Consider the following 57671-nt stretch of genomic DNA (forward strand, 5'->3'; position numbering starts at 1 on the left):
TGCGTGAAGCAGACAGAAAGGTCGCATGATGGGCAGAGGTGAAACGAACGGCATTCCAGCAATCATTCTGGATGCAATCAATCAGCCTGTCATCATGGTCAGCGCTGACAATCATATTGTGTATGCCAATATGGATGCAGAGCAGTTTTTCCGCTCAGGTTCGTCCATCTTGGCGCGTAACCGTCTTGAATCCTTTCTGCCTTTCGGCAGCCCATTGCTGGCTCTGGTCGATCAGGTTCGCACCGCTCAGGTTCCGGTGAACGAGTATCGCGTCGATATTTCATCGCCAAAACTTGGTGCTGAACGGATTGTCGATCTTTATGTCGCTCCGGTCATCGAAACGCCGGGTGCGGTCGTTATTCTGTTTAAAGAAAAGACCATGGCGGAGAAGATCGACCGTCAGATGACCCATCGCGGGGCCGCACGTTCGGTGACGGGGCTTGCTTCCATGCTGGCACATGAGATCAAGAACCCGCTTTCAGGCATTCGTGGGGCCGCTCAACTGCTTGAACAGGTGGTTGGTGATGAAGACCGCGCATTGGCACGTCTGATTACCGATGAAACTGATCGCATCGTGAAGCTCGTTGATCGTATGGAAGTGTTTTCCGATGAGAGACCAATCGAGCGCACGGCGGTCAATATCTATTCAGTGCTGGATCATGTGAAGACATTGGCGCGAAACGGTTTTGCCCGGCACATCCGCTTTATCGAGGAATATGATCCGTCATTGCCGCCGGTTTATGCTAATCGCGATCAGCTTGTGCAGGTTTTTCTCAATCTGGTGAAAAATGCCGCCGAAGCGCTTGGTGACCGTGAAGGTGCCGAGATCACACTCTCGACGGCTTATCGTCCGGGCATTCGCCTGCAGGTGCCGGGTGCGAGTGATCGTGTTGCCCTGCCGCTTGAGTTTTGTGTCCATGATAATGGTCCGGGCGTGCCCGAAGATATGCTGCCGCATCTGTTTGATCCGTTTGTGACGACCAAAACCAACGGGTCAGGCCTCGGACTGGCGTTGGTGGCCAAAATCATTGGAGATCATGGCGGCGTAATCGAATGCGACAGTCATCCCTCGCGCACCACGTTCCGCATATTGATGCCGCAATGGAAAAGTTCAGCCGATAATATGTCTGCAAAGACAGGAGATAATGCATGATTGCCGGACGTCCGACAGGTACGATTCTCGTTGCGGATGACGATGCTGCAATTCGCACAGTGCTCAATCAGGCACTCTCGCGTGCAGGCTATGATGTTCGGGTCACATCCAACGCAACCTCACTGTGGCGCTGGGTGGCGGCTGGCGATGGTGATCTGGTGATTACCGACGTCAACATGCCAGATGAAAATGCGTTTGATCTGCTGCCGCGCATCAAGAAAATGCGACCTGATCTGCCGATTGTGGTGATGAGTGCGCAAAATACATTCATGACAGCGATCCGTGCTTCGGAGGCGGGAGCTTATGAATATCTGCCAAAGCCATTCGATCTGACAGAGCTCATCAATATTGTTGGTCGTGCTCTTTCAGAGCCAAAGCATAAGCCTGCTGCCGTCTTGCAGGATGAGCAAGCAGAGAACATGCCGCTCGTTGGCCGTTCCCCCGCCATGCAGGAAATCTATCGCGTCTTGGCCCGCATGATGCAGACCGACCTGACCATGATGGTGACGGGTGAGTCGGGTACAGGTAAGGAACTGGTCGCGCGCGCTCTGCATGAATATGGTCGCCGCCGCAAAGGACCGTTTGTTGCCATCAATATGGCCGCAATTCCGCGCGATCTGATCGAATCCGAACTGTTTGGTCATGAAAAAGGAGCCTTTACCGGTGCACAGAACCGCTCCAGCGGTCGTTTTGAACAGGCCAATGGCGGTACGCTGTTCCTTGATGAAATCGGCGATATGCCGATGGAAGCGCAGACGCGTCTACTGCGCGTGTTACAGCAGGGCGAATATATGACAGTTGGCGGTCGCACGCCCATAAAGACCGATGTGCGTATCGTGGCCGCAACCAACAAGGATTTGCGCCAGCTCATCGCGCAGGGTTTGTTCCGCGAAGACCTTTATTATCGTCTGAATGTTGTGCCACTGCGCCTGCCACCACTTCGTGAACGCAGCGAAGATGTGCCTGATCTGGTTCGACACTTCTTCAAGCGTGCTGCCGAAGAAGGTCTGCCCGAAAAGCGCATTACACCTGCTGGCATCGAAATGATGCGTCGCTATCCATGGCCTGGTAACGTGCGGGAACTCGAAAATCTTGTTCGCAGACTTTCAGCGCTTTATCCGCAAGACGAGATTTCACCTGAAATCATCGAGACCGAATTGAAGTCAGAACTTTCAAAGCCTGATATTCCGATTGCGGTTGCAGGAGACATTGAAAATATCACCATATCGCAGATAGTTGAGCAGAATATGCAACGATATTTTGCATCGTTTGGAGCTGATCTGCCGCCGCCAGGGCTTTACCATCGCGTGCTGGCGGAGTTGGAATATCCGTTGATTCTTGCTTGCCTGACTGCAACACGCGGTAATCAGATCAAGGCTGCAGAGATTCTCGGCCTTAACCGTAATACGCTGCGTAAGAAGATAAGAGAGCTGGGCGTCAATATCTATCGTGGTGCCAAGCAATAACAATCAGGCAATAAGTCACTCAAAGTTTCGTCCGGTCTCATATAAGCTGTAAACAATCGTTGCATTTTCGCCACAATGCGTTGCATAGATGCAACGCTATTGGATAATATGGTTAATATGAATACAGCGAATCTGATGACGGATAGGGATAAGGCGCAACGCTCGTCGCGAGGTGGTGAGGGGCGTAGGCTTCTTGCGTTGCCAGGTATTATTACCGTTGTGTTGGCACTGGTTACAGCGTCAATTTCTTTTGCTATCCTCATCGGTATCACGCCCATTACGCCTGATCGCGCAGTCACACTTGCTCTGGTCATTATAAATGTTGCGTTGATTATTTTTCTGATCCTGCTTATTTGCCGTGAGATTTTCCGCATCGTATCGGCTCGCCGATCAGGGAAGGCCGCCTCCAGGCTGCATGTCCGCATTGTTGCGCTGTTCTCGCTGATTGCGGCTGTTCCGGCAATCGTGGTGGCAATCGTCGCTTCCGTTACGCTCAATCTTGGTCTTGATCGCTGGTTTGATACCAATACGCGTGACATCGTTAGCTCGTCACAAAGTTTGACAACTGCCTATATTCGCGAAACAGCCCTCAATCTGCAAAGCACCTCTTTTTCAATGCTTCAGGAGTTGGATGCACAGCGGACACTTTACAGCCTCGATAGGGGCGGTTTCATTCGTTACATGACGCTGCAAGCTGGGGGTCGTGGCCTTCTTGGTGCATTTCTGGTTCGTGAGAATGGCAGCGTCATTGTCAAAAGTGAGACGGGCGTAGAGACGCGACTTCCACCACCGACAGAAGATGCATTGAAGACTGCTGTCGATGGAAAGCCGGTTATTATTCCCCCGGGCAACAGTAATTTTGTTGGCGCTGTCATCAAGATGCGCGAAATTCCTGATCTGTATCTTTATACGGTCCGCGCCGTGGACCAGCAGATATTGGATGCTATGCGGCTGATGGAAGCCAACACGGCACGCTATCAGGAAATGGACGCAAACCGGGTTCCGACGCAGATAGCTTTTGCTTTGCTCTATTTCGGCCTGACGCTGATTGTTCTGTTGTCCGCCATCTGGACTGGCATTGCTGTCGCTGATCGTCTTGTTCGTCCAATCCGTTTGCTGATTGGTGCCGCTGATGATGTGGCTGCGGGGAATCTCGATAGTTCTGTGCCTGTTCGCTCCTCAGATGGCGACGTTGGTGCGTTGTCTGGAACGTTCAACAACATGGTCGCGGAACTAAAAAGCCAGCGTAACGAACTTCTCTCCGCCAAAGATCAGATTGATGAGCGCCGACGTTTCTCGGAAGCCGTGCTTTCGGGCGTTACTGCCGGTGTTATCGGTATCGAGTCAGATGGTTCTATCTCTATCCTCAATCGGTCTGCCGAGCATATGTTCGGGGTCAGCTCGCAGGATGCAATTGGCAGGAGTTTGAGCAGTATTGCACCGGAGATCGGTCAGGCTTTTGAAGTCGCACGCACGACGGGCCGCACTGTTCATCGTGAGCAGGTAAGTATGACTCGTAGCGGTGTTGCCCGCACTTATAACGTGCAGGTGACTGTCGAGGATGCTGAATCCGATGATCATTCTTATGTCGTTACTGTTGATGACATTACTGATCTCGTTCAGGCACAGCGCTCGTCTGCATGGGCGGATGTGGCGCGCCGTATTGCTCACGAGATCAAAAATCCGCTCACGCCGATCCAGCTTTCCGCTGAACGCATTCGCCGTCGTTATGGCAAGGTGATTGTTGAAGACCGTGAAGTCTTTGATCAGTGTACTGAGACAATCATTCGTCAGGTTGGCGATATTGGTCGCATGGTCGATGAATTTTCGTCTTTTGCGCGGATGCCAAAGCCTGAAATGAAAGACATGGATATGCGCGAAGCGTTGCGCGAAGCGTCATTCCTTATCGAAGTGAGCCGTCAGGATATAAAATTCACCCATGAATATGGTTCTGAAAAGCTGATAGGGTCTTTTGACAGCCGTCTTGTTGGTCAGGCGTTCGGTAACGTCATCAAGAATGCCAGCGAGGCAATTGATGCCGTTCCGAAGGAAGAGCGTGGCGATGGGCATATCCTCGTGCGCTCGGGCAAAGCAGACGGGCAACTCGTTGTTGACATCATTGATAACGGCAAAGGTTTGCCGCGTGATGATCGACAGAAACTTCTCGAGCCTTACATGACCACGCGAGAAAAAGGCACAGGCCTCGGCCTCGCTATCGTCCGCAAGATCGTTGAAGACCATGGCGGACATCTGGAATTGCATGATGCGCCAGCAGATTTCCATGGGGGACGCGGCGCAATGATACGTATGACTTTTCCCGAGGTTTCCGCCGGCTCATCTGGTGTGGAAGAGGGAAATTCCGGAAATCAGATAATTGGACAGGTGAACTGATATGGCAGCCGATATTCTTGTAGTTGATGACGAAGCGGATATTCGGGAACTCGTTGCAGGTATTCTCAGTGACGAAGGCTATGAAACCCGCACAGCTTTTGATGCCGATAGTGCGCTTGCGGCGATTGATGATCGTGTTCCACGGTTGGTGTTTCTTGATATCTGGTTGCAGGGCAGCCGTCTTGATGGTCTTGCACTGCTTGATGAAATCAAGAAACAGCACCCGGATCTCCCTGTTGTGATGATTTCCGGTCATGGTAACATTGAGACGGCGGTATCGGCAATTCGACGCGGCGCCTATGATTTTATCGAAAAGCCTTTCAAGTCTGATCGTCTTATTCTGGTTGCAGAACGAGCGCTTGAAACCTCGAAGCTCAAACGCGAGGTTTCCAATCTGCGCAAGCGTGGTGGCAACAGTATGGAGTTGATTGGCGCATCACTCGCCATCAACCAGCTGCGCCAGACCATTGAGCGCGTTGCCCCAACCAACAGTCGTATTATGATCACCGGCCCTTCCGGCGCGGGCAAAGAGCTGGCCGCGCGTGCCATTCATGCGCAATCGACCCGTGCCAATGGCCCGTTCGTGACCGTTAATGCGGCAACCATCACTCCAGAGCGTATGGAGATCGAGCTTTTCGGTACAGAAATGGATGGTGGCGAACGCAAAGTTGGCGCACTTGAAGAAGCACACGGCGGTATTCTTTACCTTGACGAAGTTGCTGATATGCCGCGGGAAACGCAAAACAAGATTTTGCGTGTGCTCGTCGATCAGCAGTTTGAGCGTGTTGGCGGAACCAAACGCGTAAAGGTTGATGTCCGCATTATTTCATCGACGGCACAGAACCTTGAAGGCATGATTGCCGAAGGAACATTTCGTGAGGACCTATTTCATCGCCTTTCCGTAGTTCCGGTGCATGTGCCGGCCCTTGCAGCGCGTCGCGAAGATATTCCATCGCTGGTCGAATATTTTATGACGCAGATTGCCGAGCAGTCCGGTATCAAGCCGCGCAAGATCGGATCAGATGCGATGGCCGTTTTACAATCCCACAGCTGGCCGGGCAATATTCGACAGTTGCGCAACAATGTTGAACGTCTGATGATTCTGGCCCGTGGCGATGATCCGGATGCTCCGGTGACAGCTGATCTGCTGCCAGCGGAAATTGGCGATACGTTGCCGCGGGCGCCGACTGAATCCGATCAGCACATCATGGCATTGCCCTTACGTGAGGCGCGTGAGCGTTTCGAGAAGGAATATCTCATCGCGCAGATTAATCGCTTTGGTGGCAATATCTCGCGTACAGCTGAATTTGTTGGCATGGAACGCTCGGCATTGCATCGCAAGCTGAAGTCGCTCGGCGTTTAATATTCAAGTAGGCGGTTAGATATGCGTGTAATCGTGTGCGGAGCAGGGCAGGTCGGTTACGGTATAGCCGAGCGGCTCGCTGCCGAGCAAAATGACGTTTCCGTCATTGATACGTCTGCTCGTCACATTGAGATTGTGCGCGATACGCTTGATGTTCGTGGATTTGTCGGCCATGGATCGCAACCGGATGTACTGGCTGCGGCTGGTGCAAACGAAGCTGATATGATTATTGCTGTGACGCTATCTGATGAAGTCAACATGGTGGCTTGTCAGGTGGCGCACTCGGTTTTTAATGTTCCGACCAAAATCGCCCGTATTCGCGCCCAGTCTTATCTTAAGGCTGAATATCAGGACTTGTTCCTGCGTGAAAATCTGCCGATCGATGTCATTATCTCACCGGAATTGGAAGTTGGTGAGGTTGTTCTTCGTCGTATTGCATTGCAGGGAGCAACGGATGTTTTGCGTTTTGCCGATGAAAAGATCATTGGCCTCGCAATCGAATGTCTGGATGAGTGTCCGGTCATCAATACGCCTTTGAAGCAGTTATCCGATCTTTTTCCTGACTTGGCGGCGACAGTGGTGGGTGTCGTGCGTAATGGCAGCCTGTTTATTCCGCGTTCGGGCGACCAACTCAACGCCGGTGATTTGGCTTATGTTGTGACGACTCGTGAACAGGTTCGCAGAACGCTATCATTGTTCGGGCATGAGAAACCGGAAGCACATCGCATTGTCATCGCGGGCGGTGGTAATATTGGGCTTTATGTCGCCAAAGCTATTGAAGAGCGTAAATGGCATACACGCATAAAAATGATTGAAAGCGAGCACGAGCGTGCTTTTGCCATTGCAGATCAGTTAAACCGGACCATGGTTCTGCACGGGAGTGCACTTGATCAGGCTTTGTTGCAGGAGGCCGATATTGAAGATGCCGATCTTTTTGTGGCACTGACCAATCAGGATCAGGTGAATATTCTCTCCAGCATCATGGCGAAGCGCTTGGGATGCAAGTCGAATATGGCTCTTATCAATACAACCGGCTATCAGGATTTCACTCACATGGTCGGTATTGATGCCTATATTGATCCAAAGGCTGTTACCGTATCGAAGATATTGCAGCATGTAAGGCGCGGACGAATTCGAGCTGTCTATAGTATCTATCGCGACATGGCTGAAATCATTGAGGCGGAAGCGCTTGAGACGTCATCGCTTGTAGGAGCACCGCTTCGGGATCTCGATCTGCCGGAAGGCCTTCGAATTGGTGCGATCTATCGTGACGGCCAGGTTATCCAGCCGAATGGCGACGTCCGCATAAAGCCGAAAGATCGTGTTGTGATTTTCGCGACTGCTGATGCTATCAAGTATGTGGAGCAAATGTTCCGCGTGAGCCTTGAATTCTTCTGATTTAAGCTCCAATAAATGCCTAAATTTCTTGCCCGGTGGCTTTAATGGATATCTGCACTTTCTGGTACGGGCCGCGATTGCGTGATGTCGATCGTATTTGTCTCGCGTCTATGGTGATGACTGGTCAGCATGTGAAGCTGTTTTCATATGCGCCTATTGAAAATGTTCCCAACGGCGTCGAATTGCATGATGCTAGCACCATTTTGCCTGAACAAGTGTTTAAGCGGCTCGATCCTAGTTATCCAAATCTTCGCAGCCGTACGACGATCGTTCAGTTCAGCGATATTTTCCGTATCATGCTGATGAAGCATCAGCAGGGTGTTTGGCTCGATACGGATGTCTATCTTCTCAAGCAGTTTCATCCCGACCCATCAAAGCCATACCTGGCACGCGAGAATCACTTTCGCGTTGGTGTTTCCGCACTTTACCTGCCGCATGATCACCCGATTATTCGCGAATTTGAAGACTATGTGGCGGGTAACTATCCATTGCCGCGCTGGCTTGGACTGCGTCGTGGCAAGCTGCGGCCATTATACTATCGTCTGATTGGTAAGGAAGTCACACCGGCTGCGATCGGGATTACGATTTTCGGTAATGATGGTATATCAAGGCTGGCGCGCAAGTATGGCATTTTCAGAAGTGCTGCTCCTCAAGAGAACTTCTACTATTGGGTTGGCAAGGAGGCGACTCGGATTTACGATCCTGCTTATGGGTTAGAACCGACGAAACACCCTGATTTCATTGGCTTTCATATACACAAGAAGCACAAGGAAGTTGTCTCGATGCAGCCGGGCAGTTTCTATATGTGGGCGATTGATCGCGTGAAACCGATGATTGGTGAGCCGATTTCTACTGAGGTGAAATAGCGCTCATCTGTTGCAACCCCAGAAATAATTGCATATCGAGTTTTAAATTTGCTGGTTGCGCAAAGATTCCCATCCTGTTAACCGAAGCTTAAGAGCGAAGCAGTTGTCTTTCCACAGCAATTGCCAGTAGCAACCGGTTTTGGTCGGCTCGGGAGCTTGATTTATATGTGTGCGCGTGTTCGTCTGGCATGAGCGAACAAACTGCTGATCGATTAAAGGAATAAAAACAATGGCTGAACGATCGCAAAATCTTCAAGACCTTTTTCTCAATTCTGTACGCAAGCAGAAAATTTCACTGACCATTTTCCTTATCAATGGCGTGAAACTCACGGGTATCGTGACTTCGTTTGACAATTTCTGCGTATTGCTGCGTCGCGATGGTCATTCGCAGCTTGTTTACAAGCATGCAATTTCGACCATTATGCCGAGCCAGCCGGTACAGATGTTTGAGGGTGAGGAAGCCTGACGCTTCTCAGTTTATAACTGACCAGTTTTATACTGGAGCGTGGTGATCTCTTGAAAAGTCACACCGCTCCAGTTTTTTCGATTCAAATCCGCATCAGGCTTGGGCCTCTAGGATCATGATTTGATTAACCGGGGCGTCTTCTGTTTGAAACCGCAAGTGCGGAGACCTATCTGCTGGATAGTTCGTTCCGTATCCCGGAGTTAGTTTATTTGTCTAAATACAAAGATAAGAATGTATCGCCTGCCGATGAAAATAAGGGGTTTGGTGTGTCTGAACCAGAACCCACCAGAGCGGCGGTAATCGTTCCGATTTTACCAGAACGACACAATACAAGCACTGCGAGTGAAGAAGGCGAACGCCCCCAGTTTCAGCGCTCCAATGAAGCGCGGCTGGAGGAAGCCATTGGTCTCGCGCGTGCTATCGATCTGGAAATTGCCCATGCTGAAAACGTAATCGTCAGTCAGCCTCGGCCGGCAACGCTTTTGGGAACCGGCAAGGTTGAGGCGATTGCCGAAATCCTCGAAGAAAAATCGATAGGCCTTGTTATCGTCGATCATGCGCTGACGCCTGTGCAACAGCGCAATCTTGAAAAAGAATGGAATGTCAAGGTCATTGACCGTACCGGCCTCATTCTCGAGATTTTCGGTGAGAGAGCGCGCACCAAGGAAGGGGCGTTGCAGGTTGAACTTGCGCATCTCAATTATCAGAAGGGCCGCTTGGTTAGAAGCTGGACCCACCTTGAGCGTCAGCGCGGTGGCGGTGGCTTCCTTGGTGGTCCGGGTGAAACGCAAATCGAAGCCGACAGGCGTATGCTTCAAGACAAGATTTTGAAGATCAAGCGCGAGCTTGAAACGGTTGTGCGTACCCGTACACTGCACCGGCAGAAGCGACGCAAGGTGCCGCATCCGGTTGTTGCGCTCGTTGGCTATACCAATGCGGGCAAATCCACGCTGTTCAACCGTATGACCGGCGCTGACGTGCTGGCCGAAGACATGCTGTTTGCCACGCTTGACCCGACATTGCGTCGTATTCGTTTGCCGCACGGCGAGACGGTCATTCTCTCGGATACGGTGGGCTTTATTTCGAACCTTCCGCACCATCTGGTTGCTGCATTCCGTGCAACACTGGAAGAAGTGGTTGAAGCGGATCTGATTCTACATGTGCGCGACATTTCCGATCCCGACAATGCAGCACAGGCGGAAGATGTGGAAAGCATTCTGGCTGGTCTCGACGTTGAGCCCCATGATCATAAGCGCGTGATCCAGATATGGAACAAGATCGACAATCTGGACGAAGCTGGCCGTGAAGCGGCTTTCCGCCTGGCTGCTGCAGGCAGCGAGGAGGGACGTCCGATCCCGCTTTCAGCCTGGACGGGCGAAGGCGTTGACAGGTTGCTATCGCTGATCGAGACCCGCATTGCAGGCGCACTTGGCATTGTTGATGTTGTACTTTTGCCGTCCGAGCTTCGTATCCTCGACTGGATTTATCTGCACGGCAGTGATGTGGAACGTGAAGATCTGGAAGATGGATCTGTTCGTATTCAGGCTCGACTGACCGAAACGGCTCGCAAGATGCTTGATGAGAAACGCGGTATTAAGCCTGTCGTTCAGGATTCCGACGGGGATTGATCGACATCTTGCGGAACAGGGCTGCAAAGCCCTATGTATGGAACATCCATACGATTCATATTCGCCATAAATATGCAGAGGCCCATAATGAGAGATCCCATTGAAACCGTCATGAACCTTGTGCCAATGGTGGTTGAGCAGACCAACCGTGGTGAGCGGGCCTATGATATCTTCTCGCGCTTGCTGAAAGAACGCATCATCTTCGTCAATGGTCCTGTCGAAGATGGCATGTCGATGTTGATCTGCGCGCAGTTGCTCTTCCTCGAGTCTGAAAACCCGAAGAAGGAGATCAACATGTACATCAATTCGCCCGGTGGCGTAGTCACGTCCGGCATGGCGATTTATGACACGATGCAATTCATCAAGCCTCCTGTTTCCACGCTCTGCATGGGGCAGGCTGCTTCCATGGGCTCGCTGCTCCTCACTGCTGGTGCCACCGGCCAGCGTTATGCGTTGCCAAATGCCCGTATTATGGTTCATCAGCCTTCAGGCGGTTTCCAGGGGCAGGCGTCGGATATCGAGCGTCACGCGCAGGACATCATCAAGATGAAGCGTCGCCTGAACGAGATTTATGTCAAGCACACCGGTCGCGATTATGAGACAATCGAACGGACGCTTGATCGCGATCATTTCATGACAGCGCAAGAAGCTCTTGAGTTTGGTTTGATCGACAAGGTCATCGAATCGCGTGAAGTGAGCGTTGAAGAAACCAAGTAATTCGAGGAGGCAGTCGGTCTGCCTTTTCATATTTTAGTGCCTTTTGCCACAAAAGTGGCTTATTTCGTGGCCCTACGTAAAGGTTAACGCATTGCGTTAAGCATCTGTTTGGGTTCCAGGCGCTAAAATTGTTCAGATTATGCCGAATCTCAATGGCGAACGTGATTTTTCATTTGTTCCCTGACTGAGGTTCTGCAAAAGTCACCGGAACAGGCTTCTTCGGTCGGGAAACCTGCGGTGACTGGAATCCAGAAGACTTTGAGCAGCGCGTAAAGGCTGCTGATGGAGCCTCAGGTAACGGTGTTTTGCTTCCTGAATGGGTCCAAACCGGAAGAAACGATTGAAATGGACACGGACGGCTGTGGTTCGTTTCGGTCAATTGAAAGGAAACTGCAATGAGCAAAGTCAGCAACAGCGGCGGCGATTCAAAGAATACGCTTTATTGCTCGTTCTGTGGCAAAAGCCAGCATGAAGTTCGTAAGCTGATTGCAGGCCCGACCGTATTTATCTGTGACGAGTGCGTCGAACTTTGCATGGACATCATTCGCGAGGAAAACAAAACCTCGATGGTGAAGTCGCGCGAAGGTGTACCTACGCCGCAGGAAATAAAGGACGTTCTCGACGATTATGTCATCGGCCAGAAAGATGCGAAGCGCGTTCTTTCGGTTGCTGTGCACAATCATTACAAGCGTCTGGCACATCAGTCGAAGAGCAACGACATCGAATTGGCGAAGTCCAACATTCTGTTGGTTGGCCCAACGGGTTGCGGTAAGACCTATCTTGCTCAGACACTCGCACGCATTATCGATGTGCCGTTCACCATGGCTGATGCCACGACGCTCACAGAAGCCGGCTATGTCGGTGAAGATGTCGAAAACATCATTCTGAAGCTGCTCCAGTCGGCAGATTACAACGTTGAACGCGCACAGCGCGGCATCGTTTATATCGATGAAGTCGACAAGATCAGTCGTAAGTCGGACAATCCTTCGATCACTCGCGATGTGTCGGGCGAAGGTGTTCAGCAGGCGCTTCTGAAGATCATGGAAGGCACCGTTGCCTCCGTACCGCCGCAGGGTGGTCGCAAGCATCCGCAGCAGGAATTCCTGCAAGTGGATACGACGAACATCCTGTTCATCTGCGGTGGCGCTTTTGCTGGTCTCGACAAAATCATCTCGGCACGCGGCGAGAAGACCTCGATTGGTTTCGGTGCCCATGTCAAGTCGGTAGATGAGCGTCGTATTGGTGACGTGTTCAAGGAACTGGAACCTGAAGATCTTCTGAAATTCGGCCTCATTCCGGAATTCGTCGGGCGTTTGCCTGTCATCGCCACTCTGGAAGATCTGGATGTGGATGCATTGGTGCAGATCCTCACCGAGCCAAAGAATGCGCTCGTGAAGCAGTATCAGCGTTTGTTCGACATGGAAAATGTTGAGCTCAGCTTCCACGACGATGCTCTGCGTGCGATTGCCAACAAGGCAGTCGAACGCAAGACCGGTGCTCGTGGTCTTCGCTCGATCATGGAAAAGATCCTGCTCGACACAATGTTCGAGCTGCCAACGCTTGAAGGCGTGCAGGAAGTGGTCATTTCCGGTGATGTGGTAGATGGCAGCGCTCGTCCGCTTTATATCTATGCTGAGCGGCAGGACGAAAAGGGCAACGCGTCGGCTTAACGCCAGTGCAGTGATTGCCAGATTTGTTGGAAAAGGTCGCGCAAGCGGCCTTTTTCTTGTCTATGTCTTGGTCGATGCTGAATACAATGAGCGCTTGTTGTTGTACAAATTCCTGTGACGGCGCAGGATAGATGACGATTCTATGAATGCTGCCCCTTAAAGCAGCTTGAATTTAGGAGTTCGACACTCCAATTATGGACCGAAGCACTAGTTGTGGACTGCCTCATAATGAAAGGGGCCATAACTTGTGGCAATCGGGTCGAATGACCTGAGAAAGGACTGAATAATGACGGGTATTGAACAGAAGACCCAAGTGGGCGGCGAAGACGGGCTTTATGCCGTTCTGCCGTTGCGCGATATCGTAGTCTTCCCCCATATGATTGTTCCGCTGTTTGTTGGACGTGAAAAGTCTATCAAGGCACTTGAAGAAGTGATGGGTGTCGACAAGCAGATTCTGCTCGCGACGCAGAAAAACGCGGCTGATGACGATCCGGCACCGGATGCAATTTATGAAATCGGCACGATCGCAAATGTGTTGCAGCTTCTCAAGCTGCCAGACGGTACCGTCAAGGTTCTCGTTGAGGGTACCGCGCGCGCCAAGATTTCCAAGTTTACCGATCGTGAGGATTATCACGAAGCTTTTGCGGTGGCGCTGCCAGAGCCGGAAGAAGATGCCGTTGAAGTTGAGGCTCTGGCCCGTTCGGTGGTTTCCGATTTTGAAAACTACGTCAAGCTGAACAAGAAGATTTCGCCGGAAGTGGTTGGTGCGGCCAGTCAGATAGACGACTATTCCAAGCTTGCCGATACAGTTGCTTCACATCTCGCTATCAAGATTCCTGAAAAACAGGAAATGCTGTCGATTCTCTCGGTGCGTGAGCGCCTTGAGAAGGCGCTTGCTTTCATGGAATCCGAAATCTCTGTTCTTCAGGTTGAAAAGCGCATCCGTGGCCGCGTTAAGCGCCAGATGGAAAAGACCCAGCGCGAATATTACCTCAACGAGCAGATGAAGGCGATTCAGAAGGAGCTTGGTGATGGTGAGGATGGTCGCGATGAAGCGGCTGAACTCGAAGAACGCATCAACAAGACCAAGCTTTCTAAGGAAGCACGCGAGAAGGCACAGGCTGAGCTGAAGAAGCTGCGCAGCATGAGCCCGATGTCAGCTGAAGCAACTGTTGTTCGCAACTATCTCGACTGGTTGCTGTCTATTCCTTGGGGCAAGAAATCCAAGGTCAAGCAGGATTTGAACTTTGCTGAGGAAGTGCTTGATGACGAGCATTTCGGTCTCGACAAGGTCAAGGAACGCATTGTCGAATATCTCGCAGTGCAGGCTCGCTCGACTAAAATCAAAGGCCCAATCCTCTGCCTCGTTGGACCTCCCGGCGTCGGTAAGACCTCGCTCGCCCGTTCGATTGCCAAGGCTACTGGTCGTGAATATGTCCGTATGTCGCTCGGTGGCGTGCGTGACGAGGCCGAAATCCGGGGTCACCGCCGCACTTACATCGGTTCGATGCCCGGTAAGGTCATCCAGTCGATGAAGAAGGCGAAGAAGTCCAACCCGCTCTTCCTGCTCGATGAAATCGACAAGATGGGTCAGGATTTCCGTGGCGATCCGTCTTCGGCAATGCTTGAGGTGCTGGACCCAGAACAGAACTCAACCTTCATGGATCACTACCTTGAGGTTGAATATGATCTGTCGAATGTCATGTTCGTGACGACTGCCAATACGCTGAATATTCCGGGTCCGCTTCTGGACCGTATGGAGGTCATCCGTATTGCCGGTTACACCGAAGATGAGAAGCTCGAGATTGCCAAGCGGCACCTGCTGCCAAAGGCGATCAAGGACCACGCTTTGCAGCCGAAGGAGTTTTCGGTCACAGACGAAGCGCTGCGTAACGTTATCCGTCTTTACACGCGTGAAGCCGGTGTTCGTAGCCTTGAACGTGAAATGATGACCTTAGCACGTAAGGCCGTGACAGAGATTCTGAAGTCGAAGAAAAAGTCGGTGAAGATCACCGACAAGAACCTCTCCGATTATCTCGGTGTCGAGCGTTTCCGTTATGGTCAGGCTGAAGGTGAAGACCAGGTGGGTGTTGTCACAGGTCTCGCATGGACTGAAGTTGGCGGCGAATTGCTGACCATCGAAGGTGTTATGATGCCCGGTAAGGGCCGCATGACTGTCACGGGTAATCTCCGTGATGTGATGAAGGAATCGATTTCTGCGGCGGCATCTTATGTTCGCTCGCGGGCGGTTGATTTCGGTATCGAGCCTCCGTTGTTCGACAAGCGCGACATCCACGTTCACGTACCGGAAGGTGCGACACCAAAAGATGGTCCATCGGCTGGTATCGCCATGGTTACGGCAATTGTCTCTGTTCTGACCGGTATTCCTGTCCGCAAGGACATTGCGATGACCGGCGAAGTGACACTGCGTGGTCGTGTTCTGCCTATCGGAGGTCTTAAGGAAAAGCTGCTTGCTGCATTGCGCGGCGGCATCAAGAAGGTTCTGATCCCAGAAGAAAACGCCAAGGATCTGGCGGATATTCCGGACAATGTGAAGAACAATCTTGAAATCGTTCCAGTGTCACGAGTCGGTGAAGTGCTGAAACATGCATTGGTTCGTGAGCCGGAACCGATTGAGTGGAAAGAGCCGGAAACGCCTGTCGCATCCGCATCAGTAGATGATGAAGCAGGTGTTTCAACAGCACACTAATCGCTGCCAATTGCTCATAAGCATAGAATGCCGGGCTAAATGCCCGGCATTTCTGTGTTTAACCCCGGTTTTCCGGGGTTTTTTCATGTTGACAGGCTTGGTTTGTCAACCGATTTGAATAAACTGCACGCAATCCGGTCGCGTTATTCGTTCCGGTAGATAAAGAAAGGAAATGCCTATGAACAAGAACGAATTGGTCGCCGCAGTAGCGGAAAAGGGCGGTTTGACTAAGGCCGACGCAGGAACTGCTGTTGACGCTGTACTCGCAGCGGTTACTGGTGCACTCAAGGCTGGTGAAGAAGTGCGTCTGCCAGGCTTTGGCGTTTTCTCTGTTTCGCATCGCGCTGCCTCGACTGGTCGCAATCCTTCGACCGGCAAGGAAGTTGCTATTCCTGCCCGCAACGTGCCGAAGTTCTCGGCAGGCAAGGGCCTGAAGGATGCCGTTAACGGCTAATCCTGTAATTTGAGGCGATATTATCGCGCTCAATTATGCGAGAAGGCCCGGTTTGACCGGGCTTTTTTCATTTGTTCGATATATGATGTTGAATAAGGGAGGTTTCGCGATGCGCTTTCGTAAATTGAGTATGGCTCTCCTGGTTATTGGTCTTTCAGGATTGCTGATCGGTATGCATTCGGCGCAAGCGAAAATCTGTGACGAGCAAGTCTTTCAGGATACAAAATTCATCATTTGTACGGTCAAGGCCAAAGAGAATCTTCGTCTTTTCTGGAAGGGCGCAGATGGTGAGCCCTATCGCAATTTCTCGAAAATTGCAGATGCCGTGTCTGGACAGGGCAAGTCACTATCGTTCGCGTTTAATGCGGGAATGTATCAGGTCGATTTCACGCCTATGGGGCTCTATGTAGAGGAGAGCCAGGAACTGGTTCCGGCCGATACGAAAGCACCTCAGCGCACCTCAGGCCCAGTTCCAAACTTCTATAAAAAGCCCAATGGTGTTTTCTATTTTGATAATGAAAATGCTGGCATTTTGCCGACCGACACGTTTTTAAAAAATCGACCGCACGCGCGCTTTGCGACTCAATCCGGACCGATGCTGGTTAACAGGAACAGGCTCAATCCGATTCTGATTAAAGGATCGACAGACCGCACCCGTAGAAGCGGTGTTGGTGTTTGTACCGATGAGACCGTTCGCTTTGCGATCAGCGAAGATGCAGTGAATTTCTATGATTTCGCGTCACTGTTTCGAGATGCACTTAAATGCCCAAATGCACTATTCCTCGATGGGGGCGGTGGCGCAGGAATTTTTAATCCTGTCATGGGAAAAAATGACATCTCATGGCATGGCGGATATGGGCCGGTTGTTGGCTTTATCGAGTAACAAAAAGCCCGGAGTTTCCTCCGGGCTTTGCATTTATTCAGCGGCTTCTGCCTTGCCCTTTGGGCGCCGCTCCAGAAGTTCTTTCAGGAATTGGCCTGTGTAGGAACGCTTTTCCTTCACAATGTCTTCCGGTCTTCCAACGGCAACGATTTCTCCGCCGCCATCACCACCTTCCGGACCGAGATCGATTACCCAGTCCGCAGTCTTGATAACTTCGAGATTGTGCTCGATAACCACAACCGTATTGCCCTGTTCGACAAGTTCGTGCAGCACTTCGAGAAGCTTTGCAACGTCGTGAAAGTGTAGGCCGGTTGTCGGCTCATCAAGAATATAGAGCGTTTTGCCTGTGGCTTTGCGCGATAATTCCTTGGCAAGTTTCACGCGTTGCGCTTCACCACCGGAAAGTGTCGTTGCCTGCTGGCCGACCTTGATATAGCCGAGGCCAACTTTTACAAGCGTTTCAAGCTTGTCGCGCACGGCTGGAACGGCTGTGAAGAATTCAGCGCCTTCTTCAACTGTCATATCCAGAACATCGGCAATCGATTTGCCTTTGAACTGCACTTCCAGCGTTTCGCGATTGTAGCGCTTGCCGTGGCAGACATCACAGGTGACATAGACATCCGGCAGGAAGTGCATCTCGATCTTGATGACACCATCGCCCTGACAGGCTTCACAACGACCGCCCTTCACGTTGAAGGAGAATCGTCCTGGCTGATAACCGCGGGCTTTCGCTTCCGGTAACCCAGAAAACCAGTCGCGGATTGGCGTGAAAGCGCCAGTATAGGTGGCCGGGTTGGAGCGCGGTGTGCGGCCAATCGGCGATTGGTCAATATCAATGACTTTATCGAGGAATTCGAGGCCTTCGATGCGGTCATGCTCTGCCGGATGTTCACGCGAACCCATGATGCGGCGCGAAGCAGCCTTGAACAGCGTTTCGATCAGGAAAGTGGACTTGCCACCGCCCGACACGCCGGTAACTGCCGTAAATGTACCAAGCGGGATATCCGCTGAAACATTCTTCAGATTGTTACCACGCGCACCGACAACCCGGATGCGCTTGTTCTTGATGAGCTTGCGACGCTCAGCAGGAACAGCAACTTCCATCACGCCCGACAAATATTTGCCGGTCAGCGAATTCGGGTTGGACATAACGTCCTTCGGTGTGCCCTGCGCAATGATCTTGCCGCCATGAACACCAGCCGCCGGGCCGATATCGACCACATAGTCCGCTGTCAGAATCGCATCTTCATCATGCTCGACCACGATAACGGTATTGCCGAGATCGCGTAAGTGACGAAGCGTGTCGAGAAGGCGGGCATTGTCGCGCTGATGAAGGCCGATGGACGGCTCATCAAGTACATAAAGTACACCGGTCAGACCTGAGCCGATCTGCGAAGCGAGGCGAATGCGCTGGCTCTCACCACCCGAAAGCGTTCCGGAGTTACGAGCCAGCGTCAGATAGTCAAGGCCGACATCATTGAGGAATTCCAGACGTTCGCGGATTTCCTTGAGAATGCGGGCTGCAATTTCGCGCTGCTTGTCGTTGAATGTGCCATCGACATCGCGGAACCACTGATCCGCATTGCGGATCGACATACTGGTGATTTCGCCGATGTGCTTCATGCCAACCTTGACGGCCAGTGCTTCCGGTTTCAGGCGAAAGCCTTTACAGGCCGGGCAGGGCGTCGAAGACATGAAGCGTTCGATTTCCTCACGCGACCATGCGGAATCGGTTTCTTTCCAGCGACGTTCGAGATTAGGAATCACACCCTCAAAAGCCTTGGTGGTCTGATAGGAGCGCAGGCCATCATCATACTGGAAGGTGATTTCCTTGCCCCTGGTGCCATAGAGAATGGCATCCTTTGCTTCATCGGAAAGATCTACCCACTTGGCGCTAACCTTAAAACCATAGGCTTTGCCCAGCGCTTCTAGCGTCTGATTGTAATAAGGCGAAGACGAGCGAGCCCAAGGCGCAATCGCTCCATCCTTGAGAGCAGAGTTTTCGTCGGGAACAATCAGATTCGGATCAATCGCCTGCTGGGTGCCAAGACCGTCACAGGTCGGGCAGGCGCCAAATGGATTATTGAAGGAAAACAGGCGCGGCTCGATTTCCGGGATAGTGAAGCCGGAAACCGGGCAGGCGAATTTTTCCGAAAACATCACGCGTTCATGCGTCTCGTTGGCCGATTTGTTTGCACTACCGCCCGCCGATGTGTCTTCAGCCAATAATGGCTTATCAGCGAATTCAGCAATAGCCAGACCTTCAGCGAGCTTGAGGCAGGTTTCAAGACTGTCCGCAAGGCGGGTCGCAAGATCGGCGCGCACGACAACGCGGTCCACGACTACATCAATATCGTGTTTGTACTTTTTGTCTAGCGCTGGAACGTCAGCGATTTCGTAAAAGGTGCCATCGACCTTCACGCGCTGAAACCCCTTTTTCTGCAGCTCGGCCAGCTCTTTCTTGTATTCGCCTTTGCGACCGCGAACGATCGGCGCGAGGATATAAAGACGCGTGCCTTCTTCAAATGCCAGCACCCGATCAACCATCTGGCTGACTGTCTGACTCTCAATCGGCAGGCCGGTAGCTGGCGAATAAGGTACGCCCACACGCGCGAAAAGCAGGCGCATGTAGTCGTAGATTTCGGTGACGGTGCCGACAGTCGAACGGGGATTGCGGCTTGTTGTCTTCTGCTCAATGGAAATGGCAGGAGACAGGCCGTCGATCTGATCGACATCCGGCTTTTGCATCATTTCAAGGAACTGGCGCGCATAGGCCGAAAGGCTTTCGACGTAGCGGCGCTGACCTTCCGCATAAATCGTATCGAAGGCCAGCGATGATTTGCCGGAACCTGAAAGACCTGTCATCACGATCAGCTTGTCGCGTGGCAAATCTAGATCGACATTTTTCAGATTGTGTTCACGCGCGCCACGTATGGAAATGAATTTCTGATCGCTCATTCCGCGTCCTGCCTGTTTGGTCATGTCATGGAGTGTTCGTGCGCCGATAGTCGTCGCGCCGCTCCATAATATGGGGATGAACCCCTTCCAGGGAAAGGGGGCCGGTCAATCGTTGGATGCAGATTTAGCACCAGAACAAAGATCGAACAACCAGCCTTTTGATAGGCGATACGAAATGTGAACGCAAGAGCGTTGACTGTTACTCCTGACAGGAGCAAACTATAATCACTCGCTGAATGGGGAGATATCGAAAGGGCTGAATCGATATCGAAAAGAGGCCCAGTCAGTTGAGCTAACGCAACAGGGAGGTAAAGGAGCATGAGTCCACCTGACTACGTTGCCTAGCTTTCATAATGATGAAAGCACAATTGCTTGCGATCATAGCTGCCTCATCTGTAAGGAATGATGTATTTTTGATTGAAACAGGTAATTGCAGAAAATTTGAAACATGGGCGGAAACGTGGTTTCGTACCTCAGATTTCCGAAACGATTTATCGGCGAAGTACTGTCGATATAAGAGCATTGCTCAACCCCAAGCCCTGCGCGCCTAAGAAACAGTGAGCGGCAGGGCTTATCTCTGTTCTCTCAGGAATTATCTGCTGAAAATTGTCAGTAGTTATTGCATTTTGAACAAAACAAGAACATAACTTCTGTGGAACACTATTAAAATAACACCTCCAGTGAGAGCGCATGGAGAGTGGGTGTTGTAGAGTGTTTCCTGAGTTTTTGGTGATGGCGCATGGTTGCGCCTGATCCTTATTTTGGAAAGCACCCTTTTCTCAATACATCCGGTTCTATCCGGTTGAAGATGATCGGGAAGGTGTGTTTGCGAGACCCGGAGTAAGTTTTCGATGGCTGGTAGTGTCAACAAAGTCATTCTGGTCGGCAATCTTGGTGCCGATCCTGAAATTCGTCGCCTCAATTCCGGCGACCAGATTGCCAATTTGCGCATTGCGACATCGGAAAGCTGGCGCGACCGTCAGAGCGGTGAGCGCAAGGATCGTACTGAATGGCACAGCGTTGTCATTTTCAACGAAAATCTCGCCAAGGTTGCCGAGCAGTACCTCAAGAAGGGCTCCAAGGTTTATATCGAAGGCGCGCTGCAAACCCGCAAATGGCAGGATCAGAACGGCAACGACCGTTATACGACTGAAATCGTGTTGCAAAAATTCCGTGGCGAATTGCAAATGCTCGACAGCCGTGGTGAAGGCGGCGGCGAGGGTCGCTCGTTCGGCGGTGGTGGCGGTGGCAATCGCAACCAGATGTCCGATTACTCCGGTGGTGGTAATGACTTTGGTTCGTCCGGCCCATCTAATCAGGGCGGTGGCGGTTTCTCCCGCGATCTCGACGATGAAATTCCATTCTGATGAAAAGGCGGGCGCATTAAGCGCCCGCTTTTTTAGTTACATCGATATTTGAAAAGAGCTTTACAAGTTACTTATTTTGCTTGTTATTCTTTTTATTCAAGCAACCAGAAATCGTCTTAAATACTAACTCGTAATGCTATGATTGAAGTGATGCAGGCCGGTTCTGGTGCTCAGGGATGTTTTGTTGCCGTTGTCGGCCCGAGTGGAGCTGGCAAAGATACAATCCTGGATGCAGCGCGAGAGGCGCTGAAAGATGATCTGCGGTTTCATTTTGTGCGCCGGGTCATTACCCGAGCAAAAATGTCCGGTAGTGAAGATCATGATAGCCTTGATGTAACATCCTTTGATAAAACTGCGGACGAGGGCGCTTACGCACTTCACTGGCAAGCGCATGGCTTGCGTTATGGTTTGCCGCGATCAATGGATGCGAGACTTGCAGAAGGCACTGTTGTGATTGCCAATGTATCGCGCAGGGTGCTGGCGGATATAAGCAGGCAATATCAATCACGTTCTATCGTTCTGATCACTGCGCAGCCGTCTGTCCTCGCCGAGCGACTTGCATTGCGTGGCCGCGAAACACGCGAGCAGATCGAAAAGCGTCTGGCGCGGGAAGTACGCTTTGATGACCAGGACGAAAATATCGTCACGATTGATAACTCCGCAGACATTGCGTCAGCGGCAGGAAAGTTCATCAATCATCTGATTAATGTTGCTTCAAAATCATAATATTAGATTATATTTTTGAAGTGAATTATCATATTAGAGCGTGTTGCGCTTAATCGTATCCACTGCGCTCGCTCTAATTCTTTGTTTTTACGCATGTCTTTATCCCATCGTAGCGGGACCAGAAATCAGTCCTGTGAACTGATTTCCCCGTGAAGACGGTGCCCACTTTGGGGAGACATGCTCTAGTTTCAGCCGTTGATCAGTGACCGCACACCGTCGGCAACGAACTGTACCGCAAGCGCTGCGAGGATCACGCCGAGCAGTCGGGTTAGGATAGAACGACCTGTTTCGCCAAGAAACCGATCGACACGTTCAGCGAGCAGCAACACAACATAGGTAATCAGCAGGCACACAGCGATAACGCCAAGAAGCGCTGCGCGTGGGCCAACACCGTCAAAAGAATCCGACGTCAGTACGATAGCCGAAATAGCACCTGGGCCAGCGATAAGCGGAATAGCCAACGGGAAGGCGGCGATATTGCGGATGTGGTCCTTCGTAATGGCAATTTCCGCGCTCTTTTCCTTACGCTCGGTTCGCTTTTCGAAAATCATCTCGAAAGCGATCCAGAACAGCAACAGACCACCTGCGACACGAAAAGCGCCAATGCTGATGCCAAACATACTGAGTATCTGTGCGCCAGCGATTGCGAACAGCGCCATGACGATGAAGCCGATGATGGACGCGCGTAGGGCTACCTGTCCGCGATGGTTGCGATCCATACCGGGAGTGAGTGCCAGAAACAGCGGCGCAAGGCCGGGCGGATCGATGGTGACGAGCAGGGTGACGAAGGCGCTGAAAACCGTATCGTAGAACCCCATGCTAAACTCGCCCCTTTTCTTAGAATGATGCAGCTGAATGGTTGAACAGATTGTAGCTGATCGGAGGGGGGAGGTCGATGCAAAGCATGGACTTAGACAACATCATTGCGCGATGTTTATGTGAATATCTTTCAAGCTATTGATAAGGTAGATGAAATTAGCGGCCCGATTTGGCCTCGAAATTGGCGTTTTGCACCATTTTAATTTATAACGTGACTTTATCGATTCTGTTGAGAAAGATATCTGAATAGTGTCAGATCTAACGCCTCCACCCGGTTCCGAAGATATGAATGGCGGCCCGAGCGGCCCTACAGGTATCGAACCGATTTCCATTATTGAGGAGATGCAGCGCTCCTATCTCGATTACGCGATGAGCGTTATCGTGAGCCGTGCCTTGCCAGACGTGCGCGACGGTTTGAAGCCAGTGCATCGTCGTATTCTCCATGCCATGAATGAGATGAGCCTCGCTTACAATCGCCCCTACCGAAAATCGGCAGGTGTGATCGGTGAAGTGATGGGTAAATACCATCCGCATGGCGACGCCTCTATTTATGATGCCTTGGTGCGTATGGCGCAGGACTTTTCCTTGCGTGATCCACTGGTTGATGGGCAGGGTAATTTCGGTTCCATCGACGGCGATCCGCCAGCGGCGATGCGTTATACCGAATGCCGTCTGGAGAAAGTCACTGAATCTCTTTTGTCGGACATCGACAAGGATACGGTTGATTTTCAGGATAACTATGATGGCCGAGAGAAAGAGCCGGTAGTTCTGCCTGCGCGCTTTCCAAACCTGCTTGTCAATGGTTCGGGCGGTATTGCGGTCGGTATGGCAACCAACATTCCGCCGCACAATCTTGGTGAAGTCATTGATGGTTGCGTAGCGCTGATCGACAATCCAGCTATCGAGCTGGAAGAAATCATGGAAATCATTCCTGGTCCAGATTTCCCCACCGGTGGTATTATCCTTGGGCGTGCCGGCATCAACTCGGCTTATAGCACGGGTCGTGGTTCCGTTATTATGCGTGGTCGCGTGGCGATTGAGCCAATGCGCGGCGACCGTGAAGCTATCATCATCACTGAGATACCATATCAGGTGAACAAGGCCTCGATGATCGAGAAAATGGCCGAACTGGTGCGCGACAAGCGTATCGAGGGCATTTCTGATCTGCGCGATGAATCGGACCGCGATGGTTATCGCGTTGTGGTCGAACTCAAGCGCGATGCCGTTGCCGATGTCGTGCTGAACCAGCTTTATCGCTACACGCCGCTGCAGACCTCTTTTGGCTGCAACATGGTGGCTTTGAACGGCGGCAAGCCCGAGCAGCTCAATCTGCTCGACATGCTGCGTGCTTTCGTGGCGTTCCGCGAAGAAGTGGTAACGCGGCGCACCAAGTTCCTGCTCAACAAGGCCCGTGATCGCGCCCATGTGTTGGTTGGTCTTGCAATTGCGGTTGCCAATATTGACGAGATTATCGCACTCATTCGTCGTGCGCCGGACCCGGCAACCGCGCGTGAGCAGTTGATGGAACGTCGTTGGCCTGCCGCCGATGTGGCACCGCTGATCCGTCTCATCGATGATCCACGTCATGCGATTAACGACGATAACACGTATAACCTCTCGGAAGAGCAGGCGCGTGCTATTCTTGATCTTCGCTTGCAGCGCCTGACAGCACTTGGCCGCGATGAAGTTGCGGATGAGCTGAACAAGATCGGCGAAGAAATCCGCGATTATCTGGATATTCTCGGTTCGCGCATTCGCGTCATGACAATCGTCAAGGAAGAGATGATTGCTGTTCGTGACGAGTTCGCTACGCCTCGCCGTACCGAGTTTGGTCTTGGCGGTGCCGAAATGGATGATGAGGACCTTATCGCTCGTGAAGATATGGTTGTTACCGTCAGCCACGCCGGTTACATCAAGCGCGTGCCGCTGGCGACCTATCGTGCGCAGCGTCGTGGCGGCAAAGGCCGCTCCGGCATGGCAACGAAGGACGAGGATTTCGTAACCCGTCTGTTCGTCGCCAATACGCATACGCCGGTGCTGTTCTTCTCCTCGCGCGGCATCGTCTACAAGGAAAAAGTCTGGCGTCTGCCAGTCGGTAATCCGCAGTCGCGCGGCAAGGCACTCATCAATATGCTGCCATTGCAGCAGGGCGAGCGCATTACCACGATCATGCCGCTGCCGGAGGATGAAGAATCCTGGGCAAACCTCGACGTCATGTTCTCGACCACGCGTGGTACGGTGCGCCGTAACAAGCTGTCGGACTTCGTTCAGGTCAACCGCAATGGCAAGATCGCGATGAAGCTCGAAGACGAGGGCGATGAAATCCTCTCGGTCGATACCTGTACGGAATTCGACGATGTGCTTCTGACCTGTGCTGGTGGCCAGTGCATTCGCTTCCCTGTCACGGATGTGCGCGTCTTTGCCGGTCGAAACTCGATTGGCGTGCGCGGTATCAATCTGGCGGAAGGCGATAAGGTTATCTCGATGGCTATCCTTCACCACGTAGAAGCAGATGCTGCTGAACGTGCGGCTTATCTGAAGCGTTCTATTGCTGAACGTCGTGCACAGGGAGCGGATGATGCGGATGATATTGTCGTTGTCGGTGAAGACGTCGAAAATGAAACTGAGCTCAACGAGGAACGCTACCACGAGCTGAAGGCTCGTGAGCAAACCGTTCTCACTGTTAGTGAATATGGTTACGGCAAGCGCTCTTCTTCCTATGAGTTCCGCGTCTCTGGCCGGGGCGGTAAGGGTATCCGTGCAACCGATACGTCGAAGACCGACGAAATCGGCAAGCTGGTTGCTCTGTTCCCGGTCGAGGCAAGCGATCAGATCCTGCTGGTTTCCGATGGCGGTCAGCTGATCCGCGTGCCGGTCGGTGGCATTCGTATCGCTGGACGCTCGACCAAGGGTGTCACGATCTTCAATACAGCTGACGGCGAAAAGGTCGTTTCGGTCGAACGCATTTCGGAAACGGAAAGCGATGAAGAAAACGGCTCGTCTGAGCCAGTCGTCTCGGCAGTTGAAGGTGATGCACCTGCTGCAGGTGGCGAAGAATAACGGAAACGCCCTGATGCCATTGATATCAGGGCGTTTCGTGTTTCAAATAAAAAGGCCGATGGTTCACCATCGGCCTTTTTTCAGATGCCAGGACTGGAGGGAACTTGCAATCTCAGGAAACTCAAAACTATATTTAACGCGAACTCAATTTACGCATGGCGCTTAGGCTAAAAGCGGCGGGACGTACGCGTTGGCGCTTTGCTTCATTCTCTTCCAGAAGCAAAATAATCGCCGATGCAGCCATTGCTACCATCATGGATAATGCCAGAAGAAATATCATCATCGCGGTATCCTTTCGTTATAGATACGCCTGAGAAGCAAAAAGGTTGCACCGAACTTGCGCCTGTGCTGGTAAACTGGTCGTGAATCTCGTGTGAAATCGTGCTTCACTGCTCATTCAATTTGTTTTCTTGGTTTCTGATTTCTTTCAATTGTGGTTGTTGTTGAAAATCTGATGAGAAAAGGCTAGCTGGAAGAAATGACGATCGCGATTTATGCGGGTTCTTTCGACCCGATCACCAACGGCCATATGGATGTTTTGAAAGGCGCATTGCGTCTTGCCGATCGGGTTATCGTCGCCATTGGCGTGCATCCCGGCAAGAAACCGCTGTTCAGCTTTGAAGAGCGTGTCGAGCTTATCAACGCAAGCGCTAAGGCTTTGCTTGGGGCTGACGCGCCGCGCGTTTCCGTGATTTCGTTTGATGCACTTGTCATTGATGCCGCGCGCAAGCATGGCGCGAAGCTCATGGTGCGTGGTCTGCGCGATGGCACTGATCTCGATTATGAAATGCAGATGGCGGGCATGAATGGAACAATGGCACCGGAATTGCAGACCGTCTTTCTGCCCGCCGATCCTGCTGTACGCACAATTACTGCCACATTGGTCCGCCAGATTGCCTCAATGGGCGGCGATGTAAAGCCCTTCGTTCCCGTAGCTGTTGCTTCGGCTCTGGAAGCAAAATTCAAATCCTGATTCAGGGAGTTTCTCGATTATGTCATTCATCCGTTCGGCCTTGGCCGCAGCTACGCTTGTTGCGCTTTCTCAAGGCGTGGCTTTTGCCGCTGACACCCTCAATTTGCAGCTCAAAGACGGCAATGTTGCTATTGAACTAGACCCAAAGCTTGCCCCGAAGCACGTTGCACAGATTGAAAAGCTCGTGAAACAAGGTGCATATGATGGCGTGGCTTTCCACCGTGTGATCCCTGGCTTCATGGCACAGACGGGTGATGTCAAGTTTGGTAATGTCGATAAAGGTTTCAATGCTTCGCGCGTTGGCACAGGGGGTTCCGAGCTTCCTAACCTCCCGGCCGAATTCTCCAAGGAGCCTTTTGTACGCGGCACTGTTGGTATGGCGCGCAGCCAGGACCCGAATTCAGCGAACTCGCAGTTTTTCATCATGTTCAATGATGGTGCCTTTCTGAACGGCCAGTACACGGTTGTTGGCAAGGTTGTCAGTGGCATGGACGTGGTTGATAAGATCAAAAAGGGAAGTGAATCCGACAATGGCTCGGTTGAAAACCCCGACAAGATCGTCAAAGCCACGATCTCAAAATAAAAAGTTTTAAATTCAACACGTATCCCCGTCCCAAAATCATTCCAACTTTTGGGGATACGCTCAATAGGAGAGGCCCGATGGCTTACAAAGACCCGGAAAACACGCTCGTTCTTGAAACCACCAAGGGCAATGTCGTTCTCGAACTCTTCCCTGATCTGGCTCCTGGCCATGTCGAACGCATCAAGGAACTGGCACGCGAAGGCGCTTATGACGGCGTTGTGTTCCACCGCGTTATCGACGGCTTCATGGCTCAAACCGGCGACGTCAAGTTCGGCAAGACGGGTGGCGCGCATTTCAACGGCTCACGCGCTGGTATGGGCGGTTCGGACAAGCCTGATCTTAAGGCTGAGTTCTCGAACACCCAGCATAAGCGCGGCACTGCTTCGATGGCTCGTTCGCAGAACCCGAACTCGGCTAACTCGCAGTTCTTCATCTGCTTCACCGATGCTCCATGGCTGGACCGTCAGTACACTGTATGGGGTCAGGTTATTGAAGGCATGGACAATGTGGACAAGATCAAGCGCGGCGAACCAGTTACCGATCCAGACGTGATCGTAACTGCCCGCATCGCTTCAGACATCTAATTCAGTCGTTTCTATAGAAATATAGCGGCTCCGGTTTTGCCGGGGCCGCTCTTGCTTTGATGCATTTCTGAAATTGAAATGCTCTGATGAGGTTTATGATGCGTGTTGATCTTTTCGATTTCGATTTGCCGGAAGAGAGCATTGCTCTGCGTCCAGCCGAACCGCGCGACCATGCTAAGCTTCTGCGTGTGCGTCCCGGTCAGCCATTCGAAGATCGACAGGTATTCGAACTGCCTGATCTTTTGCAGCCGGGCGATGCGCTCGTTTTCAACGATACCAAAGTCATTCCCGCACAGCTTGAAGGTATACGCGAGCGGGATGGCAATATTTCGCAGATTAGCGCTACGCTTCACATGCGTATCGGCCCTGATCGCTGGAAAGCATTCCTGCGTCCGGCCAAACGCGTGAAGGAAGGCGACCACATCCGTTTTGGCCATTCGGGTTCAAGCTGCTTCCTTGGAACACTCGACGCAACTGTTGCCGAGAAGGGGGACGCGGGTGAGGTTCTTCTGGTGTTCGACCTTTCTGGCGCGATGCTGGATGAAGCCATTGCTTCGGTCGGCCATATCCCATTGCCGCCTTATATTGCGTCCAAACGCGCCGAAGATGAGCGCGATCGCAGCGATTATCAGACGGTTTATGCGCGTGAGGAGGGTGCTGTCGCAGCACCGACTGCCGGGCTGCATTTTACGCCGGAACTGCTTAAAAAGATCCGCGAACGTGGCATCGAAGAGCATTTCGTAACGCTGCATGTGGGAGCGGGTACATTTCTTCCTGTTAAGGCAGACGATACCACCGAGCATAAGATGCATTCCGAGATCGGTTACGTTTCGCAGGAAACAGCCGATGCGCTGAATGCTGTTCATAAACGTGGTGGGCGGGTGATCTGTGTCGGCACAACATCGCTGCGCCTGATCGAGAGCGCTGCCGGTGAAGATGGCGTCATTCGCCCATGGGCGGGTCCGACCGATATTTTCATCACACCGGGCTATAAGTTCCGTGCGGTCGATCTGCTGATGACCAATTTCCATCTGCCGCGCTCGACGCTCTTCATGCTGGTTTCAGCGTTCAGCGGTTTTGAAACCATGCATGAAGCCTATAAACGCGCCATCGACACAGGCTATCGTTTCTATTCCTACGGGGACTCTTCTCTTTTAGAACGTGCATGAACCTGTTTCCTTTTCCTGCATAATTATTTAGAGACACGGCATGACCAGCGAAAATTTTGAATTCAAAGTGCTTGCGCGTGATGGCGCAGCCCGTCAGGGAGAAATCTCCATGCCGCGCGGCGTGGTGCGTACACCTGCCTTCATGCCGGTTGGCACAGCCGGAACCGTTAAGGCCATGTATATGGATCAGGTGAAGGATTTGGGCGCGGATATTATCCTCGGCAATACCTACCATCTGATGCTGCGTCCGGGCGCTGAGCGCGTCGCCCGTCTTGGTGGTCTGCATGAATTCGGTGGCTGGAAAGGCCCGATTCTGACCGATTCTGGCGGCTTTCAGGTCATGTCGCTCGCTCAGTTGCGTAAGCTTGATGAAAACGGTGTGACTTTCCGCTCGCACATCGATGGCAAGCCTTATGAAATGACGCCGGAACGTTCCATTGAAATTCAGGGACTGCTCGATAGCGATATTCAGATGCAGCTTGACGAATGCGTGGCGCTGCCATCACCTGAAAAGAACACCGAGCGCGCGATGGAGTTGTCATTGCGTTGGGCTGAACGCTGCAAGGTGGCGTTTGGCATACAGGCCGGTAAGGCGATGTTCGGCATTGTTCAGGGCGGCGACAATGCGCGCCTGCGTGAGCGCTCGGCTGAGGCGCTGAAGGCGATGGATCTCAAAGGTTATTCGGTTGGCGGTCTGGCGGTTGGTGAACCGCAAAGCGTCATGCTTGAGATGCTCGAGGTGGTTTGCCCGATTCTGCCTACAGAAAAGCCGCGCTATCTGATGGGCGTGGGCACGCCGGATGATATTTTGAAATCGGTTGCCCGCGGTATAGACATGTTTGATTGCGTGATGCCGACACGTGCTGGTCGTCATGGTCTGGCGTTCACGCGCTTTGGCAAGGTGAACCTGCGTAATGCGCGTCATGCCGATGATCATCGTCCGCTTGATCCAGAGTCTAACTGTCCGGCGACGCGTGATTACAGCCGCGCCTATCTGCATCATCTGGTCAAATCCGGTGAAGCGCTGGGCGGAATGCTGCTGACATGGAACAATCTGGCCTATTACCAATATCTCATGCAGGGGATTCGTGCTGCAATCGCTGAAGGTCGTTTTGACGATTTTGCGGCCGAAACGACAGCCGGATGGGAGAGGGGCGATATACCTGCTATTTAACTCGATAAAAACGCGCCGCAGATGGCGCGTTTTTTGTGCGTCCTTAAGCATGTCTCTCAAAAGTGGGCATCGATTTTTGAGGCTAAGACATGCGTAAAACAAAAATTACCCGTCTTGGAGGAGCTTTTCTAAGCGACAAATGACGGAATGCCGTTCTTCTTCACTTACAATGTCACAGTCCAGCAAGCGTCCACATTCCAAACCTGTTAGCGCCAGGTAGGTGATCAGAACAAGATTGTGATCTGATGCATCTTTGAGCATACGATCCAGCAAGGCTCGGTGATAATGCCTGACCGGGATCATGAAATCCGGATTTTCGACCAGCGCCGCCAAAATGCCGCTTGCCGGAGGTTCATCATCAGCTTGAATGCGGAAAACATCAAAGAAGGCTCGCGCTACCTGATTTTTCCCGCCAGCTTGAAGTTTTTCCTGAACTTCCATCGCACGTTCATGCTCTTTCATATACTCTTCGACCACGCCCTCAAGCAGTTTTGCTTTCGTCGGAAATGAGTAAAGCAACCCTCCTTTGGAGAGACCGGCGCGGGCGGCAACTGCGTCGAGAGAGATATGTGCTGGTCCGACTTCTTGGGCGAGCTCTACTGCTGCGCGCAAAATGCGCTCTCGCGAAGGGACCTTATTCTTTGCGTGCAATTCCTATGGTCTCCTGACAGTTCGATAGTTGACAATACCGTCCAGACGGTACAGTTATTTCTCTCTAATATTCAAGTAAAATACGTGCGACCAAATTGTGAGGAACATAAAGGAAGCACGCCAACGACACCCTGGAGTGCATCCGCAATGATCAAACGCCTCATTCTGGCAATAATTTTCCTCGTGATCGTCGTGGGGGGGCTCGTTGGTTTTAACCTGTTTAGAACTCAGGCGATCAAGGATTTCTTCGCCAATATGCAGCCGCCGGCCAAGACGGTTTCTACCATAACACTCGAACCCACGACATGGACGCCAGGTATTGAAGCAATTGGCTCCGCTAAAGCCATTAATGGCGTTGATCTGACAGTTCAGGTGAGCGGGATTGTTGATAAAATCGACTTTAAAGCCAATCAGGAAGTCAAGCAGGGAACTGTGCTTCTTCAGCTTGAAAACAGCATTGAAACGGCTGATTTGGTGGCTGCCAAGGCTGAAGCCGTGCTTGCGGATCAAAATCTAAAACGTGCTGAAACACTGAGGACGCGTGGTGTTGGGGCTGTTTCTGATGTCGATACGACTGCGGCTGCGGCGAGCGCCAAAAAGGCTGCTGTTGCCAAGATGCAGGCAGTCCTTGATCAGAAGACAGTCACGGCACCATTTACAGGTGTTATTGGTATTTCGAAAGTCGATGTCGGTCAGTATCTGACACCGGGCACAGTCATCGGTACATTGCAGGAAACTGACAAGATGCGCATCGATTTCACTGTGCCGGAGCAGTCGCTGCCTCAGCTCAGGCTGGGACAGCCGGTGCAGGTTGGTCCAAGTATGGAACAGCTTAATTATAGTGGTACAATTGTCGGTATCGATCCGAAGATCGACCCTTCGAGCCGTCTGGTTTCAGTGCGCGCCGAAGTGCAAAACGACGACCCACGCCTGACGCCGGGACAGTTTGTTCAGGTCCGCGTTGAACTTCCAAAGGAAGACAATGTGCTGGCACTTCCACAGACCGCTGTCATTCGCAGCCTTTATGGCGACTATGTTTATGCGGTTCGCCCTGCACAGCCAAAAGAAGGTGAAAAAGCTCCTGAAGGCGAGGCTGCAAAGCAGGTCGCGCAGCAGGTTTTCGTCAAGATTGGACGCAGCTACGGGGGGGTCGTTGAAATCACTGATGGCCTCAAGGCTGGCGATATCGTAATCACAGCGGGTCAGAACCGGCTTTCAGCCGGAACACCTGTAACGATTGACAATACGGTCAATCCAATCCCTGCGGCTGATAAGTAAGAGGGGTCGAGATGAGTTTTTCCGATATTTTCATCCGGCGACCCGTTCTTGCTACGGTGGTCGCTCTCATGATCATTCTCCTCGGTCTTCAAGGGATTGCGCAGCTTTCGGTGCGCGAGTACCCGAAGGTTGATGAAACTGTGATCACTGTCTCGACCGCTTATGCGGGTGCAAGTGCGGAGCTTATTCAGGGCTTCATCACTTCGCCGATTGCCGAATCTGTGGCGACGACAGAAAACATTGATTACGTTACGTCATCTAGCCGCCCATCGTCGAGCACGGTGACAGTCCAGATGAAGCTTGGCGCAAATCCTGATGCGGCACTAACGGAAGTGATTGCAAAGGTTAATCAGGTTCGTGGCAATCTGCCGTCCGAATCCGACGATCCAGTTATCGTCAAAGGAACGGGGCAGAGCTTTGCGACTATGTATTTGGCCGCACAGAACCCCAACATGACCAGCGAACAGATTACTGAATATCTGGAACGTGTCATGCAACCGCGCATTTCCACGGTTCAGGGTGTGGCGAAGGCTGATATTCTGGGCGGTCAGGTCTACTCTATGCGCGTGTGGATCGATCCGATCCAGCTTGCAGCGCGTCAAGTTACAGCTGCTGAAGTGCTTGCCGCGATCAATGCGTCGAACTTCCTGTCTGCGCCGGGACAGACTAAAAATGAATATGTAGCATCTTCGATTACTCTTGAATCGACATTGCAGACGCCGGAAGCCTTTGGCGCAATGCCGATCAAGTCAACGGGCGACCAGATTGTCCGTCTGCGTGATGTAGCAAAAGTTGAACTGGCTGCGAAGAGCACAGACACCATCGTTTCGTTCAACGGGTCTGCCGGTACGTTTTTGGCAATCTATCCGACTCCGTCTGCGAATCCGATTGATGTGGCGACGGCTTTCAAAAAGGAACTGCCAGCCATTCAAGCATCTCTGCCTGAAGGTATGACACTTGATCTGGTTTATGACGCGACCGAGCAGATCAGCTCGTCGATCAGTGAAGTTTTCACAACTATCGGTGAAGCTGTCGCAATCGTTATTCTGGTCATCATCGTCTTCCTCGGTTCGTTCCGCTCGGTCCTTATCCCGATTGTCACAATCCCGATTTCGCTGATCGGCGTCTGCTTCTTCCTCTATATCCTCGGCTTTTCGATCAATCTCCTGTCGCTGCTGGCGATGGTTCTGGCGATTGGTCTGGTGGTGGATGACGCGATTGTGGTGCTTGAAAACATTCACCGCCACATCGAAGAAGGATTGCGTCCAATGGATGCCGCCTTCAAAGGTATGAAGGAAATTACCGGCTCCATTATCGCTATGACGATCACTCTGGCTGCGGTGTTCGCGCCTCTCGGGTTTACCGGCGGTTTGACCGGCTCGTTGTTCCGGGAGTTTGCTTTCACGCTGGCTGGTGCAGTTATCATTTCAGGCGTCGCCGCTTTGACGATTTCGCCGATGATGTGCGCGCGAATGCTGAAGCACGGTGAAGCTTCACGATTCCAGCAATTTATCGACCGAAATTTCAAGAAGCTCGAAAAGTGGTACCATGGCATGGTATCCGGCTCACTTAACTATCGTCCGATTACCCTGATGATTGTTATTGCTCTGGTTGGGCTCACAGGCTTCCTTTTTGTGAATACCTCAACGGAACTTGCACCCGAAGAAGATTCGGGCGCGCTGTTCTCGATGTTCCAGGCTCCGCAATATGCGACATCTGCATATACCAATCTTTATGCAGAACAGATCGATAGCCTGACCAAGGACCTGCCTGAACTGGATACACGTTTCCAGATCGTTGGTATGGATGGCGGTACAACGTCCGGTATTGCGCTTTGGGTTCTCAAGGACTGGTCTGAACGCACACGCTCGCAAAAGCAGATTCAGGAAGACCTGACTGCGAAGCTGACAAAAGTTGCTGGCGTCGATGCATTCATTTTTGCGCCTCCATCGCTGCCGGGTGCCGGTGGTGGTCTGCCGATCTCGATTGCGCTTCAGTCGACGGGGCCATCCAGTCAGGTTTTTGAACTGGCCGAAGAAATTAAGAACGAAGCACAGGCATCGGGGCAATTCATCATTGTCCAGAACTCTATGTCCTATAATGCACCGCAAACCACGATCACCATTGATCGTGATCGCGCAGCAACGCTTGGTGTTCAGGTCAGCGATATCGGTTCGACCCTCGGCCTTCTGACAGGCGGGGCATCAATCGCCAAGTTTGACCGCGATTCCAACAGTTATGACATCATCACTCAGGTGCCGGACGCCTATCGTTCTACACCGGAGAAGCTCGGCGAATTCTTCGTTCGCAGTGTGTCGGGTGCAATGGTGCCACTTTCTTCAGTAATCGAGATCAAGCAGAATGCTTCGCCTGCCGCTATTGAGCAATTCAACCAGCTTAACTCGGCGACGATTTCTGCCTTGCCAATGCCAAGTGTCACAACAGGTCAGGGCCTCCAAACACTCGTCAATCTGGCGCAGCAGAAGATGCCGGAAGGCTTCTTCCTCGACTATTCCGGTCAGTCGCGTCTGGAAGTGGAGCAGGGCAACACGATCATGATCGCCTTCGGCTTGGCCGTTATAGTGATCTATCTGGTGCTTGCGGCGCAGTTTGAAAGCTTCCGCGATCCGTTCATCATCATGATGTCGGTGCCGCTTTCGATCTTCGGTGCGATCGTTCCGCTGAACCTTGGTCTGGGAACGTTGAACATCTACACGCAGGTTGGTCTCATTACTCTTGTAGGGCTTATAACCAAGCACGGCATTCTGATGGTGGAGTTTGCCAATCAGCAGCGTCGCCTGCATGGCCATTCGCGTCGTGAGGCGATCATCCTTTCAGCTGAAACCCGCCTGCGTCCGATTCTCATGACTACGGCTGCTATGGCGCTCGGTGTTGTTCCGCTGATTATTGCAAGCGGCGCAGGTGCAGCAGCGCGTTATTCGATGGGTCTGGTGATCTTCACCGGTATCACCATCGGTACGGTCTTCACGCTGTTCGTGGTGCCGATGTTCTATACGTTCATCGCCAAGAAGGACGTGGAAGGCGAGTACTTGCCATCGCAGGAAGATGGCAAAGAACCGGCGACTGCATCCCATCACTGAAACTTGTGTTGAATAATACGATTAAGGGCGGCCACATGTGGGCTGCCCTTTTTGTTGGGATGAAGTTGCATCCCCGCTTTTTCACACCATATGAGCTAGCATGATACCTTTATCCGTACTCGATCTTTCACCCGTCCCTGAAGGCAGCGATGCTGGACAGTCTCTGTGCAACACGCTCGAGTTGGCCCAGCAGGCCGAAAGACTGGGCTTTACGCGCTATTGGCTGGCCGAGCATCACAACATGCCCGGTATTGCCAGTGCGGCTACCTCGGTTGTTATCGGCCATGTGGCAGCGGGCACGTCCACCATTCGCGTTGGTGCAGGCGGAATCATGTTGCCTAACCATTCGCCATTGGTAATCGCAGAACAGTTCGGTACGCTGGCTTCGCTGTTTCCGGGTCGTATCGATCTGGGGCTTGGTCGTGCGCCGGGCACCGATCAGCTGACCGCACACGCGCTTCGCCGAAATCTGGAAAGCAGCGCCAATGATTTTCCGCGCGATGTCGTGGAGCTTCTCAATTATTTCAAGCCGGCTGATCCCGCACAGCGCGTTCAGGCCGTGCCGGGCGCGGGACTGAATGTTCCCGTCTGGATTCTCGGTTCAAGCCTGTTTGGCGCGCAATTGGCTGCGATGCTGGGGCTGCCTTATGGCTTCGCCTCCCATTTCGCACCGGCTGACATGGAACGCGCTGTAGAGCTTTATCGAGAACGATTTGAGCCGTCCGAATATCTGCAGAAGCCTTACGTCATGCTTGGGCTGAATGTCATTGCAGCCGATACGGACGAAGAAGCACATTATCTGTTCACGTCGCAATTGCAGGCATTTGTGAACTTGCGCAGCGGTCGTCCGGGCAAGTTGCCGGCACCGGTTGCGGGTTATCAGGAGCAGCTTGATCCTTCCGCACAGGCACTGGTGCGCCAGATGCTGTCATGTCGTGTCGTGGGTGGCCCCGAAACGGTCGACAAGGGCATTCGCGAATTTGCTGAACGCACCGGAGCTGACGAGTTGATGGTGACGGGCATGATCTATGACCATCAAAAGCGTCTTCGTTCTTATGAGATCGTCAGTAACTCGATGGCGTGAGGATCGAACTCGCGATTGACCTCAGTAAGAAGCCAATCGCGAAAAGCTTTGACCGCAGGCGTATTTGCACGCGCCTGCGGTGTCACAAAGTAATAGCTGCTCGGGCTTTTGACAGTGTGCTGATAGGCCACGACAAGCTGCCCGCTTTCAATTTCCGCACTGATCAGAAACAGCGGCATCAGTGCAATTCCAAGACCTGCGACGCAAGCCTGAGAAACATTTGAGAACTGCTCAAAGCGCATTCCGCCCGCAATAGGTGCTGCAATGTCGAGGCTTTTGAACCAGTGGCTCCATGCCCCGGGGCGTGATGCCATATTGAAAAGTGGCAGGCGCAACAGGTCATTCGGCTCGGTGATTGCATGCTGTTTCAGAAAAGCTGGACTGCAAACAGGCGCAACCGTTTCCTCCATCAGAAATGTGCAATCGGCATTCGGCCAGTCCGGTTGACCAATATGGATTGCCGCATCAAGGCCCTCGCGCTCAAAGTCGAACTGGCCAATGCGGGTGGCAAAATTCAGAATAATATCCGGATATTGCGCGACAAAACGCGGGATTCTCGGGATCAGCCAACGGGTGCCGAAGGTCGGCAGAAATGCAAGATTGAGCGTTGTCCCACGCATTTGCGACATGACCTGCAATGAGGCCGCGCGAATGGAGGCAAGGGCGGGGCTGATCCCACTCAGATAGGCGCGTCCGGCATCGGTCAGCAAAACATGGCGACTGGTGCGGTCAAACAGAGCAGCGCCAAGTTGTTCTTCCAATGCTGCTATTTGACGGCTGACAGCCCCTTGCGTCAGAGACAGCTCTTCCGCCGCACTCGAAAAGCTCTCGTGTCGCGCCACTGCGTCAAAGGCAGCAAGCGCGCTTGTCGAAGGAAGCAGGCGTCTCGATAGTGATGTCATCATCTATTACTAAACAGAATAGATCGATGAGTAAACGTTCATTGCATGATTCTGCTTTTCCGGTCACATTTGGGCACCTGAATTTGAGGAGATTATTCATGTCGCGTGCCGCATTTAACTGGGAAGATCCGTTTCTGCTTGATGAGCAACTGACCGAGGACGAGCGGATGATCCGCGACTCGGCGCAGGCTTTCGCGAGCGATGTTCTGCTGCCGCGCATTGAAAAAGCTTATCTTGATGAAACGACCGACCCGGACCTGTTTCGTCTGATGGGGCAGGCTGGCCTTCTTGGTGTAACGCTTCCCGAAGAATACGGCGCAGCCAATGCTGGCTATGTTTCCTATGGTCTTGTGGCACGCGAAGTCGAGCGCATCGATTCCGGCTATCGTTCGATGATGAGCGTTCAGTCGTCGCTCGTCATGTATCCGATCTATGCTTATGGCTCCGACGAACAGCGCAAGAAATATCTGCCGGGTCTGGTTTCCGGCGAATTGATCGGCTGCTTTGGTCTCACTGAGCCTGATGCCGGTTCCGATCCTGCGGGCATGAAAACCCGCGCCGATAAGATCGATGGCGGCTATCGCATCAGCGGTTCCAAAATGTGGATTTCCAATTCGCCGATTGCCGACGTTTTTGTGGTCTGGGCTAAGTCGACCGCCCATGATGGTGCGATCCGTGGCTTTGTGCTCGAAAAGGGCATGAAGGGTCTCTCTGCCCCGAAGATTGGCGGAAAGCTTTCGTTGCGTGCGTCGATCACTGGCGAAATCGTTATGGATGGCGTGGAAGTATCGGAAGATGCACTGTTGCCGAATGTATCGGGCCTAAAGGGTCCATTCGGCTGCCTCAACCGTGCGCGCTATGGCATTTCATGGGGTGTGCTGGGTGCGGCAGAGGATTGCTGGTTCCGTGCGCGTCAGTATGGTCTTGATCGCAAACAATTCGACAAGCCACTCGCTGGCACGCAGCTTTATCAGAAGAAACTCGCCGATATGCAGACTGAAATAGCGCTGGGCTTGCAGGCAAGCTTACGCGTTGGCCGTCTGTTTGACGAAGGCAAAATGGCACCTGAGATGATTTCCATCGTCAAGCGCAACAATTGCGGCAAGGCGCTTGATATTGCGCGTCAGGCTCGCGACATGCATGGCGGCAACGGCATTCAGATCGAATATCACGTTATGCGCCACGCGCAGAATCTTGAAACCGTCAACACCTATGAGGGAACGCATGATGTTCATGCGCTGATTCTCGGACGTGCGCAGACCGGCATTCAGGCCTTCTTCTGATCGCCGGAAAGGTTTTGAGAAATGCAGAATACACCGCTTGCGGGTCTTAAAGTCATTGAGCTGGCCCGCATTCTGGCCGGTCCATGGGTCGGACAAACACTGTCCGACCTCGGCGCGGATGTTATAAAGGTCGAAAGCCCTGAAGGTGACGATACGCGCAGATGGGGACCGCCATTTATCGAAGTTGAAGGCGAAGAGTCGGCTGCCTATTTCCACGCCTGCAATCGTGGCAAGCAATCCATCATTGCCGACTTTCGTACCGACGAGGGCAGGGCGCTTGTTCGCAAGCTCGTTGCCGATGCAGATGTGGTGATTGAGAACTTCAAGCTCGGCGGTCTTGATAAATTCGGTCTCGACTATGAAAGCCTGAAAGCCATCAATCCGCGACTGATCTATTGCTCAATCACGGGTTTTGGCCACACCGGGCCTTATGCAGCACGTGCAGGTTATGATTTCATGATCCAGGGCATGGGCGGAATCATGGACCTGACTGGCGAGCCGGACGGGCAACCGCAAAAGATTGGTGTGGCTTTCGCAGATATTTTCACTGGTCTTTATAGCGTCATCGCTATCCAGTCGGCGCTCATCATGCGTGAGCGCACGGGAAAGGGCCAGCACATTGATATGGCGCTGTTTGATTGCATGACAGCGGTTCTTGCCAATCAGGGCATGAATTATCTGGCGTCGGGCATTTCGCCCAAGCGGATGGGCAATGCGCATCCCAATATCGCGCCTTATCAGACGCTGCCTGTATCAGACGGTTATTTCATTATCGCCTGTGGCAATGACGGTCAGTTTGCAAAACTGACAGCGATCTTGGGTGTCGGTGATCTTGCGAGCGATTCTCGTTTTCTGACCAATTCGTTACGCGTTGCCAATCGCGATGCACTGACCGCTTTGTTGGAAGATCGCACGAAGCAATGGTTACGAGATGACCTTCTGGCTGCACTCGCCAAAGCAGGCGTGCCCGCCGGGCCGATCAACACGGTTGAAGATGTGTTTGCCGATCCGCAATTTATCGCGCGTCAGATGCGAATAGATCCTGACGGCGTGCCGGGCCTGCGGACGCCAATCCGATTCTCGGATGCTGAACTGAAGCTCGACACACGTTCACCGAAACTGGGCGAACATGGTGAACACTGATAAAGAAAAAGCCCGCTTAAAGCGGGCTTTTTTGAAAAACGAAAGGGTTTAATGCTGCCATTCTGGCGCTAAACAAAACTATCGTTTGAGAGAAAATGGTGCGGTCGAGAAGACTCGAACTTCCACGGGTTGCCCCACAGCGACCTCAACGCTGCGCGTCTACCAATTCCGCCACGACCGCACTGTGTGGTAGAAGCTGAACAATGTCAGCGAGAGGGCATTTAGCAAATCAATCTGGACTGCACAAGGCCATTCTTGCAGTTGAGCACAATTGAATGAAATTATTTTATATTGGGCTTAAATGTCTGATTTTAAAATACAAAAAATCCCTGCTTCATCTGGTGTTTAACCAGGTCGCAGAGCTGCGTCTTAAAAGAAATCATAACTCTTGGGAGAGAATGGTGCGGTCGAGAAGACTCGAACTTCCACGGGTTGCCCCACAGCGACCTCAACGCTGCGCGTCTACCAATTCCGCCACGACCGCACGTGGTAGAAGCTGAACTTGTCAGCGAGGAGGCATCTAGCAAATCGATCCGAAAGGCACAAGTCTATTCTTGAACTTCATCCAATCTTTTTGAAAATAATAGAAAAATAATGAGTTATCAGCCGCTGATGCCTTGAAGACGCTTAATGTCTTCCAGCCTTTTGACGGTTTCTGCATAGCCGATGTCGATTGCCTCAGATGCGCGGTGAAAGTCGGCGAGGCCGATTTGTCCAACAGTTGGCATCAGCGAAACATCGGGTGGGTCGCCAGCCATCCGCGCGCGGGAAATACGGTCCTGAATAATGTTGAAAGCTTCCATCATGACTCCCGTAATGCCAAGGCGGCTTTCCTTCTCACCATGAATCGCTTCGTTTAATGAGTCCTGACGCGATTGAGCGTGTTTGATAACCGCAGCACGGCCAAATTGGTCGTAATGCAGGTTCACCGCCAGCACGAGGCGTTGTTCATAGGCACGACAGACAGAGACGGGAACCGGGTTGACCAGCGCACCATCGACCAATACGCGCTCCTGCCAGCGGACGGGTTCAAACACACCGGGCAGGGCGTAGGATGCCCGCATGGCTTCAACCAGCGGGCCTGTAGAGAGCCAGATTTCGTGGCCCGTGCGCAATTCTGTACATACGGCGACAAATGGGCGATCAAGATCTTCAAGACGCAAACCGTCGAGATGCTCACGCATACGGCTGTCGAGCTTCATGCCGCCGAAAAGGCCACTGCCGCGAAATGTGATGTCTAGGAGGTTGAACATGCGGCGCCGTGTGAGGCTGCGCGCGAATTCTTCAAGCTGATCGAGCTTGCCCGCAAGATAACAGCCACCAACCAGCGCGCCGATTGAGGTGCCGGCGATCATTTCGATTTCAATGCCAGCTTCATCAAGCGCACGCAGCACACCGATATGTGCCCAGCCACGCGCCGCACCGCCGCCAAGCGCAAGCGCAATGCGGCGTGGTTCATGACGCGCCTGCTGTAGATCCGTGACTTCTTCTTCCGGCTTCAAGGGTTGCGTATTGGTTGCCTTGCGCCTTTGACCCCATGCGAGCATATCGACCAAGCACCTTTCATTTCGGTGAGTGTATCAAAACACCTTTTCGAAACAATAAATGCTGCAAATTGAAGTCGCGAGAGAAAATCACGCCTTCACGTCGATTTGGAGAGAGACACAAATCACGGGAAGATTTAGTGTTTGTGGCCGCAGGAATTATTCAGCGACAGGCTGACCTGACCATTTTCGGATTGAACCTGACGATAAAAGCAAGAGCGACGGCCTGTGTGGCATGTTGGGCCATCTCCTGCGACGCGAACTTTCAGCCACAGTGCATCCTGATCGCAATCGGTACGCAACTCGATCACGCTTTGCAGATTGCCGGAGGTTTCGCCCTTTTTCCAAAGCGTATTGCGGGAGCGCGACCAGTAATGCGCGATCCCAGTTTCAAGCGTCAGGCGCAATGCTTCCTCGTTCATATGAGCGACCATCAGCAACTCGCCATCACGTTCGTCGGTAACGACTGCTGTGATCAGGCCTGATGCGTCGAAGCGTGGCATGAAAACCAAGCCTTCTTCAATTGCCTTCTTGTCTGAAGGCTGAACGGGAAAAATACTCATTGTGGTGCCTGAATGTCTTTATTATTGGCGAATGAGGCTCATGAAGCGAACCTGTTCGTTCACGTCACTCTTATAGTCGCCGGTAAATGTCGTTGTGATTGTGCTTGAACCCTGTTTGCGGATGCCACGCATCGCCATACACATATGTTCGGCATCTATCAAAACCGCGACACCGCGGGGCTTCAAAATACGCTGAATGCTATCAGCGATCTGGGCCGTGATGCTTTCCTGTGTTTGCAGGCGTCGGGCAAAAATATCAACAACACGTGCAATCTTAGACAGGCCAAGCACCTTGCCATCTGGTAGATAGGCGACATGGGCCTTGCCGATGATTGGAACCATATGATGTTCGCAATGCGAGAAGAAGGTAATATCCTTCACCAGCACCATGTCATCATAGCCGGATACTTCTTCAAAGGTTGTTCCAAGCACATCTTCTGGACTTTCAGCATAACCGCCGAAAATTTCACTGTAGGATTTAGCTACACGCCTTGGTGTATCCAGAAGGCCTTCCCGGTCAGGATTATCACCTGCCCAAAGAAGAAGAGTGCGCACGGCGGCTTCCGCTTCGGCCTGCGTTGGTTTTTGCAGCGGAGTTTGCAAAGTGGATTCGTCACCAATTTTGAGGATGCGAGCGTCCATCAGTATTCTCCAGTAGCCTCCTTCAAGGAGGAGGCGAGTTAAACGGACAATACAACGATGCGTCTTGCGAACGTGCGATGTATTGATCAGGCAGCAACAAGCTGCCGGACGGGTATTTCAAAGGCGGCTCATGGCCATGTGATAATCTACCCATGGCGCATCCGCAATCTCACTATTATATAGAGAGGAAATTATAACTTCAAACCGTAGCCGGGCGACATAATTACGTTTTTATCCGGCAAGGCGGAAGGTTTGTCTAATGATTGATGAAGTCTATAACAAACGAATCCTCGAATTTGCAGGAAATATCGAACGGTTGGGGCGCATAGCGGATCCCGATGCCGTAGCGACCGTACACTCAAAATTGTGCGGGTCCACCGTCACTGTTTACCTTAAAATGGCCGATGGTGTCGTTAGCGATTTCGCACATGAGGTCAAAGCCTGTGCTCTGGGGCAGGCGTCTTCGTCTGTTATGGCGCGAAATGTCGTTGGCTGTTCATCGCAAGAGTTGCGATCCGTACGCGATGAAATGTATCGGATGCTTAAAGAAAATGGTCCTGTACCGGATGGGCATTTTGAAGATTTAAAATATTTTGAGCCTGTACGAGAATACAAAGCTCGTCATGCCTCGACGCTTCTGACATTCGATGCAGTTGTCGATTGTATTGAGCAAATCGAAAAAAAGGTGCAGGTCGCCTGATGTGTGGTTGCGGGAAAAATCATTCGGTTGATGTTGCCCCTCACCGGAAGCGGCAAACCCGAAACTTTACTGATCCGTGGCGAAAAACCCCGGGCAGATTACTCGGCACAAGCTTGATAAGGTTTTATCAGCTGACGTTCTCATCATTTATCGGTAATTCCTGCCGGCATATGCCGACTTGTTCTGAATATACCTACGAATCTGTAGCGCGTTATGGATTGTGGAATGGTAGCTGGATGGGGCTATTCAGAATCATGCGCTGCGGCCCCATGGGGACACATGGTTTTGATCCGGTTCCGCGCAAATTGTCTGCTTATTATCGTTGGTATTTGCCGTGGCGCTATTGGCGTGTGTCATCGACAAAAAGCTAGCAATTTTATTAAAATCTGTTGATCAATCTGTCTTTGATTAGAATTCGTTAATAATAAATCTGTTTTATCAGGAAACGCAAATCAGTTTGGTCTGGTGTCTTTTTGACGCCGCAATTCAGCTCCATTTGCATCGTGTTTTCTAGTCTTGCGAGCCATTATGCATAAATCGTCGTCCCGCATATCCCTGCTGATTGCCGGTGTTGCGCTTGGTGCCAGCATCTTCGGTGCTACCAACGCCATGGCAAATGTTTCATGGGTTGTGTTTGATGCCGATACTGGCGTTGTTCTGGGGCAGGAAGGCTCCACCGTTCAGCATGCACCTGCATCGCTTGCCAAGATGATGACGCTTTATCTGGCTTTTGAAGCTTTGAAGACGGGTCGTATTCATTGGGACGATGAAATGCCCATCTCCAAAAATGCTTCCGCGAAAGTCCGCATGAAGCTTTGGCTCAAGCCAGGCGAGACCATTTCCGTCCGTGATGCAATCAATGGCATGATCATTGTATCGGCCAATGATGCGGCAACGGTTATGGGAGAGTATCTTGGTGGTTCAGAAGCGGGCTTCGCACGTCTGATGACGCACAAAGCCCGAAATCTTGGCATGAAAAGCACCTATTTTGTCAATCCATCGGGATTAACAGGCAAAATGACACAGCTGACGACTGCCCGCGATATGGCGGTGCTTGGCATGTCGCTGCGGCGCGACTTTCCAAAAGAGTATGCGCTGTTTTCGCAGCGTTCTTTCAGCTACAAAGGTCGTCCGTTCAACGGTCACAACAATCTGATGTACCGCTATCATGGTGTTGATGGAATCAAGACCGGCTACACAGATGTTTCCGGTTATAACATCGTTTCGTCAGCTATTATCAATGACAAGCATCTGGTCGGTGCCGTGTTGGGGGCCGGCTCATCGCGTGAGCGCGACGATCGCATGGCCAAATTGCTAACCCGCTTTGCTGCCGAAGACGTCGAAACAGGCACCGACGATATTGTTACAGCTTCGGTCCAGACACCTTTGCCGGTGATCTCTCCACTTATGGCTGAAAAGCCAAAAGTTGATGCCGTTGCTGATATAATCGATGATAAAAAAATAGAGCAGGGTGATGGCGGCTTCCTGTTGAATGGCGCAATGTCTGCTTGGCGCGTTCAGGTTGGAGCGACTCCATCGCGTTCAGGTGCTAATGAGTTACAGGCCAAGTATCTGCCCGTCGTGAGCAGTCTGGTTCCGGGCACCAAGGGCGAGATTTCGCCTTCCACCCGAGGTCGGAAAGTCTATCGTGTCCGCTTCAGTGGCTTCAAGGATTCGGATGCTGCTGAAAAGACTTGTGAGAAGCTCAAGCAGCAGGGCGTTCCCTGTCTAGCTATCCGTAACTGAGCTCATCTAGTTTTCTGCGTGCTTAAAGCGCCGTGATGCAGTTTGCCACCGCGCTTTTGCTTTACCTAGTAATTAAAAAAGACTAATAGCCAGTCTTCAATTCCTGTTGTGCAAGCAACATATAGGCGTTTCTGCAAACTTAAGCAGGATCGTTTCATGCAAAACCACCCGCAATCGTTGGCGGGACTGGATAAGGAAGAATATGATGTCGAATGTATCCATGCAGTTTCCTGATGGCTCGGTACGCGAGTATGATGCCGCAACAACCGGTGTCCAGTTAGCTGAATCAATCTCTAAATCACTTGCGAAGAAGGCCGTGGCTTATGCCGTAGACGGCACTGTGCGCGATCTCTCCGATCCGCTTGGTGCTTCCGGTGCAATCGAAATTCTGACCCGCGAAGACCCGCGTGCGCTGGAACTGATTCGTCATGATACGGCGCACGTTCTGGCAGAGGCTGTGCAGGAGCTCTTTCCGGGAACACAGGTCACGATCGGACCAGTAATCGAGAACGGTTTCTATTACGACTTTGCACGTAATGAGCCTTTCACGCCCGATGATCTGCCGGTTATCGAAAAGAAGATGCGCGAAATCATTCAGCGCAACAAGCCGTTCACCAAGCAGGTGTGGTCGCGGGAGAAGGCCAAGCAGGTTTTTGCCGATAAGGGCGAGAGCTACAAGGTCGAACTCGTCGATGCGATCCCGGAAGGTCAGGATCTGAAAATCTACAATCAGGGGGAGTGGTTCGATCTTTGCCGTGGTCCGCATATGGCGTCCACAGGCCAGATCGGCAATTCATTCAAGCTGATGAAGGTTGCTGGTGCTTACTGGCGCGGCGATGCCAACAACCCGATGCTCACCCGCATCTACGGTACGGCATTTGCCAATGATGCTGATCTCAACGCCTATCTTCATATGCTTGAAGAAGCTGAGAAGCGCGATCACCGCCGTTTGGGCCGCGAAATGGACCTGTTTCATTTCCAGGAAGAGGGGCCGGGCGTTGTGTTCTGGCATGCCAAAGGTTGGCGCATGTTCCAGACGCTGGTCGCCTATATGCGCCGTCGTCTGGATAGCCACGGCTATCAGGAAGTCAACGCGCCCCAAGTGTTGGATAAATCCCTTTGGGAAACTTCCGGTCACTGGGGCTGGTATCGTGACAACATGTTCAAGGTGACTGTCGCCGGTGACGATACCGACGACGACCGCGTGTTCGCATTGAAGCCGATGAACTGTCCGGGTCATGTTCAGATATTTAAGCATGGTCTTAAGTCTTACCGCGATCTACCTATAAAGCTTGCAGAATTTGGCAATGTGCATCGCTACGAACCGTCAGGCGCATTGCATGGTCTGATGCGCGTGCGTGGCTTCACGCAGGACGATGCGCATGTGTTCTGCACTGAAGAGCAGATGGCGACTGAATGCCTTCGTATCAATGATCTTATTCTGTCGGTCTATAAGGATTTCGGCTTTAAAGAGATCACGATCAAGCTTTCAACCCGCCCGGAAAAGCGCGTTGGCTCGGATGAATTGTGGGATCGCGCTGAAAGCGTGATGATGACAGTTCTCGAGCAGATCAAGGAACAGTCAGAAGACATCAAGACTGGTATTCTGCCGGGCGAAGGTGCGTTCTACGGTCCTAAGTTCGAATATACGCTCAAAGATGCTATCGGTCGCGAATGGCAGTGCGGAACGACGCAGGTTGACTTCAATCTGCCAGAGCGTTTTGGCGCATTCTACATCGACAGCAATTCTGAAAAAACGCAGCCAGTGATGATTCATCGCGCCATCTGCGGTTCGATGGAACGCTTCCTTGGCATTCTGATCGAAAACTTCGCCGGTCACATGCCACTGTGGTTTGCACCGGTTCAGGTTGTTGTTGCGACGATTACCTCGGAGGCTGACGGCTATGCCGCTGAAGTTGCTGCAAAGCTTAAGGCCGCTGGTCTTCAGGTTGTAACGGACGTTCGCAATGAGAAGATCAACTATAAGGTTCGCGAACATTCGGTTCAGAAAGTTCCGGTCATTCTCGTCTGCGGGATGCGTGAAGCGGAAGAAAAGACGGTCAATATGCGCCGTCTTGGTTCACGCGATCAGGAATCGATGACGCTGGATGAGGCGATTGCCCGCCTAACAGAAGAGGCTACGCCGCCAGATTTGCTGCGACTGCGCAATGCATAAAAGAAAAGGCCCGCTTTGAGCGGGCCTTTTTTCAATCCTAGATATATTCTTATTCAATCCTGCACCGCATCGTCGTCTGTAAGCGCTTCTGACTCTCTATTTGCTATAACTTCAACCTCTTCATTGTTGCCTGAAGTCACTTTGAAGTCGCGCTGATAAATACGATCCTTGTTCTTAGCCACAGCCACATAGTCGCCTTCTATGAGAACCATAGATGAATAAGCGCCCGCGCTTTCGCGAACAACATCACCCGAGGCGTTGAGAACAGACCATGAAGTGTCTGCGAGGGCTTCCCCGCCTTTTTTCGCAACGAGCTTGAGTACAACCTCTGCCGCACGATGCTGAACTGTGGCTTCTGTCAGCTTGCCAGCCTCGACCCGGATATCAGCTCGGATTATAGCGTTCGCGGTCCCATAGTTAGAAACGACATGATAAGTGCCGCTGTTTAATCGGATGATGGTATCTGGCTTCACATCAGGGACTATGAGCGAACGGTCGTTATTATCCTCGTCTGAATAAATCGAAAAACGTACAAGATCACTTTTGATTTTGCCATTATCTGGCAAAACGGCACTTAGTTTCATACCGCCAGCATCAAGTGTCATGACTTCATGCCGGATATTGTTACTAAGAGTTATCCGTTTGGTTGCGCCAGCGCGCCCATAGGCAGCGTGAACCAGATAACTGCCTTCTGGCAAATTGAAAACCGTGCTGCCGCCTTTGGATGACGCTATCAGCGCCAATTGTCCATCTTCTCCCGTTTCCGGTTCAAAAACGCGCCATACGATTCCAGATGAAATATCGGGCCCATCCTGATTAAGGCGAGCCTTCAGGTCGAGCTGGCTCGTTTTGATCAAGGGGTTATTTTCTGGACTGGTCGGACTGGCGTAAGGGCTGATCGTGGGCAGATTGAGTTTAGGGTCAGGAAAATTCGGCAAACCAATCGTATTGTTTGATTGTATAGGGCCATTATTTTCAACAGGCGTCTGTGCAGGTGGAGTTACATCGGGCGCTTGGAGTTCCAACTGGAAGCTCGGCAATTTGAAGCCGCTGTCACTCCTTTGACCTTCAATGCCTTCGGGTGCCTGTGCTAAAGCAGGAGAGGCAATCAGGACAAACGAAAGCACCGTTGCAAGTGACTTGCCGCGTGATGATTTTGCACTGTTTTCTCGAAACAGACCCAGACCAAATGACATGTTGATGTTTTGAACCCAAGCGGGTGGCGAATTCAAGGCCAAACTCAACATTATCTTTGTAAATATCGATTTGTGAGAGATAGGCATTAGGGATTTTGGGCTTTACACCTTAAGTGTGTCGGGCGAGAAGGAGCAGCCTCTATTTGAAAAGGGGCTTTATGCAGATTTCAGCCATGAGGTTTCCCCGTGACGCATCCGGTCTTTGAGTTTCTGGCGCAGCGCAGTTCTACACCGATTTCCGCAATTTCCGAACCTGCTCCGCATGGTGAGGAACTGGATTCTTTGCTCAAAGTCGCAGCCCGTGTGCCGGATCATGGCCGTTTGACGCCATGGCGCTTTATTCTTTATCGTGGTGATATTCGTTTTCACGTTGGAGAATATTTGGCGAAACGCGCAGAAGAACGGGAAGGCCCACTGCCCGAAAGTCGCAAGGAACAGGAGAAAGCGCGTTTTGCGCGTGCGCCATTGGTTATCGGCGTTATATCTTCGCCAGTAGCGCATGAACGTATTCCGGAGTGGGAGCAGTTTCTGTCGGCCGGTGCGGTGGCTATGAACCTTTGTATTGCAGCCAACGCACTTGGATATGCAACCAACTGGATCACCAATTGGTATTCGGACGATGCGCCCGCCCGCACATATCTTGGACTTGCACCGGAAGAACGCGTTGCTGGATTTATTCATATCGGAACAGCGGCAAATAAAATGCCTGAGCGTCCGCGGGCTGATATGGATAAGATCGTTTCTGACTACACTGGGCCATGGGCGTCCTGATCGTTTGTTTATAAAATCGCCGTAACTATTAGGAAGCACAAATGTTTTATGAGCCATCATCTGGTCATAATCTTCCGCACAATCCATTGAAGGCAATTATTGCTCCGCGTCCCATTGGATGGATTGGTACGCGATCCAAAGATGGCGCATTAAATCTTTCGCCTTATTCTTTCTTCAATATGATATGCGACACCCCACCGATGATCATGTTTTCATCGAGCGGATTCAAAGATAGCGTTTCATTCATTGAAGAAACGGGCGAGTTTACCGCTAGCCTGGTGAGTGATCATCTCAGAGAGCAGATGAATGCTTCTTCCGTTAATGCGCCGCGCGGTGTGAGCGAGTTTGAATATGCTGGCCTGAACGTTGGCCAGAGCAAGCTCATAGCCGCGCCTTATGTGAAAGAAGCCTATGCGGCACTTGAATGCGTGGCTGTCGAGATCAGGCGTTTACAGGACAAAGAGGGCAGGCCGACCGACAATTACATGGTTATCGGCGAAGTTGTCGGTGTTCACATCGATGAAGCCGTGCTGACCGACGGTCTATTCGATATAAGAAAAGCCAAGCCGGTGACCCGACTTGGCTATATGGATTATGCGACGACACAAGACGTCTATCAGATGTTTCGTCCGAAATGGGAAGATAAGACTTGAGAAAAGGGGTTGATTAAAGCCCCTTTTTCTTTGCCTCTCCCCATATAGCTTCCATGTCATCAAGCTGTGCCTCTTCAAGGCTGCTGCCAGTGTCTTGCAATGTCTTTTCGATAAAATCGAAACGACGTTTGAATTTATCATTCGCGGCAATCAAGGCTGTTTCAGCATCAATTTCCAAATGGCGGCCAAGATTCACCATCGCAAAGAGCAGGTCTCCATATTCTTCCTGAATATGCGATTTGTCTTTCGAAGCGATGGCATCTTTGAGTTCTGCTGTTTCTTCTGCAATTTTGGCGAAGATCGGGTCAGCATGGGACCAGTCAAACCCCACCTTTGCGGCTTTCTGCTGTAGTTTCAAAGCGCGCAGCAGGGCAGGGAAAGCGTTGGGAATGTCATCAAGATAACGGGTTTTCTCAACTGTTTCCAAACCGAGTTTTGCACGTCGTTCGGCGCGTTCAGCTTTTTCTTCAGCCTTGATGCGGTTCCAAGAACCTTTAGCCATGCCAGCGCTTCTGGCTTCATCATCCCCAAAGACATGCGGGTGGCGGCGGATCATTTTTTGTGTAATGGCTTCCACCACATCGCCAAAGGCAAAGCTGCCCTGTTCTTCTGCCATACGGGAATGGAAAACCACCTGCAACAACAGGTCACCAAGTTCTTCGCGCAGATCATCAATGTCATCGCGCTCAATTGCATCGAGGACCTCATACACTTCTTCAAGCGTATAGGGAGCAATGGATTTTGATGTCTGCACTACATCCCACGGACACCCAGTTTTTGGATCTCGAAGAGCAACCATTATTTCCAGAAGACGGTCAATATTGCGGGAAGGTTCCATCTTCACTCCACATAAATTGATTTCGCATTATTCGGGCAAGCGGCGAGAATCAAATGGTTTGGGTTGCAGTCGGTCGCGGTTTTTGCATAGTCAGATATGAAATGACCATGAGATCGCACATTGGTGTGGCATGTTCAACAAGCAGGTATTTAAACAATGACGATTCTTGTGACAGGTGGTGCCGGATATATCGGCTCGCATACGTGTGTGCAGCTAATTGAGGCGGGGCACGACGTTGTGGTGGTTGATAATTTCGATAACAGCAATCCAGAGGCGCTTCATCGTATTGAAAAGATTACGGGCCGTGCGCCCATTCGCGAAGCTGGTGATATTCGCGATCGGGCTTTTTTGGAGCAGGTCATAAAGCATCATAAATGCACAGCTGTTATTCATTTTGCTGGTTTGAAAGCCGTGGGTGAATCGTGCGAAAAGCCGCTGCATTATTACGACTGTAATGTGCTGGGAACGCTGCGTCTGTTGCAGGCGATGGAATCAACCGGCGTAAAAACGCTTGTGTTCAGCTCGTCTGCCACAGTCTACGGCGACCCGGAAAAACTACCTATTACCGAAGATCAGCCGCTGTCCGCAACAAATCCCTATGGCCGGACCAAGCTGATCATCGAAGACATGCTGCGCGATCTCTATAACAGCGATAACAGCTGGAAAATCGCAATTCTGCGCTATTTTAATCCGGTTGGCGCGCACGAAAGCGGCCTGATTGGCGAAGATCCCAAAGGGATACCGAACAATCTGATGCCTATTATTGCACAGGTTGCAAAGGGGCGTCGAGAGAAGCTCAATGTCTGGGGCAATGATTACGATACACCGGATGGCACGGGTGTTCGCGACTATATCCACGTTGTTGATCTTGCTGCAGGTCATCTCAAAGCTCTTAAAAAGCTGGATGAACCAAAGTGCTTTTCCGTTAATCTCGGTACGGGGCAGGGTTATAGCGTTCTGGATGTGATCAAGGCTTTCGAGCATGTTTCAAATCGGCGAATTAAATATGAGATCGCGCCACGCCGTCCCGGCGATGTGGCCGAATGCTATGCAGATCCAGCGTTCGCACGCGATTTTCTGGGTTGGACCGCCGAGAAGGACTTGCGTGAAATGTGTCAGGACATGTGGAACTGGCAATCCAAGAACCCAAACGGATATGAATAAAGCGCGGGCAGGGCTGTCTTATTTCAGCTCTTATATCCCGGAAAAGTGAACCAACCAGCATACTTCCCCTAACCTTGAACATTGTACCAAAGACTAATTGAGCTATTACGGCCAGAGGAACTGTTGGCCAACATGCAGCATGAAGTGATGAAGGACTACCGAGATAATGCGTTTTCTGCCCGATAAATTCACCAGCATGTTGATTGCAACTATTCTGCTTGCGTCATTTCTACCCGTGCAGGGCGTTTTCGCTGAGTGGTTTGGGATTGCGACAAAGATCGCTGTTGGACTTTTATTCTTTTTGCATGGCGCGCGCCTGTCACGCGAAGCGGTTGTTGCAGGTGTCACGCATTGGCGGCTACATCTGGCGGTTGTTTTCTCTACCTTCGTGCTATTTCCGATTCTAGGAGTTTTAGCTGGTTGGACCATTCCGGGATTGTCTCAATCGCCGTTCTATCTTGGTATTCTCTATCTCTGCGTTCTGCCATCAACGGTACAGTCTTCAATTGCGTTTACGTCTATGGCTGGTGGCAATGTAGCAGCCGCTGTTGTTTCGGCATCAGCGTCGAATATTTTGGGAATGTTTCTGACCCCCTTGCTCGTTGGGTTGCTCTTTGCGGTCAAAGGTGGTGGCGGAATTTCTGTTGATGCGCTTGAATCGATTTTGCTGCAATTGCTCGCGCCGTTCTTGCTCGGCCAAATTCTACAGCCATGGATCGGCAATTTCATGCGCCGACATGGAAAGTCATTGGGTCTTGTCGATCGTGGTTCGATCCTCATGGTCGTCTATCTCGCGTTTAGCGAGGCTGTTGTTGAAGGCTTGTGGCAAAAAGTATCCTGGAATGATCTTGGAGTAATGATCGGCGTCAGCATCCTGCTGCTGGTTATTGTCATGCTCGTTACGTGGTATGGTAGTAAATGGCTTGGTTTTAATCATGCCGACCGGATAACCATTATGTTCTGCGGCTCCAAGAAAAGCCTAGCCAGCGGCGCGCCTATGGCTAGTGCGATCTTTGTCGGTGCTGATGTGGGAAGTATCGTACTCCCGCTTATGTTGTTCCATCAAATACAGTTAATGGCTTGTGCCGTAATTGCGCGTAAACTTGCAGACCATAAACCTGTTTCCAGCGCCGTCCCTTCGATCACAGATTAGAACTTGTCTTGCTGCCATTGCTTTATGGGGCTAGTAGGGCAGGAGAGTTCACGAAAAGGCAAAGTAGATGTCAACCCACGACGGCAAATCAAGCAATTTCGATTCATTTGATAACGAAGCCTTGGCCGAAGCTTACAATCAGGCGCTTGTACTGGAAAAAGCCGGCGATTTTGATGCAGCAGCCAAAGCATATCAAGCAGTTCTAGAAATCGATCCGGAAGACCATGGTGGTGCTTCGGTCCGTCTGGCTGGTATGGGACGTGGTGCTGTGCCATCAAAAGCACCGGATGCTTATGTATCGACGCTGTTTGATCAGCATGCAGAAATGTTCGACATTATTCTGGTGGATCAGCTGGGTTACGATGTGCCTTTACAGTTACGCGAAATGCTTCTGGAGATGAACGACGAATTTCAGGCGGAACGAATGCTGGATCTGGGCTGTGGCACGGGCCTGTCTGCCGATGCTCTTGACGATATCGCCACACACAAGACCGGCGTCGATATTTCTGAAAACATGATCGAGGTCGCCTATGAGAAAGGCGATTATGATGCACTTTTTGTCGGCGAAGCGGTTCGTTTTCTTTCGGACACCAAAGAAGACGCATGGGATCTGATCGTGGCGACGGATGTTCTGCCTTATATGGGGGATCTGGAACACTTCTTTTCCGGCGTCGCTAAAAATCTGCAATCTGGAGGTTATTTCTGCTTTTCAAGCGAAACTCAGTCCGAAGAGCGGTTCGCGGGACGTTATTTCATGGTTGGCGATTTTCAACGCTTTGCACATGCACAGAAATATGTGCGTTCACTTCTTTCAGTCCATGGCATGGAATGTATTCGTTGTGCAGACATCGTGGTGCGTAGCGAACAAGGATCGCCAGTCCATGGTCATTTGTATATAGCTAAACGGCATTAATCGCATTCGCATAACCACGCTGACCCGTTAGTTCCATAAGATAGATTATGCGATTTCCTTGAATGGCCAGGGTGGGTTCTAACTTGAAGTGCGACTTGCAAATGATAACAATAACTTATCCGTTATGAGACGCCGTTCAACGAGGAAGTGTAAGATCATTGATTAGGTTTCACTGCAAAATGATCGCTGGTTCTTTTTGACAATTTTAAGTCTGCTCCAGAGGCTCTTTGCAGAGAACGTTTAGTTTTGGAGAAAATATTAGTATTTTGCTATAAAATCTAATTATATTGGGCTTGCTAAATTTTGCATAAATTCAAAGTTTTAGCGTGCCAATGAGGCTTCACGGAGAGGACAAATTCATGGGTAAAATAGCAGCAGCGCTAATTGCCATGCTTATCATTACAGGCTGTACCAGTACAGAAAAAGACGTCAGCATCGGCACCGTTGCTGGGGCGGCCATTGGCGGGATCGCAGGTGGCGGTCGTGGAGCACTGATCGGTGCCGGTGCGGGCGCTATCGGCGGTTTGCTCGTTCGTAACCTACGCAATGGTAAATGCGAATACAGAAACAAGCGTGGCCAGATTTACACTGCACGCTGCCGCTAAATGATATTAAGGCAGGGCTATTAAGCCCTGCCCTGCAAGCGCTCGTTATATAAAAATAACTTTAACGCCTGAATAACGTCCGGTGTCTAGGATGTGGTATTGTTGGTTTTCTGGCCAACATCAATCCGATTGCCATCTGGGTCTTCAAATACAAATGCCCGTATGCCGTAGTCTTTGTCCTGCAAGCCTTTTATGATCCGCGTATCGTTCTGTTTGCAAATGCCTTGTAGTGCATCGACGTTGTCGACCAGCATATGTGCAATATTGAAGTTCGCAGCCTTGTGGTCTTTCTGTAGTGAAAGATGCAGCTCGCCTTTATCATTTCGCAGGATCATGAACCCAACAGGATTACCGTTTTCGAAGACTTTTTCGAAACCGAGAATTTCACCATAGAAATGATAGGCTCTGGTCATATCTGTGACAGGAATGATAGCCGCAATCCGTCCGAAACCGACGTTCTGATTAGCGATTTTGTTCATCGCGTAACCCTCTGTTTGCGAAGGCCCAATTTCCAGCCAGACGGTGCTTCTGAAAAAATGCGCTTCAGTGTTTTTATGAGAAGGACGGTGCCGACAAATCCACATGTATGCTGTTTTCATCGGAATGGGAACGGCTTCCGTTTGATTTTAATCATTTTCCTGATAGCCCATTTCAATGTAGCTGCTGATGGTCAATACGAGGCTCAATCCAGGACTCAATCTAAGACCAAAGCATGCGTGTAATAGTTATCGGCTTGGGCTATTACCTCCATGCGCCGACTCTGATCGTCAGACTAAACGCTTTGCGTATCGGAGAGCGTCGTTTCCGGCCTAGAGCCCGTCTGCAAGGAAGGTAGATTACATGTTGGAATCACGTATCAGGAACATATCTCTGCGTGATAAGATCATTACTGCGGAAGAAGCTGCAAGCCAGATTAAGGATGGCATGATCGTTGGAATGAGCGGGTTTACCCGCGCTGGCGATGCGAAGGCAGTCCCTCTCGCAATGTCCGCGCGCGCGGCTGATGATCCATTTCAAATCACGCTGATTACCGGTGCCTCCCTTGGTCATGATGTCGATAAGCTATTGACGGAAGCACATGTTCTTGCGCGCCGTATGCCTTTTCAAGTGGATCGCACTTTGCGCGCTGCGATCAACCGTGGCGAAGTGATGTTCATTGATCAGCACCTTTCCGAGACTGTTGAGCAACTTCGCTCCAACCAGATCGGCCCTATTGATTATGCTGTAGTGGAAGCGCTGGCCATTACCGAGAATGGCGGCATTATCCCAACAACGTCGATCGGTAATTCAGCCAGCTTTGCGATTTTGGCCAAGAAGGTGATTGTCGAGGTCAACCTGAACCAGCCATCGGCGTTGGAAGGACTGCACGACATCTATATTCCAACCAAGCGCCCTTCCCGCGATCCAATTCCGGTGACGGCCTGTGACAGTCGTGTCGGCCTGCCCTATATTCCGATCCCACCTGAAAAGATCGCTGGCATTGTTATTACACAAGAGAACGATAGCGCCTCAACGGTAGAGCCTGCGGATGGTGAAACAGTGGCGATTGCCGCACACCTCATCAACTTCCTGTTGAATGAGGTTGAGGCCGGTCGACTCGATTTGACGCTGAACCCGCTGCAAGCGGGTATTGGCACTATAGCTAACGCGGTTCTGAATGGCTTTGTCGACAGTCCGTTCCATAATCTTCGCATGTATAGCGAAGTGTTACAGGACAGCACATTCGACCTGTTCGATGCGGGCAAGCTTGATTATGCGTCCGGCTCGTCGATTACCTTAAGTCCTGCCTGTGGCGAGCGCGTTTTCAACAATATCGACCGCTATCGGGACAAGCTGATTCTGCGTCCGCAGGAAATAAGCAATCATCCCGAGGTTATTCGTCGTCTGGGGATTATCGGCATCAACACCGCACTTGAGTTCGACATTTACGGCAACGTGAATTCGACCCATGTTGATGGTACACATATGATGAATGGTATTGGCGGTTCCGGTGACTTTGCTCGCAATGCTTATATCTCGATTTTTGTGAGCAAATCTGAAGCCAAAAATGGCGCCATATCGTCGATCGTCCCCATGGTAACCCACGTTGATCATACCGAACACGATGTTGATATTCTGGTCACGGAACAAGGCCTTGCTGATTTACGTGGCCTCGCGCCACGTGAGCGTGCAAGCCTGATCATCAACAATTGTGCGCATCCAGATTATCGGGATCAGTTGAACGACTATTTTGAACGTGCCTGCCAGCGCGGTGGCCACACTCCTCACCTCTTGGAAGAAGCATTCAGTTGGCATAGTCGCCGCAAGCAGACAGGTTCGATGCTAAAATAATCACTTATACAATCGAAACTGGCGGCTTAGGCCGCCATTTTAAAATCAATTTTGAAGGAACTTTATTTTCACTGATACGTTAATCGGCACATCATTTGTGCACGCAAATGATATCGATTGGGGACAGTGTAAGGTTTTGTAAAAAGCCGTTATTCCCGTTCGCAAGATTCACTCCTCAGTACGGCAATGGAACAGCTGCTGAGAGGGTTTTAAACAGACGTTCCGGGAAAGGTCTGACTACCTATGTCAATCCTCATCAGCCTTCTGATAACGGTTCTGGTTATCTTTCTCGTTCTTTATCTTATCAACATGCTTCCGCTGGATGGTAAAGTAAAACAGATTGCACAGATAATCGTAATTATTATCGGTATAATATCTTTGCTCAAGTATCTGGCTGTTTTCTAATCATATTGTGATTTATCGTATTAGCTTAAGGGCGTTCAATAGGGCGCCCTTTCGTATGTTTGAAACACAGTGTCTTGAAAATAATAGATTAGTAAAATGTGAAAATTTTCATTGATTGTTATTTTTTAAAAGATAGTTGTAGAGCCCAAAAACTCGGGATACTATAATCCGAGAACTCTACCTTTGATTGTGTCTATAATGGCACTTATATATAAAAAATTGCATTAACATAGAGGTGAAGCTTTTCTCAT

General features: G+C 51.4%; 48 protein-coding genes, 2 tRNA genes and 2 pseudogenes (1 of these 52 running past the window's edge). 39 read left to right on the top strand and 13 right to left on the bottom strand.

What is annotated here, in order from left to right; genetic code table 11:
• From dusB to H5024_RS07150, 14 genes and pseudogenes are all read left to right on the top strand, one after another.
• Positions 1-29: the 3' portion of a tRNA dihydrouridine synthase DusB gene (gene dusB, locus H5024_RS07085; protein ID WP_187544799.1), read on the top strand. The gene continues 964 nt to the left of window position 1, outside the view; the window shows 29 of its 993 coding nt (coding positions 965-993); the start codon falls outside the window, past its left edge; it ends in the stop codon at positions 27-29.
• Positions 26-1153, top strand: a complete 1128-nt coding sequence (locus H5024_RS07090) for a nitrogen regulation protein NR(II) (RefSeq protein WP_187544802.1) — start codon at positions 26-28, stop codon at positions 1151-1153. The genes dusB and H5024_RS07090 overlap by 4 nt, the downstream gene beginning before the upstream one ends.
• Entirely contained in the window at positions 1150-2619 is a 1470-nt protein-coding gene (gene ntrC, locus H5024_RS07095; protein ID WP_187544804.1) for a nitrogen regulation protein NR(I), read from the top strand. The genes H5024_RS07090 and ntrC overlap by 4 nt, the downstream gene beginning before the upstream one ends.
• Before the next feature lie 75 nt (positions 2620-2694).
• Positions 2695-4941 (top strand): annotated as a pseudogene (locus tag H5024_RS07100) (PAS domain-containing sensor histidine kinase); the annotation flags it as partial.
• Between the two features lie 70 nt (positions 4942-5011).
• A complete protein-coding gene (locus H5024_RS07105; protein ID WP_187544809.1) occupies positions 5012-6373 on the top strand; it encodes a sigma-54 dependent transcriptional regulator in 1362 nt (453 codons plus the stop codon).
• A 21-nt stretch (positions 6374-6394) separates the two neighbouring features.
• The gene (gene trkA, locus H5024_RS07110; RefSeq protein ID WP_187544812.1) at positions 6395-7771 is read left to right on the top strand and encodes a Trk system potassium transporter TrkA; all 1377 of its coding nucleotides are present in this window, start codon (positions 6395-6397) and stop codon (positions 7769-7771) included.
• 44 nt (positions 7772-7815) lie between these two features.
• On the top strand, positions 7816-8637 hold the full coding sequence (locus tag H5024_RS07115; RefSeq protein WP_187544815.1) for a glycosyltransferase: 822 nt from the start codon (positions 7816-7818) through the stop codon (positions 8635-8637).
• A 229-nt stretch (positions 8638-8866) separates the two neighbouring features.
• Complete coding sequence (gene hfq, locus H5024_RS07120; RefSeq protein ID WP_002964239.1) at positions 8867-9103, top strand: RNA chaperone Hfq; 237 nt, start codon at positions 8867-8869, stop codon at positions 9101-9103.
• A 209-nt stretch (positions 9104-9312) separates the two neighbouring features.
• Entirely contained in the window at positions 9313-10731 is a 1419-nt protein-coding gene (hflX, locus tag H5024_RS07125; protein WP_187544817.1) for a GTPase HflX, read from the top strand.
• Between the two features lie 87 nt (positions 10732-10818).
• Positions 10819-11448 carry an ATP-dependent Clp endopeptidase proteolytic subunit ClpP gene (gene clpP, locus H5024_RS07130; RefSeq protein ID WP_187544819.1) on the top strand — a complete coding sequence of 210 codons (630 nt, stop codon included), beginning with the start codon at positions 10819-10821 and terminating at the stop codon, positions 11446-11448.
• A 395-nt stretch (positions 11449-11843) separates the two neighbouring features.
• Entirely contained in the window at positions 11844-13118 is a 1275-nt protein-coding gene (gene clpX, locus H5024_RS07135; protein WP_187544821.1) for an ATP-dependent Clp protease ATP-binding subunit ClpX, read from the top strand.
• 286 nt (positions 13119-13404) lie between these two features.
• Positions 13405-15828 (top strand): endopeptidase La, encoded by a 2424-nt coding sequence (lon, locus tag H5024_RS07140; RefSeq protein WP_187544823.1) that lies wholly within the window; start codon positions 13405-13407, stop codon positions 15826-15828.
• A gap of 178 nt (positions 15829-16006) precedes the next feature.
• Complete coding sequence (locus H5024_RS07145) at positions 16007-16282, top strand: HU family DNA-binding protein (protein WP_006470422.1); 276 nt, start codon at positions 16007-16009, stop codon at positions 16280-16282.
• A gap of 109 nt (positions 16283-16391) precedes the next feature.
• Complete coding sequence (locus H5024_RS07150) at positions 16392-17165, top strand: phosphodiester glycosidase family protein (protein ID WP_187544825.1); 774 nt, start codon at positions 16392-16394, stop codon at positions 17163-17165.
• Between the two features lie 33 nt (positions 17166-17198).
• On the opposite strand, the gene uvrA is transcribed toward H5024_RS07150, so the two are convergent.
• Positions 17199-20123, bottom strand: a complete 2925-nt coding sequence (gene uvrA / locus H5024_RS07155) for an excinuclease ABC subunit UvrA (RefSeq protein WP_187544827.1) — start codon at positions 20121-20123, stop codon at positions 17199-17201.
• Positions 20124-20974: 851 nt separating this feature from the next.
• Here uvrA and H5024_RS07160 point away from each other — a divergent pair.
• Both H5024_RS07160 and phnN read left to right on the top strand, forming a co-directional pair.
• Positions 20975-21490: a single-stranded DNA-binding protein gene (locus H5024_RS07160; RefSeq protein WP_187544830.1), complete on the top strand. Its 516-nt coding sequence runs from the start codon at positions 20975-20977 to the stop codon at positions 21488-21490.
• A 150-nt stretch (positions 21491-21640) separates the two neighbouring features.
• Complete coding sequence (gene phnN, locus H5024_RS07165; protein WP_187544832.1) at positions 21641-22216, top strand: phosphonate metabolism protein/1,5-bisphosphokinase (PRPP-forming) PhnN; 576 nt, start codon at positions 21641-21643, stop codon at positions 22214-22216.
• Positions 22217-22404: 188 nt separating this feature from the next.
• On the opposite strand, the gene H5024_RS07170 is transcribed toward phnN, so the two are convergent.
• Positions 22405-23034 carry a MarC family protein gene (locus H5024_RS07170; protein WP_187544835.1) on the bottom strand — a complete coding sequence of 210 codons (630 nt, stop codon included), beginning with the start codon at positions 23032-23034 and terminating at the stop codon, positions 22405-22407.
• Positions 23035-23320: 286 nt separating this feature from the next.
• On the opposite strand from H5024_RS07170, the gene gyrA reads away from it, so the two are divergent.
• A complete protein-coding gene (gene gyrA, locus H5024_RS07175; protein ID WP_187546681.1) occupies positions 23321-26095 on the top strand; it encodes a DNA gyrase subunit A in 2775 nt (924 codons plus the stop codon).
• A gap of 133 nt (positions 26096-26228) precedes the next feature.
• On the opposite strand, the gene H5024_RS07180 is transcribed toward gyrA, so the two are convergent.
• On the bottom strand, positions 26229-26378 hold the full coding sequence (locus tag H5024_RS07180) for a hypothetical protein (protein WP_187544837.1): 150 nt from the start codon (positions 26376-26378) through the stop codon (positions 26229-26231).
• Between the two features lie 195 nt (positions 26379-26573).
• Between H5024_RS07180 and coaD the strand changes: the two genes are divergently transcribed.
• The 5 genes from coaD (at position 26574) to tgt (ending at position 30578) form a co-directional block, all read left to right on the top strand.
• Positions 26574-27068, top strand: coding sequence for a pantetheine-phosphate adenylyltransferase (gene coaD / locus H5024_RS07185; RefSeq protein WP_187544839.1), 495 nt, complete (start codon positions 26574-26576; stop codon positions 27066-27068).
• 19 nt (positions 27069-27087) lie between these two features.
• Positions 27088-27651, top strand: coding sequence for a peptidylprolyl isomerase (locus H5024_RS07190; protein WP_187544841.1), 564 nt, complete (start codon positions 27088-27090; stop codon positions 27649-27651).
• 77 nt (positions 27652-27728) lie between these two features.
• Positions 27729-28235, top strand: a complete 507-nt coding sequence (locus H5024_RS07195; protein ID WP_187544843.1) for a peptidylprolyl isomerase — start codon at positions 27729-27731, stop codon at positions 28233-28235.
• Positions 28236-28333: 98 nt separating this feature from the next.
• A complete protein-coding gene (gene queA / locus H5024_RS07200; protein ID WP_187546684.1) occupies positions 28334-29404 on the top strand; it encodes a tRNA preQ1(34) S-adenosylmethionine ribosyltransferase-isomerase QueA in 1071 nt (356 codons plus the stop codon).
• 40 nt (positions 29405-29444) lie between these two features.
• Complete coding sequence (gene tgt, locus H5024_RS07205; RefSeq protein ID WP_187544845.1) at positions 29445-30578, top strand: tRNA guanosine(34) transglycosylase Tgt; 1134 nt, start codon at positions 29445-29447, stop codon at positions 30576-30578.
• 105 nt (positions 30579-30683) lie between these two features.
• Here the strand turns inward: tgt and H5024_RS07210 are convergent, their stop codons facing one another.
• Positions 30684-31229, bottom strand: a complete 546-nt coding sequence (locus tag H5024_RS07210; protein ID WP_187544847.1) for a TetR/AcrR family transcriptional regulator — start codon at positions 31227-31229, stop codon at positions 30684-30686.
• A 147-nt stretch (positions 31230-31376) separates the two neighbouring features.
• Between H5024_RS07210 and H5024_RS07215 the strand changes: the two genes are divergently transcribed.
• The 3 genes from H5024_RS07215 (at position 31377) to H5024_RS07225 (ending at position 36692) form a co-directional block, all read left to right on the top strand.
• On the top strand, positions 31377-32507 hold the full coding sequence (locus tag H5024_RS07215; RefSeq protein ID WP_187544849.1) for an efflux RND transporter periplasmic adaptor subunit: 1131 nt from the start codon (positions 31377-31379) through the stop codon (positions 32505-32507).
• An 11-nt stretch (positions 32508-32518) separates the two neighbouring features.
• Positions 32519-35608: an efflux RND transporter permease subunit gene (locus H5024_RS07220; RefSeq protein WP_187544851.1), complete on the top strand. Its 3090-nt coding sequence runs from the start codon at positions 32519-32521 to the stop codon at positions 35606-35608.
• Between the two features lie 100 nt (positions 35609-35708).
• A complete protein-coding gene (locus H5024_RS07225; protein ID WP_187544853.1) occupies positions 35709-36692 on the top strand; it encodes an LLM class flavin-dependent oxidoreductase in 984 nt (327 codons plus the stop codon).
• Here the strand turns inward: H5024_RS07225 and H5024_RS07230 are convergent.
• Positions 36662-37594, bottom strand: coding sequence for a LysR family transcriptional regulator (locus H5024_RS07230; protein ID WP_187546686.1), 933 nt, complete (start codon positions 37592-37594; stop codon positions 36662-36664). The two genes, H5024_RS07225 and H5024_RS07230, sit on opposite strands and share 31 nt — an antisense overlap.
• A gap of 98 nt (positions 37595-37692) precedes the next feature.
• Here H5024_RS07230 and H5024_RS07235 point away from each other — a divergent pair, with 98 nt between their 5' ends.
• Both H5024_RS07235 and H5024_RS07240 read left to right on the top strand, forming a co-directional pair.
• A complete protein-coding gene (locus H5024_RS07235; RefSeq protein ID WP_064320643.1) occupies positions 37693-38877 on the top strand; it encodes an acyl-CoA dehydrogenase in 1185 nt (394 codons plus the stop codon).
• Between the two features lie 21 nt (positions 38878-38898).
• A complete protein-coding gene (locus H5024_RS07240) occupies positions 38899-40020 on the top strand; it encodes a CaiB/BaiF CoA-transferase family protein (RefSeq protein ID WP_187544855.1) in 1122 nt (373 codons plus the stop codon).
• A gap of 96 nt (positions 40021-40116) precedes the next feature.
• Here the strand turns inward: H5024_RS07240 and H5024_RS07245 are convergent.
• From H5024_RS07245 to folE, 5 genes are all read right to left on the bottom strand, one after another.
• Positions 40117-40201 (bottom strand) — tRNA-Leu (locus H5024_RS07245).
• A gap of 218 nt (positions 40202-40419) precedes the next feature.
• Positions 40420-40504 (bottom strand) — tRNA-Leu (locus tag H5024_RS07250).
• A gap of 118 nt (positions 40505-40622) precedes the next feature.
• Complete coding sequence (locus H5024_RS07255; protein ID WP_187546689.1) at positions 40623-41567, bottom strand: patatin family protein; 945 nt, start codon at positions 41565-41567, stop codon at positions 40623-40625.
• A 134-nt stretch (positions 41568-41701) separates the two neighbouring features.
• Positions 41702-42127 (bottom strand): phosphoribosyl-AMP cyclohydrolase, encoded by a 426-nt coding sequence (gene hisI / locus H5024_RS07260; RefSeq protein WP_187544857.1) that lies wholly within the window; start codon positions 42125-42127, stop codon positions 41702-41704.
• 21 nt (positions 42128-42148) lie between these two features.
• Positions 42149-42769 carry a GTP cyclohydrolase I FolE gene (gene folE, locus H5024_RS07265; protein ID WP_187544859.1) on the bottom strand — a complete coding sequence of 207 codons (621 nt, stop codon included), beginning with the start codon at positions 42767-42769 and terminating at the stop codon, positions 42149-42151.
• A gap of 259 nt (positions 42770-43028) precedes the next feature.
• Between folE and H5024_RS07270 the strand changes: the two genes are divergently transcribed.
• The 4 genes from H5024_RS07270 to thrS all read left to right on the top strand — a co-directional run bounded on the left by H5024_RS07270 (position 43029) and on the right by thrS (position 47391).
• The gene (locus H5024_RS07270; RefSeq protein ID WP_187544861.1) at positions 43029-43469 is read left to right on the top strand and encodes an iron-sulfur cluster assembly scaffold protein; all 441 of its coding nucleotides are present in this window, start codon (positions 43029-43031) and stop codon (positions 43467-43469) included.
• Positions 43469-43840 (top strand): membrane protein insertion efficiency factor YidD, encoded by a 372-nt coding sequence (gene yidD / locus H5024_RS07275; RefSeq protein WP_187544863.1) that lies wholly within the window; start codon positions 43469-43471, stop codon positions 43838-43840. The genes H5024_RS07270 and yidD overlap by 1 nt, the downstream gene beginning before the upstream one ends.
• Before the next feature lie 157 nt (positions 43841-43997).
• Positions 43998-45215, top strand: a complete 1218-nt coding sequence (locus H5024_RS07280; RefSeq protein WP_187544865.1) for a D-alanyl-D-alanine carboxypeptidase — start codon at positions 43998-44000, stop codon at positions 45213-45215.
• 202 nt (positions 45216-45417) lie between these two features.
• Complete coding sequence (gene thrS, locus H5024_RS07285) at positions 45418-47391, top strand: threonine--tRNA ligase (protein ID WP_187544867.1); 1974 nt, start codon at positions 45418-45420, stop codon at positions 47389-47391.
• Positions 47392-47444: 53 nt separating this feature from the next.
• Here the strand turns inward: thrS and H5024_RS07290 are convergent.
• Positions 47445-48332, bottom strand: a pseudogene (locus tag H5024_RS07290) (hypothetical protein); the annotation flags it as partial.
• Positions 48333-48773: 441 nt separating this feature from the next.
• Here H5024_RS07290 and H5024_RS07295 point away from each other — a divergent pair.
• Together H5024_RS07295 and H5024_RS07300 are read left to right on the top strand one after the other, a co-directional pair.
• Entirely contained in the window at positions 48774-49358 is a 585-nt protein-coding gene (locus H5024_RS07295) for a nitroreductase (protein WP_187544869.1), read from the top strand.
• A 41-nt stretch (positions 49359-49399) separates the two neighbouring features.
• Positions 49400-50011, top strand: coding sequence for a flavin reductase family protein (locus H5024_RS07300; protein ID WP_187544871.1), 612 nt, complete (start codon positions 49400-49402; stop codon positions 50009-50011).
• Between the two features lie 13 nt (positions 50012-50024).
• Here H5024_RS07300 and mazG read toward each other — a convergent pair whose 3' ends face one another.
• Positions 50025-50849 carry a nucleoside triphosphate pyrophosphohydrolase gene (gene mazG / locus H5024_RS07305; protein WP_187544872.1) on the bottom strand — a complete coding sequence of 275 codons (825 nt, stop codon included), beginning with the start codon at positions 50847-50849 and terminating at the stop codon, positions 50025-50027.
• A 156-nt stretch (positions 50850-51005) separates the two neighbouring features.
• Here mazG and galE point away from each other — a divergent pair, with 156 nt between their 5' ends.
• The 4 genes from galE to H5024_RS07325 all read left to right on the top strand — a co-directional run bounded on the left by galE (position 51006) and on the right by H5024_RS07325 (position 54684).
• Complete coding sequence (gene galE, locus H5024_RS07310; protein ID WP_187544874.1) at positions 51006-52013, top strand: UDP-glucose 4-epimerase GalE; 1008 nt, start codon at positions 51006-51008, stop codon at positions 52011-52013.
• Between the two features lie 166 nt (positions 52014-52179).
• Positions 52180-53166 carry a bile acid:sodium symporter family protein gene (locus tag H5024_RS07315; protein ID WP_187544876.1) on the top strand — a complete coding sequence of 329 codons (987 nt, stop codon included), beginning with the start codon at positions 52180-52182 and terminating at the stop codon, positions 53164-53166.
• Positions 53167-53233: 67 nt separating this feature from the next.
• Positions 53234-54079 carry a methyltransferase domain-containing protein gene (locus H5024_RS07320; protein ID WP_187544878.1) on the top strand — a complete coding sequence of 282 codons (846 nt, stop codon included), beginning with the start codon at positions 53234-53236 and terminating at the stop codon, positions 54077-54079.
• Between the two features lie 359 nt (positions 54080-54438).
• The gene (locus H5024_RS07325) at positions 54439-54684 is read left to right on the top strand and encodes a YMGG-like glycine zipper-containing protein (protein ID WP_187544880.1); all 246 of its coding nucleotides are present in this window, start codon (positions 54439-54441) and stop codon (positions 54682-54684) included.
• An 86-nt stretch (positions 54685-54770) separates the two neighbouring features.
• On the opposite strand, the gene H5024_RS07330 is transcribed toward H5024_RS07325, so the two are convergent.
• Positions 54771-55163 (bottom strand): glyoxalase superfamily protein, encoded by a 393-nt coding sequence (locus H5024_RS07330; RefSeq protein ID WP_187544882.1) that lies wholly within the window; start codon positions 55161-55163, stop codon positions 54771-54773.
• 361 nt (positions 55164-55524) lie between these two features.
• Between H5024_RS07330 and H5024_RS07335 the strand changes: the two genes are divergently transcribed.
• Complete coding sequence (locus H5024_RS07335) at positions 55525-57015, top strand: acetyl-CoA hydrolase/transferase family protein (protein WP_187544884.1); 1491 nt, start codon at positions 55525-55527, stop codon at positions 57013-57015.
• Positions 57016-57258: 243 nt separating this feature from the next.
• On the top strand, positions 57259-57420 hold the full coding sequence (locus H5024_RS21600) for a Thivi_2564 family membrane protein (protein ID WP_313826499.1): 162 nt from the start codon (positions 57259-57261) through the stop codon (positions 57418-57420).
• Positions 57421-57671: the final 251 nt, after the last annotated feature.

The organism is Ochrobactrum sp. Marseille-Q0166 (assembly GCF_014397025.1).
Classification (GTDB): domain Bacteria; phylum Pseudomonadota; class Alphaproteobacteria; order Rhizobiales; family Rhizobiaceae; genus Brucella.

What these genes read in the sequence shown, in the direction of transcription:
- H5024_RS07090 (WP_187544802.1), top strand. Translation starts at nt 26, where the DNA reads ATGATGGGCAGAGGTGAAACGAACGGCATTCCAGCAATCATTCTGGAT.
- ntrC (WP_187544804.1), top strand. Translation starts at nt 1,150, where the DNA reads ATGATTGCCGGACGTCCGACAGGTACGATTCTCGTTGCGGATGACGAT.
- H5024_RS07105 (WP_187544809.1), top strand. Translation starts at nt 5,012, where the DNA reads ATGGCAGCCGATATTCTTGTAGTTGATGACGAAGCGGATATTCGGGAA.
- trkA (WP_187544812.1), top strand. Translation starts at nt 6,395, where the DNA reads ATGCGTGTAATCGTGTGCGGAGCAGGGCAGGTCGGTTACGGTATAGCC.
- H5024_RS07115 (WP_187544815.1), top strand. Translation starts at nt 7,816, where the DNA reads ATGGATATCTGCACTTTCTGGTACGGGCCGCGATTGCGTGATGTCGAT.
- hfq (WP_002964239.1), top strand. Translation starts at nt 8,867, where the DNA reads ATGGCTGAACGATCGCAAAATCTTCAAGACCTTTTTCTCAATTCTGTA.
- clpP (WP_187544819.1), top strand. Translation starts at nt 10,819, where the DNA reads ATGAGAGATCCCATTGAAACCGTCATGAACCTTGTGCCAATGGTGGTT.
- clpX (WP_187544821.1), top strand. Translation starts at nt 11,844, where the DNA reads ATGAGCAAAGTCAGCAACAGCGGCGGCGATTCAAAGAATACGCTTTAT.
- lon (WP_187544823.1), top strand. Translation starts at nt 13,405, where the DNA reads ATGACGGGTATTGAACAGAAGACCCAAGTGGGCGGCGAAGACGGGCTT.
- H5024_RS07145 (WP_006470422.1), top strand. Translation starts at nt 16,007, where the DNA reads ATGAACAAGAACGAATTGGTCGCCGCAGTAGCGGAAAAGGGCGGTTTG.
- H5024_RS07150 (WP_187544825.1), top strand. Translation starts at nt 16,392, where the DNA reads ATGCGCTTTCGTAAATTGAGTATGGCTCTCCTGGTTATTGGTCTTTCA.
- uvrA (WP_187544827.1), bottom strand. Translation starts at nt 20,123, where the DNA reads ATGAGCGATCAGAAATTCATTTCCATACGTGGCGCGCGTGAACACAAT.
- H5024_RS07160 (WP_187544830.1), top strand. Translation starts at nt 20,975, where the DNA reads ATGGCTGGTAGTGTCAACAAAGTCATTCTGGTCGGCAATCTTGGTGCC.
- phnN (WP_187544832.1), top strand. Translation starts at nt 21,641, where the DNA reads ATGCAGGCCGGTTCTGGTGCTCAGGGATGTTTTGTTGCCGTTGTCGGC.
- H5024_RS07170 (WP_187544835.1), bottom strand. Translation starts at nt 23,034, where the DNA reads ATGGGGTTCTACGATACGGTTTTCAGCGCCTTCGTCACCCTGCTCGTC.
- gyrA (WP_187546681.1), top strand. Translation starts at nt 23,321, where the DNA reads ATGAATGGCGGCCCGAGCGGCCCTACAGGTATCGAACCGATTTCCATT.
- H5024_RS07180 (WP_187544837.1), bottom strand. Translation starts at nt 26,378, where the DNA reads ATGATGATATTTCTTCTGGCATTATCCATGATGGTAGCAATGGCTGCA.
- coaD (WP_187544839.1), top strand. Translation starts at nt 26,574, where the DNA reads ATGACGATCGCGATTTATGCGGGTTCTTTCGACCCGATCACCAACGGC.
- H5024_RS07190 (WP_187544841.1), top strand. Translation starts at nt 27,088, where the DNA reads ATGTCATTCATCCGTTCGGCCTTGGCCGCAGCTACGCTTGTTGCGCTT.
- H5024_RS07195 (WP_187544843.1), top strand. Translation starts at nt 27,729, where the DNA reads ATGGCTTACAAAGACCCGGAAAACACGCTCGTTCTTGAAACCACCAAG.
- queA (WP_187546684.1), top strand. Translation starts at nt 28,334, where the DNA reads ATGCGTGTTGATCTTTTCGATTTCGATTTGCCGGAAGAGAGCATTGCT.
- tgt (WP_187544845.1), top strand. Translation starts at nt 29,445, where the DNA reads ATGACCAGCGAAAATTTTGAATTCAAAGTGCTTGCGCGTGATGGCGCA.
- H5024_RS07215 (WP_187544849.1), top strand. Translation starts at nt 31,377, where the DNA reads ATGATCAAACGCCTCATTCTGGCAATAATTTTCCTCGTGATCGTCGTG.
- H5024_RS07220 (WP_187544851.1), top strand. Translation starts at nt 32,519, where the DNA reads ATGAGTTTTTCCGATATTTTCATCCGGCGACCCGTTCTTGCTACGGTG.
- H5024_RS07225 (WP_187544853.1), top strand. Translation starts at nt 35,709, where the DNA reads ATGATACCTTTATCCGTACTCGATCTTTCACCCGTCCCTGAAGGCAGC.
- H5024_RS07230 (WP_187546686.1), bottom strand. Translation starts at nt 37,594, where the DNA reads ATGACATCACTATCGAGACGCCTGCTTCCTTCGACAAGCGCGCTTGCT.
- H5024_RS07235 (WP_064320643.1), top strand. Translation starts at nt 37,693, where the DNA reads ATGTCGCGTGCCGCATTTAACTGGGAAGATCCGTTTCTGCTTGATGAG.
- H5024_RS07240 (WP_187544855.1), top strand. Translation starts at nt 38,899, where the DNA reads ATGCAGAATACACCGCTTGCGGGTCTTAAAGTCATTGAGCTGGCCCGC.
- H5024_RS07255 (WP_187546689.1), bottom strand. Translation starts at nt 41,567, where the DNA reads ATGCTCGCATGGGGTCAAAGGCGCAAGGCAACCAATACGCAACCCTTG.
- hisI (WP_187544857.1), bottom strand. Translation starts at nt 42,127, where the DNA reads ATGAGTATTTTTCCCGTTCAGCCTTCAGACAAGAAGGCAATTGAAGAA.
- folE (WP_187544859.1), bottom strand. Translation starts at nt 42,769, where the DNA reads ATGGACGCTCGCATCCTCAAAATTGGTGACGAATCCACTTTGCAAACT.
- H5024_RS07270 (WP_187544861.1), top strand. Translation starts at nt 43,029, where the DNA reads ATGATTGATGAAGTCTATAACAAACGAATCCTCGAATTTGCAGGAAAT.
- yidD (WP_187544863.1), top strand. Translation starts at nt 43,469, where the DNA reads ATGTGTGGTTGCGGGAAAAATCATTCGGTTGATGTTGCCCCTCACCGG.
- H5024_RS07280 (WP_187544865.1), top strand. Translation starts at nt 43,998, where the DNA reads ATGCATAAATCGTCGTCCCGCATATCCCTGCTGATTGCCGGTGTTGCG.
- thrS (WP_187544867.1), top strand. Translation starts at nt 45,418, where the DNA reads ATGATGTCGAATGTATCCATGCAGTTTCCTGATGGCTCGGTACGCGAG.
- H5024_RS07300 (WP_187544871.1), top strand. Translation starts at nt 49,400, where the DNA reads ATGTTTTATGAGCCATCATCTGGTCATAATCTTCCGCACAATCCATTG.
- mazG (WP_187544872.1), bottom strand. Translation starts at nt 50,849, where the DNA reads ATGGAACCTTCCCGCAATATTGACCGTCTTCTGGAAATAATGGTTGCT.
- galE (WP_187544874.1), top strand. Translation starts at nt 51,006, where the DNA reads ATGACGATTCTTGTGACAGGTGGTGCCGGATATATCGGCTCGCATACG.
- H5024_RS07315 (WP_187544876.1), top strand. Translation starts at nt 52,180, where the DNA reads ATGCGTTTTCTGCCCGATAAATTCACCAGCATGTTGATTGCAACTATT.
- H5024_RS07320 (WP_187544878.1), top strand. Translation starts at nt 53,234, where the DNA reads ATGTCAACCCACGACGGCAAATCAAGCAATTTCGATTCATTTGATAAC.
- H5024_RS07325 (WP_187544880.1), top strand. Translation starts at nt 54,439, where the DNA reads ATGGGTAAAATAGCAGCAGCGCTAATTGCCATGCTTATCATTACAGGC.
- H5024_RS07330 (WP_187544882.1), bottom strand. Translation starts at nt 55,163, where the DNA reads ATGAACAAAATCGCTAATCAGAACGTCGGTTTCGGACGGATTGCGGCT.
- H5024_RS07335 (WP_187544884.1), top strand. Translation starts at nt 55,525, where the DNA reads ATGTTGGAATCACGTATCAGGAACATATCTCTGCGTGATAAGATCATT.
- H5024_RS21600 (WP_313826499.1), top strand. Translation starts at nt 57,259, where the DNA reads ATGTCAATCCTCATCAGCCTTCTGATAACGGTTCTGGTTATCTTTCTC.